This is a genomic window from Anaeromyxobacter terrae, assembly GCF_022690685.1.
Classification (GTDB): domain Bacteria; phylum Myxococcota; class Myxococcia; order Myxococcales; family Anaeromyxobacteraceae; genus Anaeromyxobacter; species Anaeromyxobacter terrae.
The window spans coordinates 1-52,179 of record NZ_JALCYY010000041.1 but is presented as its reverse complement, the minus strand read 5'-3'; the positions used below and the strand labels follow the sequence as shown (position 1 = coordinate 52,179).

48 protein-coding genes are annotated in these 52,179 nt (G+C 73.2%); 5 read left to right on the top strand and 43 right to left on the bottom strand.

Annotated elements, in window-relative coordinates:
* Window positions 1-270: 270 nt before the first annotated feature.
* Both MNY62_RS17565 and MNY62_RS17560 read right to left on the bottom strand, forming a co-directional pair.
* On the bottom strand, window positions 271-831 hold the full coding sequence (locus MNY62_RS17565) for a carboxymuconolactone decarboxylase family protein (protein ID WP_242345495.1): 561 nt from the start codon (window positions 829-831) through the stop codon (window positions 271-273).
* On the bottom strand, window positions 828-1,367 hold the full coding sequence (locus MNY62_RS17560; protein ID WP_242345494.1) for a peroxiredoxin: 540 nt from the start codon (window positions 1,365-1,367) through the stop codon (window positions 828-830). The genes MNY62_RS17565 and MNY62_RS17560 overlap by 4 nt, the downstream gene beginning before the upstream one ends.
* A 114-nt stretch (window positions 1,368-1,481) precedes the next feature.
* On the opposite strand from MNY62_RS17560, the gene MNY62_RS17555 reads away from it, so the two are divergent.
* Window positions 1,482-2,402, top strand: coding sequence for a LysR substrate-binding domain-containing protein (locus MNY62_RS17555; protein WP_242345493.1), 921 nt, complete (start codon window positions 1,482-1,484; stop codon window positions 2,400-2,402).
* A 105-nt stretch (window positions 2,403-2,507) separates the two neighbouring features.
* Here the strand turns inward: MNY62_RS17555 and MNY62_RS17550 are convergent, their stop codons facing one another.
* Complete coding sequence (locus MNY62_RS17550; RefSeq protein WP_242345492.1) at window positions 2,508-3,401, bottom strand: NAD(P)H-binding protein; 894 nt, start codon at window positions 3,399-3,401, stop codon at window positions 2,508-2,510.
* A 141-nt stretch (window positions 3,402-3,542) separates the two neighbouring features.
* Between MNY62_RS17550 and MNY62_RS17545 the strand changes: the two genes are divergently transcribed.
* Complete coding sequence (locus MNY62_RS17545) at window positions 3,543-4,238, top strand: hypothetical protein (protein WP_242345491.1); 696 nt, start codon at window positions 3,543-3,545, stop codon at window positions 4,236-4,238.
* Between the two features lie 49 nt (window positions 4,239-4,287).
* On the opposite strand, the gene MNY62_RS17540 is transcribed toward MNY62_RS17545, so the two are convergent.
* From MNY62_RS17540 to MNY62_RS17440, 21 genes are all read right to left on the bottom strand, one after another.
* Window positions 4,288-4,704, bottom strand: coding sequence for a (deoxy)nucleoside triphosphate pyrophosphohydrolase (locus MNY62_RS17540; protein ID WP_242345490.1), 417 nt, complete (start codon window positions 4,702-4,704; stop codon window positions 4,288-4,290).
* Window positions 4,701-5,798 (bottom strand): outer membrane protein assembly factor BamB family protein, encoded by a 1,098-nt coding sequence (locus MNY62_RS17535; RefSeq protein ID WP_242345489.1) that lies wholly within the window; start codon window positions 5,796-5,798, stop codon window positions 4,701-4,703. The genes MNY62_RS17540 and MNY62_RS17535 overlap by 4 nt, the downstream gene beginning before the upstream one ends.
* Window positions 5,799-6,527 carry a tetratricopeptide repeat protein gene (locus MNY62_RS17530; protein WP_242345488.1) on the bottom strand — a complete coding sequence of 243 codons (729 nt, stop codon included), beginning with the start codon at window positions 6,525-6,527 and terminating at the stop codon, window positions 5,799-5,801.
* A 98-nt stretch (window positions 6,528-6,625) separates the two neighbouring features.
* Window positions 6,626-8,041: a ribosome biogenesis GTPase Der gene (der, locus tag MNY62_RS17525; RefSeq protein WP_242345487.1), complete on the bottom strand. Its 1,416-nt coding sequence runs from the start codon at window positions 8,039-8,041 to the stop codon at window positions 6,626-6,628.
* Window positions 8,038-8,970 carry a GTPase Era gene (gene era, locus MNY62_RS17520; RefSeq protein WP_242345486.1) on the bottom strand — a complete coding sequence of 311 codons (933 nt, stop codon included), beginning with the start codon at window positions 8,968-8,970 and terminating at the stop codon, window positions 8,038-8,040. Before era ends, der begins: the two co-directional genes overlap by 4 nt.
* Window positions 8,971-9,039: 69 nt before the next feature.
* Window positions 9,040-9,546, bottom strand: coding sequence for a peptidylprolyl isomerase (locus MNY62_RS17515; RefSeq protein WP_242345485.1), 507 nt, complete (start codon window positions 9,544-9,546; stop codon window positions 9,040-9,042).
* A gap of 51 nt (window positions 9,547-9,597) precedes the next feature.
* Window positions 9,598-10,278 (bottom strand): peptidylprolyl isomerase, encoded by a 681-nt coding sequence (locus MNY62_RS17510; protein ID WP_242345484.1) that lies wholly within the window; start codon window positions 10,276-10,278, stop codon window positions 9,598-9,600.
* Between the two features lie 77 nt (window positions 10,279-10,355).
* On the bottom strand, window positions 10,356-11,447 hold the full coding sequence (rnc, locus tag MNY62_RS17505) for a ribonuclease III (RefSeq protein ID WP_242345483.1): 1,092 nt from the start codon (window positions 11,445-11,447) through the stop codon (window positions 10,356-10,358).
* Between the two features lie 8 nt (window positions 11,448-11,455).
* Window positions 11,456-12,481: a methylmalonyl Co-A mutase-associated GTPase MeaB gene (meaB, locus tag MNY62_RS17500; protein ID WP_242345482.1), complete on the bottom strand. Its 1,026-nt coding sequence runs from the start codon at window positions 12,479-12,481 to the stop codon at window positions 11,456-11,458.
* Window positions 12,481-13,794: a hypothetical protein gene (locus MNY62_RS17495; protein ID WP_242345481.1), complete on the bottom strand. Its 1,314-nt coding sequence runs from the start codon at window positions 13,792-13,794 to the stop codon at window positions 12,481-12,483. The genes meaB and MNY62_RS17495 overlap by 1 nt, the downstream gene beginning before the upstream one ends.
* 85 nt (window positions 13,795-13,879) lie before the next feature.
* Window positions 13,880-14,659, bottom strand: coding sequence for an enoyl-CoA hydratase-related protein (locus MNY62_RS17490; protein WP_242345480.1), 780 nt, complete (start codon window positions 14,657-14,659; stop codon window positions 13,880-13,882).
* Window positions 14,660-14,702: 43 nt separating this feature from the next.
* Complete coding sequence (locus MNY62_RS17485) at window positions 14,703-15,635, bottom strand: hydroxymethylglutaryl-CoA lyase (protein WP_242345479.1); 933 nt, start codon at window positions 15,633-15,635, stop codon at window positions 14,703-14,705.
* Between the two features lie 70 nt (window positions 15,636-15,705).
* The gene (gene thiC, locus MNY62_RS17480) at window positions 15,706-17,112 is read right to left on the bottom strand and encodes a phosphomethylpyrimidine synthase ThiC (protein WP_242345478.1); all 1,407 of its coding nucleotides are present in this window, start codon (window positions 17,110-17,112) and stop codon (window positions 15,706-15,708) included.
* 252 nt (window positions 17,113-17,364) lie between these two features.
* Window positions 17,365-18,654 carry a phosphopyruvate hydratase gene (gene eno / locus MNY62_RS17475; RefSeq protein WP_242345477.1) on the bottom strand — a complete coding sequence of 430 codons (1,290 nt, stop codon included), beginning with the start codon at window positions 18,652-18,654 and terminating at the stop codon, window positions 17,365-17,367.
* A gap of 218 nt (window positions 18,655-18,872) precedes the next feature.
* Window positions 18,873-19,052, bottom strand: coding sequence for a hypothetical protein (locus MNY62_RS17470; RefSeq protein WP_242345476.1), 180 nt, complete (start codon window positions 19,050-19,052; stop codon window positions 18,873-18,875).
* Window positions 19,053-19,331: 279 nt separating this feature from the next.
* Window positions 19,332-19,778 (bottom strand): type II toxin-antitoxin system RatA family toxin, encoded by a 447-nt coding sequence (locus MNY62_RS17465; RefSeq protein WP_242345475.1) that lies wholly within the window; start codon window positions 19,776-19,778, stop codon window positions 19,332-19,334.
* Window positions 19,779-19,937: 159 nt separating this feature from the next.
* Entirely contained in the window at window positions 19,938-20,351 is a 414-nt protein-coding gene (locus MNY62_RS17460) for an acyl-CoA thioesterase (RefSeq protein WP_242345474.1), read from the bottom strand.
* 96 nt (window positions 20,352-20,447) lie between these two features.
* A complete protein-coding gene (locus MNY62_RS17455; protein WP_242345473.1) occupies window positions 20,448-21,773 on the bottom strand; it encodes a homoserine dehydrogenase in 1,326 nt (441 codons plus the stop codon).
* On the bottom strand, window positions 21,773-22,363 hold the full coding sequence (locus MNY62_RS17450) for a hypothetical protein (protein ID WP_242345472.1): 591 nt from the start codon (window positions 22,361-22,363) through the stop codon (window positions 21,773-21,775). Before MNY62_RS17450 ends, MNY62_RS17455 begins: the two co-directional genes overlap by 1 nt.
* On the bottom strand, window positions 22,360-23,244 hold the full coding sequence (locus tag MNY62_RS17445) for a HEAT repeat domain-containing protein (RefSeq protein WP_242345471.1): 885 nt from the start codon (window positions 23,242-23,244) through the stop codon (window positions 22,360-22,362). The genes MNY62_RS17450 and MNY62_RS17445 overlap by 4 nt, the downstream gene beginning before the upstream one ends.
* A gap of 33 nt (window positions 23,245-23,277) precedes the next feature.
* Entirely contained in the window at window positions 23,278-25,122 is a 1,845-nt protein-coding gene (locus MNY62_RS17440) for an HTH domain-containing protein (RefSeq protein WP_242345470.1), read from the bottom strand.
* Window positions 25,123-25,260: 138 nt separating this feature from the next.
* Here MNY62_RS17440 and MNY62_RS17435 point away from each other — a divergent pair, with 138 nt between their 5' ends.
* Window positions 25,261-27,513, top strand: a complete 2,253-nt coding sequence (locus tag MNY62_RS17435; protein WP_242345469.1) for an outer membrane protein assembly factor BamB family protein — start codon at window positions 25,261-25,263, stop codon at window positions 27,511-27,513.
* Window positions 27,514-27,560: 47 nt separating this feature from the next.
* Here the strand turns inward: MNY62_RS17435 and MNY62_RS17430 are convergent, their stop codons facing one another.
* From MNY62_RS17430 to MNY62_RS17380, 11 genes are all read right to left on the bottom strand, one after another.
* Entirely contained in the window at window positions 27,561-28,295 is a 735-nt protein-coding gene (locus MNY62_RS17430) for a metallophosphoesterase family protein (RefSeq protein ID WP_242345468.1), read from the bottom strand.
* Window positions 28,296-28,349: 54 nt separating this feature from the next.
* Window positions 28,350-29,291: a PfkB family carbohydrate kinase gene (locus tag MNY62_RS17425; RefSeq protein ID WP_242345467.1), complete on the bottom strand. Its 942-nt coding sequence runs from the start codon at window positions 29,289-29,291 to the stop codon at window positions 28,350-28,352.
* Window positions 29,292-29,334: 43 nt separating this feature from the next.
* A complete protein-coding gene (gene rlmN / locus MNY62_RS17420) occupies window positions 29,335-30,462 on the bottom strand; it encodes a 23S rRNA (adenine(2503)-C(2))-methyltransferase RlmN (RefSeq protein ID WP_242345466.1) in 1,128 nt (375 codons plus the stop codon).
* Between the two features lie 10 nt (window positions 30,463-30,472).
* Window positions 30,473-31,837, bottom strand: coding sequence for a hemolysin family protein (locus MNY62_RS17415; protein WP_242345465.1), 1,365 nt, complete (start codon window positions 31,835-31,837; stop codon window positions 30,473-30,475).
* 144 nt (window positions 31,838-31,981) lie between these two features.
* A complete protein-coding gene (gene ndk / locus MNY62_RS17410) occupies window positions 31,982-32,422 on the bottom strand; it encodes a nucleoside-diphosphate kinase (protein WP_242345464.1) in 441 nt (146 codons plus the stop codon).
* Window positions 32,423-32,466: 44 nt separating this feature from the next.
* On the bottom strand, window positions 32,467-33,486 hold the full coding sequence (gene sucD, locus MNY62_RS17405) for a succinate--CoA ligase subunit alpha (RefSeq protein WP_242345463.1): 1,020 nt from the start codon (window positions 33,484-33,486) through the stop codon (window positions 32,467-32,469).
* 42 nt (window positions 33,487-33,528) lie between these two features.
* Complete coding sequence (gene sucC, locus MNY62_RS17400; RefSeq protein ID WP_242345462.1) at window positions 33,529-34,695, bottom strand: ADP-forming succinate--CoA ligase subunit beta; 1,167 nt, start codon at window positions 34,693-34,695, stop codon at window positions 33,529-33,531.
* Between the two features lie 302 nt (window positions 34,696-34,997).
* Entirely contained in the window at window positions 34,998-35,936 is a 939-nt protein-coding gene (gene mdh / locus MNY62_RS17395; RefSeq protein ID WP_242345461.1) for a malate dehydrogenase, read from the bottom strand.
* A gap of 36 nt (window positions 35,937-35,972) precedes the next feature.
* On the bottom strand, window positions 35,973-37,286 hold the full coding sequence (gene icd / locus MNY62_RS17390) for an NADP-dependent isocitrate dehydrogenase (RefSeq protein WP_242345460.1): 1,314 nt from the start codon (window positions 37,284-37,286) through the stop codon (window positions 35,973-35,975).
* Between the two features lie 114 nt (window positions 37,287-37,400).
* Window positions 37,401-38,108, bottom strand: coding sequence for a ChbG/HpnK family deacetylase (locus MNY62_RS17385; RefSeq protein ID WP_242345459.1), 708 nt, complete (start codon window positions 38,106-38,108; stop codon window positions 37,401-37,403).
* 44 nt (window positions 38,109-38,152) lie between these two features.
* On the bottom strand, window positions 38,153-39,280 hold the full coding sequence (locus MNY62_RS17380; RefSeq protein ID WP_242345458.1) for a PAS domain-containing sensor histidine kinase: 1,128 nt from the start codon (window positions 39,278-39,280) through the stop codon (window positions 38,153-38,155).
* 161 nt (window positions 39,281-39,441) lie between these two features.
* Here MNY62_RS17380 and MNY62_RS17375 point away from each other — a divergent pair, with 161 nt between their 5' ends.
* Entirely contained in the window at window positions 39,442-39,987 is a 546-nt protein-coding gene (locus MNY62_RS17375; protein ID WP_242345457.1) for a bifunctional nuclease family protein, read from the top strand.
* Window positions 39,988-40,076: 89 nt separating this feature from the next.
* Here the strand turns inward: MNY62_RS17375 and MNY62_RS17370 are convergent, their stop codons facing one another.
* Genes MNY62_RS17370 through lepA form a run of 8 tightly spaced genes read right to left on the bottom strand, consistent with a single transcriptional unit; the run spans window position 40,077 to window position 48,079 of the window.
* A complete protein-coding gene (locus MNY62_RS17370; RefSeq protein WP_242345456.1) occupies window positions 40,077-40,763 on the bottom strand; it encodes a hypothetical protein in 687 nt (228 codons plus the stop codon).
* The gene (gene carA, locus MNY62_RS17365) at window positions 40,760-41,878 is read right to left on the bottom strand and encodes a glutamine-hydrolyzing carbamoyl-phosphate synthase small subunit (protein ID WP_242345455.1); all 1,119 of its coding nucleotides are present in this window, start codon (window positions 41,876-41,878) and stop codon (window positions 40,760-40,762) included. Before carA ends, MNY62_RS17370 begins: the two co-directional genes overlap by 4 nt.
* Window positions 41,875-43,176 (bottom strand): dihydroorotase, encoded by a 1,302-nt coding sequence (locus tag MNY62_RS17360; RefSeq protein WP_242345454.1) that lies wholly within the window; start codon window positions 43,174-43,176, stop codon window positions 41,875-41,877. The genes carA and MNY62_RS17360 overlap by 4 nt, the downstream gene beginning before the upstream one ends.
* 36 nt (window positions 43,177-43,212) lie before the next feature.
* Window positions 43,213-44,163, bottom strand: a complete 951-nt coding sequence (locus MNY62_RS17355; RefSeq protein ID WP_242345453.1) for an aspartate carbamoyltransferase catalytic subunit — start codon at window positions 44,161-44,163, stop codon at window positions 43,213-43,215.
* Entirely contained in the window at window positions 44,160-44,693 is a 534-nt protein-coding gene (pyrR, locus tag MNY62_RS17350; RefSeq protein ID WP_242345452.1) for a bifunctional pyr operon transcriptional regulator/uracil phosphoribosyltransferase PyrR, read from the bottom strand. The genes MNY62_RS17355 and pyrR overlap by 4 nt, the downstream gene beginning before the upstream one ends.
* Before the next feature lie 11 nt (window positions 44,694-44,704).
* Entirely contained in the window at window positions 44,705-45,223 is a 519-nt protein-coding gene (locus tag MNY62_RS17345) for a hypothetical protein (RefSeq protein ID WP_242345451.1), read from the bottom strand.
* Window positions 45,224-45,243: 20 nt separating this feature from the next.
* Window positions 45,244-46,266, bottom strand: a complete 1,023-nt coding sequence (lepB, locus tag MNY62_RS17340) for a signal peptidase I (protein ID WP_242345450.1) — start codon at window positions 46,264-46,266, stop codon at window positions 45,244-45,246.
* A gap of 7 nt (window positions 46,267-46,273) precedes the next feature.
* The gene (gene lepA, locus MNY62_RS17335; protein ID WP_242345449.1) at window positions 46,274-48,079 is read right to left on the bottom strand and encodes a translation elongation factor 4; all 1,806 of its coding nucleotides are present in this window, start codon (window positions 48,077-48,079) and stop codon (window positions 46,274-46,276) included.
* 581 nt (window positions 48,080-48,660) lie between these two features.
* Between lepA and MNY62_RS17330 the strand changes: the two genes are divergently transcribed.
* On the top strand, window positions 48,661-51,456 hold the full coding sequence (locus MNY62_RS17330; protein WP_242345448.1) for a vitamin B12-dependent ribonucleotide reductase: 2,796 nt from the start codon (window positions 48,661-48,663) through the stop codon (window positions 51,454-51,456).
* Window positions 51,457-52,179 lie beyond the last annotated feature (723 nt).

Genomic DNA, 52,179 nt, shown 5'->3' with positions numbered 1-52,179 from the left:
GAGGTCGAGGTCGAGGTCGCGTCGAGGTCGAGGTCGGGGTCGGGGTCGGGGTCGAGGTCGGGGTCGAGGTCGGGGTCGAGGTCGGGGTCGAGGTCGGGGTCGGGGTCGAGGTCGGGGTCGGGGTCGGGGTCGGGGTCGAGGTCGGGTCGAGGTCGGGTCGGGGTCGGGGTCGACGTCGGGGACGAGGCCGAGGTCGAGGTCGCGTCGTAGTCGGCCGATACCGGAGCCCGCGGCGACCTCGTGCCTCGTCGCCGCGGGTCCCCTCTCCTCCTACGCCGCGCTCTCTCCCCTCTCCTCCACGGCGCCCTCCTCCCCGATCTCCAGCGCCACCGCCGCGGCGTGGATCACCGCGGCGATCCGGACGGCGTCGTGCACGGCGTCCTCGCCGAGGCCGCCCTTCACCACCACGTCCTCGTGCGCGCGGACGCATGCCTCGCAGCCGTTGATCGCGCTCGCTGCGAGCGAGAAGAGCTCGAGCTCGACGCGGCTCGTCGCGGGCTGGGCGAGGCGCCCCATGCGCAGGCGCGCCGGGCGCTCCGAGTAACCGGGCTTCCCGACCATGTGCCGGAACCGGTAGTAGACGTTGTTCATCGCCATGAGCGATGCGGCGGCGAGGCCGTCGTCGACCGCCGCGTCGAGCCCTCGTGCGCGCGCCTCCGCGACGACGGCGTCCCGCAGCGCCGCGTTCCGCGCCGCGGCGGCGGACGCCACCGCGACGCCCCAGCGCTGCGGCTCGGTGAGCGCGCCGCCCTGGAGCACGGCCTGGAGGTTCAGGCGGACGTCGCGGGCGGGGTCCGGGATCGCGTCGCGGAGCCGCTCGAGCGGGCTCACGGAGCCACCTCGAGCGTCGGCTCGCCCTTCCTCCAGTTGCACGGGCAGAGCTCGTCGGTCTGGAGCGCGTCGAGCACCCGCAGCGTCTCCTCCACGTTCCGCCCGACCGACAGGTCGTTCACGGAGACGTGGCGGATGACGCCCGCCGGGTCGACGACGTAGGTGGCCCGGAGCGGGACCCCGTCGGCGTGGAGCACGCCGAGCGCGGTGGAGAGCTCGCGCTTCGTGTCGGCGAGCATCGGGAACGGCAAGTCCTTCAGGTCCGGGTGGCTGTTGCGCCAGGCGAGGTGGACGTAGTGGGTGTCGGTGGAGACGCCCAGCACCTGCGCCTCGCGATCCCGGAAGTCGCGCTCGCGCCGGCCGAACTCGGCGATCTCGGTCGGGCACACGAAGGTGAAGTCCATGGGCCAGAAGAACACCACGCGCCACCGGCCGCGGTGGCTGTCCGGCGTGACGTCCTGGAACTCCTCGCCGGCAGCGCGGCTCACGACGGCCTTCAGGTTGTACTCGGGGAAGCGGTCACCCACGGTCAGCATGCGGTCGGTCTCCTATTCGGGGCGGCGGGGATCGCCGCGTCGCAGGGCAGAATCTGCCGCTCGAGCTGTGATTTTCCCAATACATCGTAGCGACGACTTGGTTAGGCTCAGGCTATGACGCCGCTCCCGCCCCACGCCTTCACGCTGCGCCAGCTCCAGTACGCCCTCGCCGTCGCGGAGACGCTGAGCTTCCGCCGGGCGGCGGAGCGCTGCCGGGTCGCGCAGCCGTCGCTCTCGACCCAGATCGCCCAGCTCGAGTCGGCGCTCGGCGTGAGGCTGTTCGAGCGCGACCGGCGGCGGGTGCTCGTCACCGCCGCAGGGGAGACGCTCCTCGCCCGCATGCGGCGCGTGCTCGTCGAGGCGGACGATCTCGCCGGCGCGGCGCGCGCCGCGGGCGATCCGCTCGCCGGGACGCTGCGGGTGGGCGTCATCCCGACCGTCTCGCCCTACCTCCTGCCCCGCGCCGCCCCCGCCCTCCGCGCTGCCTACCCGCGCCTGGGCATCACCTGGGTCGAGGACAAGACCGAGGAGCTCGTGCGCCGCCTCGAGGCCGGCGCCCTCGACGCCGCGCTGCTGGCGCTCGAGGCGGAGCTCGGCGACGTGGAGCACGCGGACATCGCCCGCGATCCCTTCGTGCTCGCGACCCCGCGTGATCACCCGCTCGGCGCGCGCGCCGGCCCCGCCACGGCGGCGGAGCTGCGCGGCGCCGACGTGCTCCTCCTCGACGACGGGCACTGCCTGCGCGCGCAGGCGCTCGACGTCTGCGCCCGGGCTCGCGCCCACGAGCTGGAGTTCCGCGCGACGAGCCTGCCGACGCTCGTGCAGATGGTGGCGGGCGGCGCAGGCGTGACGCTCCTGCCCGAGCTCTCGCTCGCCGCCGAGACCCGCCGCGTCGACCTGCGGCTCCGGCCCTTCGCGGCGCCCGCGCCGCACCGGACGATCGCGCTCGTCTGGCGCCGCCGCTCCCCGCTCGCCCCCGCGCTCCAGCGGCTCGCGCGGACGATCCGCGACGCGTACCCGAAGTCCGGCCGCTGAGGTTCCGGGGGCGCGGCTCGGGCGCAGCGGGTCGCGCCAGCACCGCGGCGACCAGCGGGCTCCTCGGGCCGAGGTCGCGCCGGCGCCGAGCGGCCCCCGGAGAGGTCACGGCACGCGGAAGGCCGGCGCGAACACGTCGCGCGCCCACGCCTCGATGGAGGTGGGCGTGGTGGTGGCCGCCGATCGCGGCTCGAGCGGCGCGATGCGCCGCTCGTCGAGGGCGCGCGCGAGCTCGACGAACAGCGCGGCGATCTCCGCGGACAGCCCGGCCTGCACCATGCCGGCCTGCGCATCCGCGTACGAGAGCTGGGCGTAGGCGAGGTCCGGCTTGCCGATCGCGGCGCCGAGCGCGCGCGCGACCTCGACGGGAGTCAGGTCCCGCTCGCCGTGCAGCTCCTGCACCTCCCGGCCGCGCCAGTCGAGCGCGAGGAGCCGCGCCGCCGCGGCCTCGCCCACGTCTGCGGCGGCGATCTGCGCAATGCGCAGGTCGGGGGCGAGCGCGCCGCCGTAGAACCCGGCCGACCTCATGACCCCGATCGCGCTGAGGTGGTTCTCGAAGAAGTAGCCGGGGCGTACCGCGAGCACGCTGAGGCCCGGGACGCGGCCGAGGCGCTCCTCGAGCGTGTGCAGCCCGGCGACGGGACCGGTCCCGCCGGCGAGCTGGGCGCCGAGGCTGGAGAGCGCCACGGCGTAAGGCACGCGCGCCGCCTCGAGCCCGTCGGCGAGGACGCCCGCGACGCGGTCCTGCCAGGCGCGAACGCCAGGGCCGAAGTACGGCGGCAGCTGCACGAACGCGGCGCCCGCGCCGTCGAGCGCGCGCCGGACGAGCTCCGGATCGTCGACGCTGCCCACCACCGGCTCGGCGCCCGCGTGAGCGGCGAGCGCCGCGGCGCTCCGCGCGACCACGCGGAGCGGGCGCCTCGCCTCGGCGAGCCGGCGCGCGACCGGGCCGCCGACGTGGCCGGTGGCGCCGAAGACGACGTACACCTTCTCGGCCATGCCGCCTCCTCCCGACGTGACATGCGAGCGCGCCTCCACCCCCGCGCGAACCGTTTGGAGTCCAACGATGCCCGGGGGGCGGGCCACCGCCCGCGCGGACGGTCGTCTCGGCACCCCCTCGTCGTGGTACCCTCCGGGCCGATGACGCGCCCCCTCGTGCTCGGCACCCTGGCCGTCGCGCTGTCCCTCGCCGCCTGCCGTGACCGCACGCCGGTCGTGGAGCCGGGCGCTCCGTCGCCGGCGGCTGCAGCGCCCGCCGAGCCGAGCGCCGCGGCACCCCTGCCCGGCTCCGCCGCCGCGGCACCGGTATCCGACGCGGCGGTGCCGGCAGCCGCCCCCCAGGGTGCGGAGACCCCCGCGACCGTCGTGCAGGACGCCGCGCCCGCCGCGGGCCGCCTCGCGGCCCCGGGGCCGGCCACCCCCGCCGCGACGCTCCTCCGCGAGGCCGTCGCCCTCGACCCGGCCGGCCCGATCCCGCTCTCGCGCGACGAGGAGACCGTGGTCGACCCCGCCACCACCTTCCGGCTCGTGCTCGCTGCGGAGGTCCCGGAGGCCCGGCTCGTCCTGCTCGACGGCGCCGACGCGATCGTGGCCTCGAGCGGAACCCGCGAGGTGGGCGCGACCTCCACGCTCACGCTCACGCCGTCCGCGCCGCTCGTGCCCGGCTCGCATTACCTGCTGCGGCTCGACGGTGCGCGGACGCGCGAGCTCCACGACGCCGCCGGCCGGGCGTACGCGCCGCTGAACCTGAGCCTGCTCGTCGCAGGCGAGCCCCCGAAGGCCGAGCCGAAACCGAAGCCGAAGCCCGCGCCGCGGAAGCGACGCAGCCGGCGCTGAGCACCGCGGTCGCCGGGCAGCCCGTTGCGCTTGCCCGGCGAGGGCAGCCTCACCCGCGATCGTCGGGGCCGTGCCGGGCGAGCCGCTCGAGCTCGGCGAGCACCGCCCGATCCGCCTCGAGGAAGTCGTAGCTCGCGAGCGTCCCCGGGCGCGCCCACGCGATCTCGGCCACGCCGAGCGGGCGTGGCTCGGCCCCGGGCTCGAGCGCGCAGCGATAGAAGGCGAGCTCGACCTCGAGGTCGGGGTAGGCGTGGTCGTGGCGGAGGAGCAGCGGCCCCACCTCTGCGTCGCAGCCGAGCTCCTCGACGAGCTCGCGGCGGAGGGCGGCAGGCTCGTCCTCGCCCGGCTCGACCTTGCCGCCCGGGAACTCCCACTGCCCCCGCTGGCCCGGTCGATCAGGCCGCCGCGTGACGAGCAGGAGCTCCGCGCGCCGTACGACCGCGGCGACGACCCGGATCCGCCTCACGAGAGATCGAGCGCGTAGAGATCGCCGCGGTTCGACAGGACGTAAACGCGCCGATCCACGACGGCCGGGGTGCCCGAGACGCCGCTGCCGGGATCGAGCACGCGCATGAGCCGCCCGCTCGACGCCTCGAGCCAGCGGAGCCCGCCCGCGCCGGCGGGGACGAGCACCCACGCGCCCGCGACGACCGGCTCGCCCGAAGGCACGCCGCCGTCCAGCCGCGAGGACCACAACACCTTGCCGTCCTGGGCGGAGAGCGCGTACACGCCGGCGGTCGCGACCGCGACGAGCGTCCCGCCCGGCGCGAGCGCGAGCCTCACCGCTCCGGGCGCATCGAACGACCAGCGCGTCGCGCCGGATGCCGCGTCGAGCGCCAGCACCGCGCCGGAGTAGGCGGCCGCGTAGACCCGGTCGCCCTCGACCGCGAGCCCGTCGACGTCGAGCTCGTCGCCCGCGGGCGCGACCATCCGCTCCCAGCGCGCGGAGCCCGTCGCCGCGTCGAGCGCCGCGACGAAGCCGTCCGAGTAGGCGGCGTAGACGGTGCCCGCGCGGACCTGTACCGGCGCGGCGCCGCGGATGGTGAAGCCCGGGTGCGCCTCGCGCCGGTGGTGCCACTTCCAGGCCCCCGTCTTCGCGTCGAGCGCGAACACGGTGTCCTGCAGGCTCGCGACGTAGACGGTGCCGGCGACCACGGCCGGGCGGGTTCCGAGCTCCTCCTTGGCGTCGTAGCGCCAGCGCTCCTTGCCCGTCGCGAGCGCGACCGCGTAGAGGCGCCCGTCGCTCGAGCCGGCGTAGACGGTGTCACCCTCGATGGCGGGCGGACCGGAGAAGCCGCCCTCCGTCTTGAGCTCCCAGGCGACCCTGCCGTCGTCCCTGAGCGCGTGGAGCCAGCCGTCGCGGGTCCCGAACACCACGATCCCGCTCGCCGGATCCACGGCGACGCCGCCGGGCTCGCGCGGCTTCCACTCGAGCGCCTGCGGCGCGACCACGGTGCGCTGCCAGGCGAACCGGTAGAGCTCCCGCGGCGCCGGGGGCAGACCGGTCCTCATGCCGGGGGCCGTCGCGGCGAGCGCGACGGCGAGGACGAGGGCCGTCATCTACTTGCCGCCGAGCTTGCCGAGCCGCTGCGACGCCTCGGGCGCGAGGGGCGACTCCTTGTGCTGCTCGGGGAACGCGGCGAGCACCTGGCGCGCGTAGTCCGTCTTGCCGGCGGCCGCGAGCACGCGGGCGCGCTCCAGATCGGCGCGATCCGCGAACGCCGGCGCCTCCTTCGCCATCCGGGCGAACCCCTCGGCCGCCGCGGCCAGATCGCCCTGACCCTCGGCCGCGAGCGCGACTCCCTCGAGCGCGCCGAAGCGGAGCGAGTCGTCCTTGGCCGCGGTGTCGAGGTACTTCTGGTAGGCGGCCCTCGCCGGCTCCCACTCGCGCAGGCGCAGGTGTGCGTCACCCTTCGCGAGCGCCGCGAGCGCGGCGGCGGCGCCGCCGTGCTGCGCGAGGACCTGGTCCGCCGCCCCGATGATGGCGCGCTGGTGCGCCTCCTCCGTCGGGAAGAACGGGCCGGGCTGACCGGGCAGCGGCACCGCCGACACCGTCCCGCCCACCGTCTCGAGCAGCTGCGAGACCGCAGCGCCGGAGGCCTCGGACCGCTGCGACTGCACGACCAGGACGACGAGCACGAGGAGCACGGCCGCGACCGCAGCACCGCCGAGGATGACGGCCTGCCGCTTGCGAGCCGCGACCCAGCCGGCGGCCTGCTCCGCCGCGTGCTGGAACTTGTCCGGCTCCTTCATGTCCTTGCGGGTGATGACGCTGGGCTTCGACGACATGGCACCTCTCGGGGGCGCAACGCGCGAGATTCCTGAAGAAAACCGGGCCAATCTAGAGGGCCCGGGCGGAGGCCGTCAAGCGAAAGCCGGACGGCCGCTCACCCGCGCCTCTTCGACGGTGGACGGCTGCGGCGCTTTCGCTCGCGGAAGACGAGCCGCATCGGCACCTCGAGCCCGAACGCGTCGCGGAAGCGGTTCTCCACGAAGCGGCGGTACGGCTCGCCGATCGCCTCCGGCCGGTTGCACTGGATGACGAAGGTGGGCGGGGCGTAGGCGACCTGGGCGACGTAGTAGAGCTTCACCGGGTGGCCCTTCGCGAGCGGAGCCGGGTGCTCCTCCTGGATCGTCTCGAGCAGCTCGTTCAGGGCCGGCGTGGGGAACCGGGCGCGGTACTGCTCGACGAGCCGCGCGGCGCGCTCGAGGACGCGGGTGACGCCGCGCCCCTCCTTCGCCGAGACGAACAGCATCGGCGCGAACGACACGAAGGGCAGCCGCTTGTACAGCTCCTTGCGGTACCAGTCCTGCGTCGCGCCCTCGCGCTCCGCGACGTCCCACTTGTTCACGACGATGACGAGCGCCTTCGCCTTCTCCGCGACGAGCCCGAGGAGCCGAGCGTCCTGCTCCACGCCGGCCTCGGTCGCGTCGAGCAGGCAGGCGACGACCTCGGCCCGGTCGATGGCCTTCATCGCCCGGACGACGGAGTACGCCTCCACGCTCTGGGCGATGGCGCTCTTGCGCCGGATCCCGGCGGTGTCGGTGACGACGAAGCGCTGCCCGCGGTGCTCGACGAGCGAGTCGATCGCGTCGCGCGTCGTCCCCGGCACGTCGGAGACGACGAAGCGCTCCGTCCCGAGCAGCGCGTTCACGAACGTGCTCTTGCCGACGTTCGGGCGGCCCACGATCGCGAGCCGGATGTCGCCCTTCGGCCGGTCGGACTCGCTGACCTCCTCCGGCTCCTCGGCGTCCTCGGGGGGCGGCGGCAGCTCCGGCAGCGCGAGCTTCGCGACGATCGCCTCGACCAGCTCTCCCACGCCGCGGCCGTGCTCGGCCGAGACGGTGTGCACCTCGCCGAAGCCGAGCCGGAAGAACTCCGCGAGCGGGATCTCCTCTTCGGTCCGCGCGGTGTCCACCTTGTTCACCGCGACGAAGAGCGGCTTGCCCGCGCGGCGCAGCAGGTCGGCGACGGAGCTGTCCACCGGCGAGAGCCCCTCGCGGCCGTCGACGACGAGCACGACCGCCGAGGCCTCCTCCACCGCGAGCTGGGCCTGCTGGCGCACCTGCGCGATGAGCCGGTCGCGCGACTCGGGCTCGAACCCGCCCGTGTCGACGACCGAGAGCGCCCGGCCCTCGAAGAGGAAGTCGGCGTAGTTCCGGTCGCGGGTGACGCCGGGCACGTCCTCGACGATCGCGGCGCGCCGGCCGGCGATCCGGTTGAAGAGCGTGGACTTGCCCACGTTGGGGCGGCCGACGAGCGCGACGAGCGCGCGCGGCACCGGGGCGTTGGGCGCGCTCACAGGCCGAGCCTCTTCAGCGCGGTGGCGCGCTCGCTCCAGCGCTCCTCCACCTTGACGGTGAGCGCCAGGAAGACCTTGCAGCCGAGGAGCCGCTCGAGGTTCTCCCGGGCACGGGTCCCGATCTTCTTCAGCATCGCGCCACCCTTGCCGATCACGATCGCCTTCTGCGACTCGCGCTCGACGAGGATCACCGCCGAGATGCGGACGAGGCCGCCGCGGTCGCGCCGCTCGGCCTCGTCGAACTCCTCCACGTCCACCGCGACCGAGTACGGGATCTCCTGGCGCGTCTGGAGCATCACCTGCTCGCGCACGTACTCCGCGGCGAGGGCGCGCTCCGCCTGATCGGTGAGCTGGTCGGGCGGGAAGAGCGGCGCCTCCGACTCGGGCAGGTGCTTCGCGAGCACCTCGAGCAGCGTGTCCACGTTCTCGCCGGTGAGCCCGGAGAACGGGACGATCTCGGCCCACGCGTGCAGGCCCTTGTACGCCTCGATGACGGGCAGGAGCGTCGCGCGTGGCGCGCGGTCCATCTTGGAGATCCCGAGGATGGCGGGCTTCCGTCGGCGGGCGACCTCCTCGATCGCCCACCGCGTCGACTCGCCGACCTCGACCCGGCCGTCCGGACCCGTGCCCGCCTCGACGAGCATCAGCACCGCGTCGACCTCGCCGAGCGTGGTGAGCGCGACCTCGACCATGCGCCGGTTGAGCGGCCCCTTCGCGCGGTGCAGGCCGGGCGTGTCGAAGAAGGCGATCTGGGCGCCCTTCGCGTTCCAGATCCCGAGGATCCGCGTGCGCGTGGTCTGCGGGCGCGGCGTGACGATCGCCACGTGCTCGCCGAGCACGCGGTTCAGGAGGGTGGACTTGCCGACGTTCGGCCGCCCGACGATGGCGACGAACCCGGCGCGGAACGGGGTCTGCTTCTTCTGGGTCATGGAGGTGATCGCGCCCGCCGGCGGCACGAGAGCCGCCGGCGGGCGCCTGGGTTCCCTGGCGGCGGAGCCTTACGGCTGCGCGCCGCGGGTGATGGTGACCTTCTCGAGCTTGACCTTCGCGTTGCCGGTGCGGGCGATCTTCGGCACGAGCTCCTCGCCGCGCACCACCTCGCCGAAGATCGTGTGCCCCTTGTCGAGCCAGGGGGTCGCGATCTCGGTGATGAAGAACTGCGAGCCGTTGGTGTTCGGGCCGGCGTTCGCCATCGCGAGCAGGCCGCCCTTCGTGAAACGGTTGTCGGGGCCGATCTCGTCCCCGAACTTGTAGCCGGGCCCGCCGGTGCCGGTGCCCAGCGGATCGCCGCCCTGGATCATGAACTCGGGGATCACGCGGTGGAACACCGTGCCGTCGTAGAGCGGCTTCTTCTGCTTCTGCCCGGTGCGCGGGTCCGTCCACTCCTTCGTCCCCTCCGCGAGGCCGACGAAGTTCTCGACCGTCTTCGGCGCCTTCTCCGGCAGGAGCCTCACGACGATCTCGCCGAGGGAAGTCTGGAACGTCGCGTAGAGCTCTTCAGCCATGTCTGTCCTCCCGTCCTCCCCGGCGCGGAGCGCCCGCCCGGGCGACGCCGCTCACTTGCAGGTGGGCGCCTTGTCCGTGATGGTGACCTTCACGAGCTTCGTCTGGCCGTTCCCGGCCTGCGCGATCGGCGCCACGAGATCGCAGCCGCACACGCCTTCCCCGAAGTGGACGTACCCGCAGACGCCGCCCGGCGCGTTGCACGCCTTCGGGTCGAGCCAGGGCGTCGCCCCCTCGGTGATGAAGAACTGCGAGCCGTTGGTGTTCGGGCCGCTGTTCGCCATCGCGAGCTGGCAGCCCTTCGCGAACGGCTTCGCGGGCGGCTTCTCCAGCTCGTCCGCGAAGCGGTAGCCGGGATCGCCAGACCCGAACGGCCGGCCGTTCCGGCTCTGCGTCTCGCCGAGCGCGGCGCCGCGGGAGAGCGGGTCGCCGCCCTGGATCATGAAGCCCGGGATGACGCGGTGGAACAGCGTCCCGTCGTAGAGCGGCTGAGTGACCCTCCGTCCGGTCGCGGGATCCGTCCAGGTCTTCTTGCCCTCGGCGAGCTCCACGAAGTTCGCGACGGCCTTCGGCGCCTTCCCGGGGAGCAGCCTCACCCCGATCTTGCCGCGCGAGGTCTCGAAGACGGCGTACTGAGCCCTGGCCTTCGCGCCGGCGGCGGGGGTCTCTGCGCGCGCCGCGGGCGCGGCGATGCAGGCCGCGAGCGCGACGAGGAACACGGTCGGTTTCGTCATATGCGCGGGGATGCTAGCCACCGACGGGGGTGCGGGCAAATGGAAAGAAGGCCTCGGGCCAGGGGACGGCCACGCGGTCACGTCACGCGACGCGTCCCCTTGCGGGCCTTCTTCTTCGCGGGCGCCTTGGCGGGGCTGCGCTTCGCGCGCGGCTTCGCCCGCTTCGGTCGCGCCCGCTTCGTGGGTGCCGGCTCGCTCGCTGGCTCGCCGCCGGCCGGGGGCGCCCCCGCGGCGCGGGTGACCTCGGGCGGAGACGCGGGCGATCCGGGCTCGGGTGGCAGGGCCGGCTCGCCCGCAGCGGGCGAGGCCGTCGCCGCGACCGCCTCGGCCTGCGGGGTGCCCGCGCCGGACGGCGCGGCCGCGGGCTCGACGGAGGTGGACGGCAGGGCGGCCCCCTCGGCTCCGCCCGCCTCCGCGAACCTGCGCCCGAGCAGCTCGAGGGCGAGCTTCGCGGCGGCCTGCTCGGCGTCCTTCTTCGAGCGTCCCGCGCCGCGCCCGACCACCTCGCCGCGCAGGTCCGTCTCCACCTCGAAGGTCTTCGAGTGGTCGGGACCGTGCTCGCGCACGACGCGGTAGCGCGGCGTCGCCCGCAGGCGGCTCTGGGAGAGCTCCTGGAGCTGGGTCTTGAAGTCGCGATCGAGCGTGCCGGCCGCGGCGCGCGCGAACGCGTCGCCGAGGAAGCGATCGATGAGCACCAGCACCGGCTCGAGGCCGGCCCCGACGTAGAGCGCGGCGACCACCGCCTCCATCGCGTCGGCGAGGAGCGAGGCCTTCTTGCGCCCGCCGGTCATCTCTTCCCCGCGCCCGAGCCGCAGGAGCGAGCCGAGATCGAGCGCCCGCGCCATCTCGGAGAGCCCCTGCTCATCCACCACGGCGGCGCGCATCTTGGAGAGATCCCCCTCGCGCGCCCCCGGGAACCGGTCCATGAGCCGGTGCGACACGGCGAGATCGATCACCGCGTCGCCCAGGAACTCGAGCCGCTCGTTGTCGGCGAGGCCCGCCTCGTCCCGGTGCTCGTTCACGTAGGACTTGTGCGTGAGCGCCGCGAGCGCGGTGGCGCGATCGCCGATGGCGAGCCCGAGCCGCGCCTCGAGCGCGGCGACGGGGTCGGCGGGTCTCTCCTCGCAGGGCGCGGTCGCGCCACGGCCCGGCTCGTTCGCGTCGTTCATCCCGGTCCTCATGCGCGCAGGCGCGCGGCGAGCTCGTCGGCGAGCGCGTAGGGATCCGCCTCGTGCGCGGCGATCCGCTCGGCCACCGCGTCGAGCTCGCCCATCTCCGCCTCGAGCCGCTCGAGCGCGCCCTGGACGAGCCGCTCGCGCAGCACCGCGACGAACGCGGCCCGCGCGCGCGCCGCGTCGCGGGCGCGGCGCCGGCCGGACGCCTCGAGGTGGGCCTGGTGGGCGTCGATGGCCGCGGCGAGCTCGGCGATGCCCTCGTTGCGCAGCGCCACCGTCCGCACGATCGGCGGCTCCCAGGAGCCGTCCGGCGCCGCGAGGCCCGACGCTCCCCCGCTGAACCGGTGCGCGGCGTCGTGATCCCCCGGCCTCGCGGCCACCGTGCGGCGCAGCTCGAGCATCCCCTGCAGGTCGCGGACGGTGCGATCCGCGCCCTCGCGGTCCGCCTTGTTCACCGCGAAGACGTCGGCGATCTCGAGGACCCCGGCCTTGATGGCCTGGACGTCGTCGCCGAGCCCGGGGACCGCGACCACCACCACCGTGTGCGCGAGGTTCGCGACCTCGATCTCGTCCTGGCCCACGCCGACCGTCTCGACGATGACGACGTCCTTCCCCATCGCGTCGAGCACCTGCACGACGTCCGACGTCGAGCGCGACAGCCCGCCGAGGTGGCCGCGCGTGCCGAGCGAGCGGATGAACACGCCCGGGTCGAGCGCGTGGTCCTGCATCCGGATTCGGTCGCCCAGGATGGCGCCCCCGGTGAACGGGCTCGTCGGATCCACCGCCACGACGCCGACGGTCCGGCCGTGGGCGCGGTGGTGCGCGATGAGCCGATCGGTGAGCGAGGACTTCCCCGCGCCCGGCGCGCCGGTGAGGCCGACCACGTAGGCGCGGCCGGTGCGCGGGAACAGCGCGCGGAGCGCCGCCTCGGCGCCGGGCTGGCGGTCGTCGAGGTCGCGCATGAGCCGCGCCGCCGCGCGGACGTCACCCGCGAGCACGCGGTCCGCGATGGGGTTCCCGGTCGTCATCAGTAGGCCGCGGCCTCCGGCACGAAGTTCGCCACGAGGATGGCCGCCGCCATCTTGCGGGGCGCTCCGATGGGCTGCCGGCCCGGGTCGAGCTGGCGGTAGATCACGCTGCCATCCTGCACCTGGTCCACGAGCACGAGGAGGCGCCAGCCGCCCCGCTCCTGCGAGAACACCGCCTCGAAGTCGGCGCGGGGCAGGACGCGCGCCGCTCCATAGGGGCGGCCGTCGATGTCCGTGCCGACGTAGCGGACCTCGCCGTCGCGCGCGTCCTCGACGACCACGTTCATGACCCAGACCTCGCCCGGGCGCGGCTGCAGGTGGCCCTGGACGTCGACCGCGCCGGCCCCGGCATCCGCAGCGCCGCTCGCCTCCGGCACGGAGGAGCCCCCGGGCGCGATGCCGAGCGCGAGCGCGACGAGCTCGCGCGTGCCCGGGAAGGCGGCGAGCTCGAAGCGATCCGACCAGACGTCGCCGCTCGGACCGATGAGGCGACCCTTGAAGCGCGTCCCCGTCTCGCGGCTCGCGACGAAGCGGTAGCGCGTGCCGCCGTGCTGGAACTCCTGGACGAGCTCCACCGTCGCGTTCGGCGCGAGCATCGCGTCCTCGCCGAAGACGCCCGCGAGCGCCGCGAGCGTGAGCGCGTTCCGCGGCGGCGGGGTGACCTCGAGCCGCGAGGCGGCGGGCACGTGCGCGCGCGCCTCGCGCGCGGGGGCCGGCGCCATCTGGCCCAGCGCACCGACGAGGTGCTGCTCGAGCTCGGCGGGCGTGCGCAGCGCGGAGAGCTCGAGCGCCGGGAACTCCGGGGAGACCTCGAACGGCGCCCCGCCCACCGGCGCGACCCGCGAGACGCGGACGCCCTCAGGCCCACCGAGGAGCTCGAACGCGTGACCGGGCGTCTTCACGATCGCGCGCACCTCGAGCCGGTCGGCCTCCATCCCGGCCTCGAGGCGCAGCGCCCGGAGCCGCGCGGCGACGTCGGCGAGGGAGGCTGCCCGCTGCTGCAGGAGCGCGGCGACGGCCTGATCGAGCTGCGCGGCGCGCTCGTGATCCTGGAACGGTACGGGGCCCAGCGCGGCGAGGGGCGCGTCGACGAAGCGGAGGTGGTCGTGCCCGGCGACCACGAAGCGGGCGCGCGGGATCGGCTGGCCGGTCGCGGGGTGGACTGCGCGGGAGAGCGCGAGCTCACCCTCGAGCGTCTCCCGGTCGGAGCCGAGCCGGACCGGGATACCGAGGGCGGAGAGCTTGCGGGAGGCGATCTGGTTCAGGCGCTCCCGCGGGATCTTCCCGATGATGGTGTGCTCGCCCTCGCCCATGCGGTGCCGGAGACCTTTCGGCGACGGAGGTTACCTCAGAATCGCCGCCGGGGGAGCGCCAGGGAGTCCCGAGCGCGGGGGACGGTCACTCACCCGTGAAGACGGGCGGCCGCTTCTCCGCGAACGCGCGGAGCGCCTCGACCCGGTCCTTCGTGCCGAGGCAGTCCTGGTACAGCCGGTTCTCCAGCTCCAGCGCCTCCTCGAGCGGCAGGTGGAAGCCGCCGTCGATCGCCCGCTTCGCCTGGCGCAGCGACACCGGCGCGTTCCGCGCGATGCGCGCGGCGAGCGCCACCGCCTCGTCGAGGAGCCGGGGCCCCGGGGCGAGGTGCGTCACGAGCCCCATCGCGAGCGCCTCGGCGGCGGAGATGCGGCGCGCGGTGAGGACGAGGTCCTTCGCGCGGGCGACGCCCACGAGCCGGGCGAGGCGCTGCGTCCCGCCGCCGCCCGGGATGATCCCGAGCGCCACCTCCGGCAGGCCCATCTGCGCGCTTTCCGCCGCGAGCCGCAGGTCGCAGGCGAGCGCCATCTCGAGCCCGCCGCCGAGCGCGGCGCCGTTCAGGGCCGCGACGAACGGCTGAGGGGCCTCCTCGATGCCGCGGAGCGCCCGCCGCAGCCCATGGTGGAAGGCGTGGACGTCCTCGGCGGACATCGCCGCGCGCTCCTTGAGGTCCGCCCCGGCGCAGAAGGCCTTGTCCCCCGCGCCGGTGAGGACCACGCAGCGGAGCGCGCGATCCGCGGCCGCGCGGGCGAGGTGCTCGTCGAGCTCGCGCAGGAGCGCGCGGGAGATGGCGTTCCGCCGCGACTCGCCGTCGATCGTCCACACCTCGATGCCGCCGTCGCGGCGATCGATCCGGAGCTCCCTCACGTGCGCCTCCCCTGGTCCCTGTCCGCCGCGACCCGAGCCGGCCTCACGCGCCCGCCCCCGCGCGCGCGAGCTCCGCCTGGAGCGCCTTGCCCGGCAGCCGGCGCCCGACGAGCCGCTGCGCGAGGGCGCCCGCCGCGACGAGCCGCTCCCAGTCGATGCCGGTCTCGAGCCCCATCCCGTGCAGCATGTAGACGAGGTCCTCCGTCGCGAGGTTGCCCGACGCGCCGGGCGCGTAGGGACACCCGCCGAGCCCGCCGATGGAGGAGTCGAAGGTGGTGAGCCCCTCCTCGAGCCCCACGAGCACGTTCGCGAGCGCCGTCCCGCGGGTATCGTGCATGTGGAGCGCGAGCTCCTCGGGCCGCGCGCCCGCGAGCGCGCGCCGGACGATGTCCCGGGTCTGGCTGGGCGTCCCGACGCCGATCGTGTCCCCCAGTGACACCTGGTGGCACCCGAGCACGAGCAGCCGGTGCGCGATCTCCACCGCCTGCGCCGGGTCCACCCTCCCCTCGTACGGGCAACCCCACACCGTCGACACGTAGCCCCGCACCCGGAGCCCGCGCGCGAGCGCGGCCGGCACGAGCGCCGCGAGCTCGTCGAGCGCCTCGGCGATGCCCTTGTTGATGTTCCGCCGGGAGTGGCTCTCGGAGGCGGAGAGGAAGACGGCGGCGTCCACCGGGGCGTGCCCGGGGCCCGCGCTGGCGAGCGCCTCGGCGAGGCGCTCGAGCCCCTTCGCGTTGGGGACGAGGACGACGTACGACACGCCCTCGGCGCGCGGCAGCGCCGCCGTGAGCTCGGCGGCGTCCGCCAGCTGCGGGATCCAGCGCGGCGAGACGAAGCTCGTCGCCTCGATGCGGCGCAGTCCGGCCTCGGCGAGCGCGCGCACGAGCGCGAGCTTGTCACCTGGGGGGACGGTCCGCGCCTCGTTCTGGAGCCCGTCCCGGGGGCCGACCTCGTACACCGTGACCGGGGGTGCCATCGCGCGGATCCTAACCCTTCGCGAGTTCGGGGACCTCCGCGTCGGGAGGCCCCCGAAGGGCGGGTCGGGGCTAGCGCGCGATCGGCAGGGCGCCGGCGCGGGCGGCGGGCTCGGGCGCGGGCTCGCTCCCGCAGGGTGGCGCCGCGCCGGGGGCGGCGGCGTCGCCGAGGTGCGAGTGGATCCGCATCGAGCAGAACTTGGGGCCGCACATCGAGCAGAACTCCGCGGACTTGAACGTGTCGTGCGGCAAGGTCGCGTCGTGCTTCGTGCGGGCGGCGTCGGGGTCGAGCGACAGCTCGAACTGGCGCTTCCAGTCGAACGCGTAGCGCGCCCGGGACAGCGCGTCGTCGCGATCGCGCGCGCCCGGCCGGTGGCGGGCGACGTCGGCGGCGTGGGCGGCGATCTTGTAGGCGATGATCCCCTGCCGGACGTCCTGCTGGTCGGGCAGGCCGAGGTGCTCGGCGGGCGTGACGTAGCAGAGCATCGAGGCGCCGTGCTGCGCCGCGACGGTCGCGCCGATCGCGCTCGTGATGTGGTCGTAGCCGGGCGCGATGTCCGTGACGAGCGGCCCGAGCACGTAGAACGGGGCCTCGTCGCAGAGCTCCCGCTCCTTCTGCATGTTCATCGGGATCTGATCGAGCGGGACGTGACCCGGGCCCTCGACCATCACCTGCACGCCGTGCTGCCACGCCTTGCGCGTGAGCTCGCCGAGGACCTTCAGCTCCGCGAACTGCGCCTCGTCGGAGGCGTCCGCGAGGCAGCCCGGCCTGAGCCCGTCGCCGAGCGAGAACGTGACGTCGTAGCGCTTGAAGATCTCGCAGATGGCGTCGAAGTGCGTGTAGAGCGGGTTCTCCTCGCCGTGCGCGGCCATCCACCGCGCCAGCAGCGCGCCGCCGCGGGAGACGATGCCGGTGATGCGCCCCTTCGCCATCGGCACGATGTCGCGCAGCACCCCGGCGTGGATCGTCATGTAGTCGACGCCCTGCTCCGCCTGCGCCTCGATGATGTCGAGGAGGATGCGCGGGGTGAGGTCGACGACGTCCTTCACGTGCGCGAGGCACTCGTAGATGGGCACCGTGCCGACGGGGATCGGGCTGTGCCGGAGGATGTTCTCGCGGATGAGCGGGATGTCGCCGCCCGTCGAGAGATCCATGACCGTGTCCGCGCCGTGGCGCAGGCACACGCCGAGCTTGCGCAGCTCCTCGTCCACGTCGGAGGTGACGGCGCTGTTCCCGATGTTCGCGTTGATCTTGCAGGTCGCCGCGACGCCGATCCCGATGGGCTCGAGCTCGGGGTGCTTCACGTTCGCGGGGATCACCATCCGCCCGCGCGCGACCTCCTCGCGCACGAGCTCCGGCGCGAGCCGCTCCCGGTCCGCGACGTACGCCATCTCCTCCGTCACGATCCCGCGCCGCGCATGATGCATCTGCGTCAGGTTCGGCTGGCCGTGACGCTTCGCGATCCACTGGGCCCGCATGCGTTCTCCTCGCGCTCGATGTGGCGCGCGAACCTAGCGAAACGCACGGGTTGCGGTCAAACGGAACCCCCGTCAACGTCCACTTTTCGGGAGCCCGATCGCTCGCCGCGCCGCTCGCTGACCGCGCGGGCTCCTCACGGTCGAGCGTGGAGCGGGGCCGTCCAGATTTCTCGCCAGCCCGCGAAGCGCGACGCGCCGCGGGAGAGGATCCCACGGCGCGTCGAGGACCGCGCGTGTGCGCGTGTCTGCGGATCAGCGGAGCGCCTTGAACGCGTCCCGTCCCGCGTAGCGGGAGGCCTTGCCGAGCTCCTCCTCGATGCGGAGGAGCTGGTTGTACTTGGCGACTCGATCGGTGCGCGACGCCGACCCGGTCTTGATCTGCCCGCAGTCGCACGCCACGGAGAGGTCCGCGATCGTGGTGTCCTCGGTCTCGCCCGAGCGGTGGCTCATCACGCTCGTGTAGCCGGCGCGGTGGGCCATGCGAACGGCCTCGAGCGTCTCGGTGAGGGAGCCGATCTGGTTCACCTTCACGAGGATCGAGTTCGCGACGTCCTCCTGGATGCCACGCGAGAGGCGCGTCACGTTCGTCACGAAGAGATCGTCGCCCACGAGCTGGAGCTTCGAGCCGAGGCGCTCGGTGAGCAGCTTCCACGTGGCCCAGTCGTCCTCGGCGCAGCCGTCCTCGATCGAGACGATCGGGTACTTCGCGGCGAGGCCGGCGTAGAAGTCGACGAGCCCCTTGCCGTCGAACGCCTTCCCCTCGCCCTCGAGCTCGTACTTGCCGGAGCTCTTCTCGAAGAACTCGCTCGCCGCGCAGTCGAGCGCGAGCGCCACGTCGTCCCCGGGCTTGAGGCCCGCCTGCTCGATCGCCTGCATGATGAGCGCGAGCGCCTCCTCGTTCGAGGCGAGGCTCGGGGCGTAGCCGCCCTCGTCGCCGACGCCCGTCGCCGCGCCCTTCTTCTTGAGGACGCTCTTCAGCGCGTGGAAGATCTCGGCGCCGTAGCGCAGCGCCTCGGCGAAGCTGGGGGCGCCGAGCGGGACGACCATGAACTCCTGGATGTCCACGTTCGAGTCTGCGTGCGCGCCTCCGTTCAGGATGTTCATGAGCGGCACGGGGAGCGTACGCGCGCCGACGCCGCCGACGTAGCGGTAGAGCGGCAGCCCGTGCGCCTGCGCGGCGGCCTTGGCCGCGGCGAGCGAGACGCCGAGGATGGCGTTCGCGCCGAGCTTCGACTTCGTGGCGGTGCCGTCGAGCTCGATCATGCGCTGGTCGAGCACCGCCTGGTCGGCGGAGTCGAGCCCGACCACCGCGGGAGCGATCTCGTCGAGGACGTTCGCGATCGCCTTGCGAACGCCCTTGCCCAGGTAGCGCCGCTTGTCACCGTCCCGCAGCTCGAGCGCCTCGTGCTCGCCCGTCGAGGCGCCCGACGGCACGGCGGCCCGGCCGACGTCGCCCGTCCCGACCGCCACCTCGACCTCGACCGTGGGGTTGCCGCGCGAGTCGAGGATCTCGCGCGCGGTCACGTTGATGATCTCGGTCATCGAGTCCCTCCGTCGCGGCGCGGGGAGCGCCAGCTGGTTGCGGTGCGCGACGCGCGCCGCCACTCCGGGTGGGGGAATCTGCCCGCCGGCTCCGCGACGGTCAATCGGTATTCCGAGACCCGGCCCGAAGGACGCAGACAAGAATCGGGCGCGAGACCTCGCGGTTCGCGCCCTCGTCGGCGTTCGCCACTGGCGAGCGCCTCGAACGACTGATGAGGTCAGCCCAGGTCGATGATCACGACGCCGCGATCCTTCCGGCCGTCGTCGCGATCGGCGGGCTCGTCGGCGCCTGGCCGGTGCACGGGCTGAGGGAGCGGCAGCTCGATGACCGGACGGTCGTCGCGGCGCTGCTCTCGCTCGCGCCGCTTGATCTCCTCGATGACGTAGGCATCCAGCATGTCGCGTCCTCTCGGCCTCGTCCTCGTTTCCGGTCCCTGGCTGTGCAAGCTGCGTTCCCTCGGGGACGTCTCTCCGTTCGCGTTCTCCTGTCTTAACGATGCGCCCGGGCGGCGCATTCAGATGTCCCGACAAGGGCTATGAATCATCGTAGTCCCCGCCGAGAGGGGGGGTCAAGGATGCGTGATCGCGCTGCCGGAGCTGCCGTGAGGCCGGTCAGGGTGCGAGCGGGCGGGCGTGGTACGCGCGACACGTGACGTGCGGCCTGCGCACGCTTCGAGCTACTTGCCCAGCTCTGCGCGCCGCTTGAACGCGTCGAGCGTCCTGGGCAGCTGCACGCGCGTGAGCTCGTCGGCCACGCGATCGACGATGACCTGCGGCACGAGCGGCGGCTTCGCGATCTGGATGTCCACGGTGTACCGGGCGCGCGTCTTCCCGCCCGCGTCCTCGAGCTCCCAGGAGCCGCTCGAGACCTTCATCATCTCGCCGGAGACGAGCGACCAGGCGACGCGGCGCGGCCGCTCCTCCACGTGGCGCAGGAGGTAGCGGATCTTCTTCACGCCGACGTCGAGCTCGTACTCGACCTCCCGGCTCGACGGGCCGCCGCCCTTCACCCGGCAGGCCTGGATCCCGGGCACGAACTCCGGGTAGCGCCCGTAATCCACCACCAGGTCGAAGAAGCGCTCCACGGCGACGTCGATGAGGACCTCACGCGAAACGGCGGTCATTCGTCTCCTCCCTGGGCGAGGCGCCCCGCGGCGGCTCCCCCGCCCGCCGCGGGGGCGGCGAGCGGCGTCCTGATGCCCGTGGTCCGGCGCGCGGGCGAGCTCGTGGATGGTCTCGATGTAGCGAATCGTCCCCGCCGCCGCGGCGCTGCGCTGCGTCGTTCACGGCAGGTCCGCGAGCGCCTCGCCGGCGGAGAGGCGTTCCAGCAGCTCGCGGGGCATGCGCTGGACCTTGCCGTCCCGGTCCACGCACGCGTGCACGGTGTGGCCGGTGACGACGAGCTCGCCGCCCCGGACGATGCGGTACCCGAACCTCGCCGAGGCGCGGCGCGCCTCGACGAGGGCGGTCTCCACGGTGAGGAGATCGTCGTAGCGCGCGGGCGTGCGGTAGCTCACGTGCGCCTCGACCACGGGCAGGAGGAGCCGGTGCTGCTCCTCGAAGTCCCGGTAGCGGAGCCCCTTCGCGCGGATGAACTCGTTCCGCCCCGCCTCGAAGTAGCGCAGGTAGTTCGCGTAGTAGACGACGCCCATCTGATCCGTGTCGCCGTAGATGACGCGGATCTCGGTGTTCACCATGATCGAAGCCTCGCCGAGGACTCCCGGGCGCGCGACGCGCCGGGTCTGGCAGGAGGGCGCGCGCGGCAGGCAAGGCGAGCCGCGCGCCCCTGAAGTTCACACGCTCTCGATGCGGATGAGCCGCGTGGGCGCGAGCGTGGTCGGATAGCGGTCGATCTCGTCGATGGCGCCGCGCAGGTCCGCCTCGCGCGCCTGGTGGGTCACGATGACGAGAGGCACGGGCTGCCCCTGATCGTTCTGCTCGCGCTGCTGGACCGCCGCGATCGAGATGCGGTGCTCGGCCAGCTTCGAGGCGGTGCGGGCGAGCACGCCCGGCGCGTCCTTCACGGAGAAGCGGAGGTAGTACGCGCAGCGGACCTCCTCGTGCGGGCGCAGCTCGACGAGCGGCCGGTCGGGCGGGAGCGGGACGCGCCCGGGGCTGCCGGCGAGGATGTTGCGCGTGAGGTCGATGATGTCCGACACGACCGCGCTGCCGGTGGGCATCGCGCCCGCGCCCTGCCCGTAGAGCATGGAGGGCCCGAGCGCCTCGGAGCGGAGCACGACCGCGTTCATCGCGCCGCGAACGCCCGCCAGGAGCGAGCCCGCCGGGATGAAGGCAGGGTGCACCCGCGCCTCGATCTGATCCGGGGCGCCTGCGGCCGCACCCTCCGCCGGCCCGGTGCGCCGGGCGATGGCGAGCAGCTTGAGCGCGTAGCCGAACTCGCGTCCCCAGCGGAAGTCCTCGGGGCTGAGCGCGGTGATCCCCTCCGTCAGGACGTCCTCGGGCTTGAGCCGCGCCCCGAACGCGAGCTGCGCGAGCACGCAGAGCTTCTGCGCCGCGTCGCCGCCGGAGACGTCGAGCGTGGGATCCGCCTCCGCGTAGCCGAGCCGCTGCGCCTCCCGGAGCGCGTCCTCGAAGCGCGCGCCCTGCTCGTCCATCGCGGTGAGGATGAAGTTCGTCGTGCCGTTGACGATGCCGTGGAGGGAGTTGATGCGGTCGGAGGCGAGCGCCTCCCGCAGCGTGCGGATGATCGGCACGCCGCCGCAGACCGCCGCCTCGTAATAGACGTCCACGCCCTGCTGGCGGGCGAGCCGGAAGATGTCCTCGCCGCGCGCGGCGAGGAGCGCCTTGTTCGCGGTGACGACGTGCTTCCCGCGCTCGAGCGCGCCGCGGACGAGGTCGAAGGCGCTGTCGACGCCACCCATGAGCTCGACGACGACCGCGATCTCGGGATCCTCCAGCAGGTCCTCCACGCGCGTGGTGAGGAGCGCGGGATCGAGCCCGACCGCGCGCTCCTTGCCCGCGTCGCGCACGGCCACGCGGCGCACCGCGATCCGCGCGCCGAGCCGCGCCTCGATGTCGTCCGCGTGGCTGCGGAGGATCGAGAGCACCCCGCCGCCGACGATGCCGAACCCGGCGATCCCGATACCCACCTCGCGCATCACTTCCCTCCGACCCGATAGGCGCGCAGCACGGCCCGCACCTGCGGCGTCACCGCGGAGCCCACCACCGAGAACGTCTCGAGCTTCACCGGGCCGACCCCGGGCGCGTAGGTGATCTCGAGCACGTTGTCCGCGTCTCGCCCGGCGCGGTTGTGGGCGCGCACGCGAACGCAGCCCTCGAACACGCCCGCGGGGGTGGACACCGCCTCGCCCACCGCCGCGATCTCGTACCGCTCGGTCGAGCTCGCCGACACGATCGAGGTCCAGCGCGTGCCCGTCGCGATGGGGCCGCAGAGCAGGCGGCGCGTCCGGTCGTGAAGGCAGGCCGTGTCGGAGCGCAGCTCTCCGCGCTCGGTGTCCTTGAAGTAGCCGTCCGCCGTGCGCTCGACGATGCGGACGGTCCGCTCGTTCCCGCGCCGCTCGGGCGGCAAGGCGGGCGACTCGTCGCGGTAGATCCACTCGTTCCCGACCGCGAGAGGGAAGTAGTCGGCCGGCACGGCGCCCGGCGTGGGGCGCGCGGTCCGCGGCGCGGGCGCGCGGGCACAGGCGAGAGCGATCACGGAGACGGCGGCGAGGGAGCGGAGCCTCATGGGGCCCGCATCTTAGCGGAAACCGCGGACCCCGAGGCCTCCGCGCGCGCGGAGAGGTCCGCGAGCGCCTCCCGCGCGGCGCGCCGCACGGCGGGATCGGGGTGACCGGCCTCGAGCGTGAGCAGGTACCCTTCCGCCTCCGGCCCGCCGATGTCACCCACGATGCGCGCGACGCGCGCCGTCAGCGCCGGGTCGCCTCCCTGCGCCACCTCGATGAGCGGGCCCACCGCGCGCCGGTCGCCGATCTGGGCGAGCGCCCCCACCGCGCGCTGGACGATCTCGGGGTCGCCGTCGCGCAGCCGCTCGAGCAGCGCCGGAACCGCCTCCGGGCTGCGACGGTCGGCGAGCACGCGGATGGCGTGGTCGCGCACGCGGGCGTCCCCGGAGCCGAGATCGGCGAGGAGCGCGTCGAGCGGCTTCGCCTCGGCCGCGAAGCCGAGCGCGAGCCCCTTGGCCGCGTCCGCCGCGGCGGCACCGAACGCCGTGCGCCAGGCCTCCCGCGGCGAGCGCGCCGTGAGCGTCGCGGTCGCGGTGCTCGTCTCGCGCACGAGCTCGCCCGCGTCCGGGTGCGTGGGCGCGAGCTGGAGCTCGATCGCGATCTCCACCCGTGGCGCGCTGCCCGCGAAGCCGTCGGGCGCGAGCCGCACGCCGAGGACGTCGACGCGCGCGCGGTACGAGCGCTCGCCGTCCGCGAACCGGAAGCCCGCATCCCCGAGCGCGGCGCGCGCGGCGGCCTCGAGGGAAGCAGCGTCGAGGCCCGCCTCCCGCAGCGGCTCCGCCAGCGCGCCGTCGGCGACGCGGACGCTCGCGATCGTCGCCGGCGCGGCGCCGCGGCGGCACGCGGGCGCCGAGGCGAGCAGGGCCGCGACGGCCACGATCACCCCGGTGACGCCTCGGCGCGCGCTCCGCATCGCCTACCCGCCGGCGCTCGATCCGCCGTCGTCCCCTGCCGGCTCCGGCGCAGGCGGCGCCGGTGGAGCGGCCGGAGGCTGGTCGGCCGCGGCGGCGCCCTCGCGAGCGCCCTGCGCCGGGGCTCCGCCCGCGGAGCCCCCTTCCGCGCTCGCCGCGGCGGCCTGCCCCTGAGGAGCGCCCTCGCGCGAGCGACCTCGGCCACCCCGGCGGCGCCGGCGGCGACGGCGACGGCGACGGTCGCCGGCTCCGGCCTCGCCGGGCGCCGCCTCGGCCCCGGAGGCGGACTCACCCTCGGCCGCAGCCTCGGTCTCGTCCTCCTCCTCGTCCTCGCCCTCCGGCCCCTCGTCGTCGAGCTCCGCGGCGACCTCGATGGAGGTGCGGACCGGCGGTCCGAGCCCTTGCGTCGTGCGGGTCGTCGCGACCGCCTCGGCGGCCGCCACCGCGCTCGCGATGACCTCGGCCGCGGCGGGCTCCCGGACCGGTCCGCCGGCGGGCTCCTCGGCCGGCTCGGCCTGGACCGCCTCGACCGACACGATCCGCTCCTCGCGGCGCCCCCCACGCGGCTCCCGCTCCCGCGGCTCCCGCGGCTCTCGCGGCTCTCGCGGCTCCCGCGGCTCTCGCGGCTCGCGACGCTCGCGCTCCTCGCGGCGGGCGCGACGGGCGGCCTCCTCCTTCTCTGCCTCCTCGGCCGCGGCGCGGAAGAAGTCGTCGTTGACCTCGGGGATCACCACCGGCACCGTGCCGAGCCCGGCATCCGCGAACGCCTCGGCGAGCGCCTCGCCGCAGAGGAGCACGATCGGCAGCTGCCCGGCCGCGGTCGCCTCGCCGCGCGCCTCGCGCGCCGCCTCTCCGGCGCTGATCACGATGCCGATCTGGGCGCCGTAGTGGGCGAGATCGCGGCGCAGCTCCGTCACGTCGCGGCGCGACGCGTCCGCGCCGTTGCGCACCACCCGGATGCCGTGGCGCAGGTCGCCGAGCCCCATCTTGAGACGCGCCGTGTAGATCACGTGCTCCCGGCTGCGCTTCGCGACCTTGAGCTCGCGGAAGCCCATCTTCTCGAGCAGCCTGGCCGCGACGTGCTCGACCGTGGCGGCGTCGCACTCCCGCAGGCGGCGTCGCAGCCCGGCAAGGGCCGCCCGACGCAGGTCGGTCGCGGTCTGGACCGGGGCGGGCCGCGCGACGACAGGAGCCGCGACGCGCTCGCCCGGCTCGGGCTGCGCGACGAGCGTCACGGACTCACCGTCGATGAAGAACAGCGGCTTGCGGCCGGCAGACTCGCGCCTGCGGTTGTCCTCGACGAGCGCGGCCCGCAGCGAGCCGGCGTCGCGGACGAACGCGTCCGGCATGAGCATCCGCTCCGCGCCCTGCGCGGCGATGTCCGCGAGCGAGAGCGCACGGCCCGCGCCGGCCAGGATCTCGTAGGCCACCTCCGCAGGCGGCGGGAAGCGGCGCCCGCGCCGCTCCTCCTCCTCCTTGCGCCTCGGCCTGCCCGCCTCCCCGCGCCCGGTGCTGCGGGCGAGCTCGCGGGAGGGGACCGGGTGGCGCTCGCGCCCCCGATAAGAGGGCTCGCCTTCGGGAGGCGGCTCGACGAGCGTCTCCAGCCCAGCCGGGTCCTCGTCGAGGCCCCATTCGGTCAGCGCAAAGGTGCCCTGCTGCACCGGGATCACCCGCCGGTCCTCATGCGGGAGGCGGCAGTGCGCGGCGAGCTGATCGGCCATCGTCTCCTCGGGAATCTTCCCGACGTGGTCGAGCAGGCTCTCGCGGATCGCGATCTCCGTGAGCTTCCTGAAGTGGAGGGGCTTTCCTTCGCGCCGCAGCACCTCGATCGCTGCTTCCGTGAAGGTCATGTACGTCCTTGGGAGAGGGGAGAAGAAAGAGCGGCGGCCCGCGCGTCGGGGGCCCGCATCGGAGCGGACATCTTCGTGCCGTGTCCCTGCCCTGTCAACGTTGAAAGTGCCTGATTCCGCGGTGATTCTTGGGATCCCATGATCCGGATCCGAACGGGCGCGAGCTGGAAGCACGACCCCGGGCTGACCGCCTCGCTGCGCCGCGCCGAAGGGCCAGCGCGGGTGGCCGCAGCGCGCGCGGTCGTCGACGCGCTCGCGATCGAGGTCGACGGGATCGACATCGCAGCGGGTCGGGCGGAGGGTGCCCTCCTCCCCTCCCTGGAGGCGCTCCTCCGCGCGATCGCCCGCGTGGTCGGCGGCGAGGCCCACGCCGCGGTGCCGTTTCGCGACGGCGAGCTCGAGCTGGTCATCCGCCGACGCGGCTCGAGCGCACTCTTGACCGTGGTGACGCTCTCCCGGCCTTCGCGCGTGCTCGCGCGGGACGTGGAGGTCGAGGTGGACGCGCTCGCCGCCGCAGCGCTGGAGGCCGCAGCGGCGTTCTGCCGCGAGCTCGGCGAGATCCTGCCCGAGGAGGCCGCGCGGGAAGGGCGCCGGCTGCGCGCCGCCGCCCGAGCGATCCGGCGCGCCGAGGCGCCCGCGCCCGGTCCCCGCGAGGGCGGCCGGACGCGCGCGCCCCGCACCGCCGGGACCGCGGGACGCATCACCTGCACCCTCGAGCTCTCCGACGAGGAAGGGCATCTCCTCGCCTACGAGGGCGGCCGGCCCGACCTCGGATCGCTGCTCGTCCCGGGCCGGCTCACGCTCCGTGGCGCGGACGGGACGACCCTCGCCGTCTTCCCCGGGATCCCGTTCCTCGCGCTGCGCGATCTCGGCGCGGGGGTGGATCGACTCCTCGCCGCGTTCCGCCGGGGCGAGCCGCGCTGCGAGATCGCGCTCGCGCGGCCCGGCCGCGGCGGCGTGACGACGCTCGTGCTCGATCTGCGGGAGGGCCAGCTCATCCGGCCGGAGGGGCGGGCCCCCTGCCCTCCGCTCGAGCTCGCCCGGGCGCTCGCCGAGGCCGCCGTGGAGCTCGGGCACGTCGCGCGGGCCCGGAACCCGCGCCAGGCGGAGAACGCGCACCTCGCGGATCTGGAGAGCGCGGCGGCGGAGCGGCTCGCGCACGTCGAGGAGCTCGCCGAGGGCGATCGCCCGGCCGATGGGCTCCCGGGCGCCGAGCAGGCGCGGGCGCCGAGCGCGCGCGCGCCGTCGCAGCGGCCGCTCGGGCCGGGTCAGCTCCGCCGGCTCGCGTTCCGGCGCGTGTTCGAGCTGGACGTCGGCGCGCCCGCCGGGACGGGGCTGCACGTGCGCGGCGGGATGGTGCTCTCGGCAGGCCGGGCAGCGGTCGCCGCGGTCGAGCGGAACACCGGGCGCGTGCTGTGGCGCGCGCCGGGCGCGGCCCACGCCGCGGTGCTGCCCGGCACGCTGCTCCTCTCGCGCGGCGGCGCGCTCGAGGCGCTCGCGCTCCGCACCGGACGGGCGCTCTGGACGCAGCCCTTGCCCGGTCCGCCGGCCTTCGCCGCGCTCGCGTTCGCCCGCGGGCCGTTCCTCGTCGTCGGCGGCGGCGCGCTCACCGCGCTCGATCCCTCCAGCGGCCGGACGCTCTGGCGGCTCCTGCCCCCGGGCGCGGGGCGGCTCTCCGCGACGGCGTTCGGCGGGATCGTCGCGGTCGGAGCGGACACCGGGTTCGTCTACGGCGTCGATGGGACCGGCCGCGTCGTCTGGCGCGTGCGCGGTCCCGGCCCCGTGGTGCGGCCCCCCGCGGCGCTGGCGGGGCTCGCGCTCGTCCTGTGTGCCGTCGACTCCGGGGTGGGCGCGGTGGCGGTCGCCCTCGACCCGGCCGGCGGTGCGCGACGCTGGGAGGCGCGCCTCGATCTCGTCCCCTCCGGCCCGCCCATCGCGTGGGGGCGCCGCCTCGCCATCGCGGGGGCGCTCGCCGGAGATCCGATCGTCGCGACGCTCGACGAGGCCGGCGCCCCGGCGTGGTCGGTGGTGGCGCCGCTCGCCGGGCCGCCCGCCATCGCGGCCGCCGGCGCGCTCCTCGTGGCGCGCGATCCGGCGGGAGGCGTCGTCGCCCTCGGCCGTGACGGGGCCGTGCGCTGGAGCCGTCCGGCGCCCGCCGGGGCGCCCGCGCCCGGCGCGGTGCCGCCCGCGATCGCCCGCGGCACCGTCATCGCCGCCGCCGCGGACGGCGTCGCCGCGCTCGACGCGCGCACGGGCGAGATCGTCGGCGCCATCCCGGGCGTCGCGCCGGTACGCGTGGCGGTGGACGCCACGCTGGGCCTCGCGCTCATGGACGCGGACGGGCTCGTGACCGGCTACCGGGTCGCGACGCACCTCAGCCTGGTGGCGTAGAGCGAGCTCGGGGTGGGGCTCACGCGAAGCGCGGAGCGGCCCCGAAGCTAGACCCCAATAAACAGCCGCTTACCGAAGTTGAGGGCGAGATCGGCGTCGAAGATCTTCTGCGCCGCCGCCTCGATGTCGTAGGGGACGCGGTGGTACTCGACCACCCGCTCGTCCGAGTCGTACAGGACGAACGCCGCGCGGTTGTCGCAGTCACGCGGCTGTCCGACCGAGCCGACGCTGATCACGTACTTGTAGCCGCGGCGGAGCCCGAACCGGGGCGCGACGACCTCCGTCACGTCCCCCGCCGCGTTGAGCGCGAACGCCTTGCAGAGGTGAGAGTGCCCGAGGAAGTTCACGTCCGCGAGCGCCTCCAGGTGAGGCAGCAGCTCGCGCGCCTGCTCGATGGCGAAGACGTACTCGTACGCCTCGGGGTCCACCGGGCTCGCGTGCGTGAACTGCGCGTTCTCGAGCCGGTGCGCGTACGGCAGTCCGCGCAGCCACTCGAGGTGTCCCGGCTCGATCCGCGACGCGGTCCAGTCGAGCGCGTGTCGCGCCGCGTCGTAGTAGAAGCTGTAGTCCATCCGCCCGGCGACGGCCGCGTCGTGGTTGCCGAGCAGCGTCATCGCCGCGCGCGCCCGGACGAGCGCGCAGCACTCGTTCACGCTCGCTCCGTACCCGACGACGTCCCCGAGGCACAGGATCGTGTCCGGCCGAAGCTTCTCGAGGGCGCCGAGCGTTTCGGTGAGCGCCTCGAGGTTCGAGTGGATGTCGGACAGGATGCCGATGCGCATGCGCCACGCGCCCCCCGGGCGCGTCGGGATGCTAGCCGCCGCGGCGAAGGGTCGTCAACTCGCGGACGCGCCGTTGAACAGGTCCAGCTCGACGTCGTCGAAGTGCGCGAGGCGCCGCGCCTCCGCGTAGCGGGTGAGGATCTCCTCGGGCGCGAGCGTGCGCAGCCGGTCGAGGGAGAACCGCTCGACCGTGAAGCTCGCGAGCACGCTCCCGAGCACGATCGCCCGGCGCATCACGCCGGGGTCGAGCTTGCCGTTGCGGGCGAGGTACCCCATGAACCCGCCCGCGAAGCTGTCCCCCGCGCCGGTCGGATCGAACACCGAGGCGAGCGGGACGGCGCAGGCCGCGAAGACCTCCTCGCCCGAGAAGTACAGCGAGCCGTACTCGCCGCGCTTCACCACGACGGCCTTCGGTCCGAACGACAGGATCCGCCGCGCGGCCTTCACGATGTTGTGCTCCTCGGCGAGCTGCCGCGCCTCCGCGTCGTTCACGAACAGCATGTCGACCCGGCGGAGGGTCTCGAGCAGGCTCTGCCGCTTGGAGGAGATCCAGAAGTTCATCGTGTCGCACGCGACGAACCGCGGCCGGCGGACCTGGTCGAGCACCGCGCGCTGCAGGTCCGGATCGATGTTCCCGAGGAACACGAACTCGGAGTCGCGGTAGGGGTCGGGGAGCTCGGGCCGGAACTCGGCGAAGACGTTCAGCTGGGTGTCGAGGGTGTGGGCGGTGTTGAGGTCGAACTCGTACCGCCCCTTCCAGCGGAAGGTCCGCCCCGGCCGGCGCACGAGCCCGCCGAGGTCGATCCCGCGCGAGGCGAGGAACCGGACGTGCTCCTCGGGGAAGTCCTCGCCCACGACCGCCACCACGCGCGTCGGGCCGAAGAAGCTCGCGCACGTCGCGAAGTAGGAGGCCGAGCCCCCGAGCACCTCCTCGCGGGCGCCGAAGGGCGTCTCCAGGGAGTCGAGGGCGACCGAGCCGACGGCGAGCAGCGCCATTTCACGCGACCTTTCCGCCGGCGAGGCCGGCCAGGGCGCACGATTAGCCCGCCACGGGGAGGCCGGTCAACGACTGCGCGCGCCGGGGGTCGCCCGGCCCGCCCTCCGCGGCGAGCTGGCCGCACGCGGCGGAGATGTCGCGGCCGCGGTTCTTGCGCACGACCGCGGTCAGGTTGCGCGCGACGAGCGCCTCCTGGAACGCCGCGACGCGCTCGGGCGCGGGCGCGTGGAACGGCAGCCCGGGGTTCGCGTTGTACGGGATGAGGTTCACCTTGGTGGGGATCCCGCGCACGAGGCCGGCGAGCCGCGCCGCGTCCTCGAGCGAGTCGTTCACGCCGCCGAGGAGCACGTACTCGAACGTGATCCGGCGCCCGTTCCGCACCGGGAAGCTCCGGCACGCGTCGAGGAGCTGGGCGAGCGGGTAGCGCCGGTTGATCGGCATGATCGCGTCGCGCTGCGCGTCGGTCGTCGCGTTGAGCGAGACCGCGAGCTTCACCGGCGTCTCCTCGCCGAGCTTGCGCATCACCGGCACGAGGCCGCTCGTCGACACCGTCACGTGCCGGTGCGAGAAGTTCGGGCCGTCCTCGGCGAGCAGGAGGTCGAGGGCGATCTTGAGGCTGCGGTAGTTCGCGAGCGGCTCGCCCATCCCCATGAACACGAGGTTCGTGAGCGGGCGCGGGCCCTCCCCCTCCCCGAGCTCGACGATCCGCCGGTTCGCGCGGTGGACCTGGTCCACGATCTCGCCCGGCGTGAGGTTCCGCGCGAGGCCCATGGTGCCGGTGAGGCAGAACGTGCAGCCCACCGCGCAGCCCGCCTGCGACGAGACGCAGAGCGTCCGGCGATCCGTCTCCGGCAGGTACACCGACTCGATGAGCTTCCCGTCGTGCGTGCGCCAGGTCCACTTGATGGTGCCGTCGACCGAGCGCTGCTCGGTCGCCCGCTCGAGCGTCGTGAGCGTCGTGCGCTCGGCCAGCGCGGCGCGGAGCGCCCTCGGCACGTCCGTCAGCTCGTCGAGGGAGGCCGCGCCCTTCTGCTGGAGCCAGCGGAGGAGCTGCCGCGCGCGGAACGGACGCTCTCCGAGCGACGCGACGAGGGCGGTGAGGTGATCGAGGGGCAGGGACCTGAGGTCGGGCCGGGCCTCCGGCCGATCGGGGTCGAGCGACGCGCTCATCGGGCCTCTCTTAAGCGTTGCTGGCCGCGCGCGCCGTGGGCTCCGCCGGGGCCTCGGGAGGCGCCGCGCGCCGCGCGATCTCGACGCGGGCGACGCGCCGCTCGTCTCCCGCCCGCACCGTGAACGTGAGGCCGTCCCAGGCGACGATCGCGCCCACCGCGGGTACCCGCCCGGCGGTGGCGGTCACGAAGCCGCCCAGCGTCTCGTAGTCCCCCTCCTCCGGGAAGCGCACCTCCGGCGGCCGCTCCTCCCCCGCCGCGGTGGCGGCCTCCTCGAGCCGCTCGTTCAGGTAGGCCTCGAGATCGTGCACCGGGATCCCGGCCTCGGCGAGCCACACGCCCGGCGCGATCGCCTTCACCGGCGCGGCCTCGACGTCGCCCTCGTCCTGGATCTCGCCCACGATCTCCTCGATGACGTCCTCGAGGGTGACGAGGCCGCTCGTGCCGCCGAACTCGTCCACCACGACCGCGAGGTGGGTGCGGCGTCGCTGCATCTCCTTGAGGAGGCGCGAGATCTTCATGCCCTCCGGCACGAAGAAGGCGGGCTTCACGCAGCGCTCGAGCGAGATCGCGCGCGCCTGCCGGAGGTCCTGGATGATCTCGCGGACGAGGAGCACGCCGACCACGTTGTCGATCGAGCCCTCGTAGACGGGCATGCGGCTGTACGGATTCTCGGTGACGATGCGGAAGAGCTCGTCCTGCGGCGCGTCCCGGTCGATCGCCACCATCCGGGTGCGCGGCACCATGATCTCCTTGGCGACGCGATCGGCGAACTCGAGGACGCTGTTGAGGAGCTCCTCCTTCACCTCGTCGAGGACGCCCTCCCGCGTACCCATCTCGATGAGGTACTCGATCTCCTCGCTCGTGACACCCGGGGCCGTCGCGCCCTGCTTCCCGCCGAACAGGCGGAAGAACCCGCTCGTCGCGTGCGTGACGGCCGACGAGAGGGGCCACATGGCCCACGCGAGCGCCTGGGCGAACGGGATGAGCGCGAGCGACGCCTTGACCGGGTGTCGCTTCCCGAGCGTCTTCGGGATGATCTCGCCGAAGAACAGGATGACGATCGTCGCCACCGCGGTCGCGCCGGTCACGCCGGTCGCGTCGGTCCACCCGGCGCGCGCGGCGAGCGTCGCGCCGATGGCGGCGGCGAGCGCGCCCGCGCCGATGTTCACGAGCGTGTTGCCGATGAGCAGGGTCGAGAGGACGCGCTCGGGGTGCTCGATCCAGACGCCGAGCATCCGGGCGCGCCGGCCGCCCGCGTCACGGAGCTGCCGCGCGCGCGCGTCGCCGAGCGCGGTCAGCGCCGTCTCGGTGCCGGAGCAGAACGCGGACGCGACGAGGAAGAAGATCCCGAGCAGCCACTTCCATGTCGGCACCGCATCCAAGCCCGCGCGCTCCTTTGCCCCGAGACGACGAAACCCGTCCGGGGTGGACGGGCGAGGGAGATTGTAACCGGAAACGGCAATCGGGCCGGCACCCTATCGGGTACCGGCCCGACTACCCTCAACAACATTCGAAACTTACGCCTTCTTCCACTCGTACGGATGGAGCTCGATCTCGCGGAAGAAGTAGCCAACCTCGACCTTGGCGTTCTCGAGGCTGTCCGAGCCGTGGACGGTGTTCTTCTCGATGTTCGAGGCGAAGTCCTTGCGGATGGTGCCCGCCGCGGCCTTCGCCGGATCCGTCGCGCCCATGATCTCGCGGTTCTTCGCCACCGCGCTCTCGCCCTCGAGGACCATGAGGACGACGGGGCCGCTCGTCATGAACTTCACGAGGTCGCTGAAGAAGGGACGCGCCTTGTGGACCGCGTAGAAGCCCTCCGCCTCGGCGCGGGAGAGGTGCGCCATCCTCATCGCCACGGGCTTCAGGCCGGCCTGCTCGAAACGGGCGACGACCTGGCCGATGACGCCCTTCTCGACGCCGTCGGGCTTGATGATGGAAAGGGTGCGCTCGATCGCCATGTTGCGTTGCTCCTCGTGCATCAGCGTGTGATCGCGGGCGCGCCCTAGTCGCGCTCCCGCTTCGCCGCCTTCCGGGCGGACTTGCCGCCGCGCTGGGAGGGGGCCGCGTTGCGGGACGCCGCCCCCTTGCGCGCCGGCGCCTGGGTGGACGCGCGCTTGCCCGCGGCGGCGGGCCGGTGCCGGCTCCGACGCTCGAGGGCCTCCTTCATCGCGCGGCCGAGCAGGTGCGGTCCTTCTACCACGTTGATCCCCGCCTCGCGCATCGCCGCGATCTTCGCCTCGGCCGTGCCGCTCCCGCCGGAGACGACGGCGCCGGCGTGGCCCATGCGCTTGCCCGGGGGGGCGGTGCGGCCGGCGATGAAGCCGACGACCGGCTTGGTCATGTGATCGCGCACGAACGCGGCCCCGCGCTCCTCCTCGGTGCCGCCGATCTCGCCGATCATGATGACGGCCTCGGTCTCGTCGTCCGCCTCGAACTCGCGCAGCACGTCGATGAAGTCGGTGCCGTGCACCGGGTCGCCGCCGATGCCGACCGCGGAGGACTGGCCGAGGCCGAGGTCCGTGAGCTGCTTCACGGCCTCGTAGGTGAGCGTGCCGGAGCGCGACACCACCCCGATGCGCCCGGGCCGGTGGATATGCCCGGGCATGATCCCGATCTTGCACTGGCCCGGGGTGATGAGGCCCGGGCAGTTCGGCCCGACGAGGCGCGTCTGCGGGCGGTCCGCCAGGTACCGGCGCACCCGGACCATGTCCAGGACGGGGATGCCCTCGGTGATCGCGATGACGAGCGGGAGGCCCGCCTCCGTCGCCTCGATGATCGCGTCGGCCGCGAACGGCGGAGGCACGAAGATGACCGCCGCGTTGGCGCCCGTCTCCTCCACGGCCGCGCCGATGGTGTGGAAGATCGGGACCGTCCCCTGGAACTTGGTGCCGCCGCGGTTCGGCGTCACGCCCGCGACGACGCGCGTCCCGTACTCGAGCATCTGCTCGGTGTGGAAGCTCCCTGCGGAGCCCGTGATGCCCTGCACCAGCACCCGGGTGTTTCGATCGACGTAGATGCTCACGCTTCCTCCGCGCCTGCGACCCGCTCCGTTCGAACCGCCACGCTACGCGGCGCGCGCCGCGGCGACGACCTTGCGCGCGGCGTCGCCGAGATCGTCGGCCGGGATGATGTCGAGCTCGCTGTGGGCGAGGATCTCCTTGCCCAGCGCGACGTTCGTGCCCTCGAGCCGCACGACGAGCGGGATCGAGATGCCGACCTGCTTCGCCGCCGCCAGGATGCCGTTCGCGATGACGTCGCACTTCATGATGCCGCCGAAGATGTTGACGAGCACCGCCCTCACCTGAGGATCCGACAGGATGATCTTGAACGCCGCGGTGACCTTGTCCTCGTCGGCGCCGCCTCCGACGTCGAGGAAGTTCGCGGGCCGCCCGCCGGAGAGCTTGATGACGTCCATCGTCGCCATCGCGAGGCCGGCGCCGTTCACCATGCAACCGATGTCGCCGTCGAGCGCGATGTACTGGAGGTCGTACTCCTTGGCCTGCGTCTCCTTGGGATCCTCCTCGTCGGGATCGCGCATCGCGGCGATGTCCGGGTGCCGGTAGAGCGCGTTGTCGTCGAAGTTCATCTTGGCGTCGAGAGCGAGCACCTCGCCCCCGACGGTGATGACGAGCGGGTTGATCTCGGCGAGCGAGGCGTCCGTCGCGACGTAGGCGTTGTAGAGGCCGGTCGCGAAGCGCACGAACTGGGTGACCGACTCGCCCGTCAGCCCGAGTCCGAAGGCGAGCCTGCGCGCCTGGAACGGCATGAGCCCGGTCAGCGGGTCGACCCACTCGCGGAGGATCTTCTCCGGGTGCTTCGCCGCGACCTCCTCGATGTCCACCCCGCCCTCGGTGGACGCCATCACCGCGAGCCGGCCGACCTCGCGATCGAGCGTCATGCCGAGGTAGAGCTCCCGCGCGATCCGGCAGCCCTCCTCGATGTAGACCTTGCGGACCTCCTGCCCCTCGGGGCCGGTCTGCGGGGTCCTCAGCATCATGCCGAGCATGGCCTCGGCGTGCTGGCGCGCCTCCTCGGGCGAGCGCGCCAGGCGGACGCCGCCGCCCTTGCCGCGCCCTCCGGCGTGGATCTGCGCCTTCACGGCGCAGATGCCGCCTCCGAGCTGGCGGGCGGCGCCCTCGGCCTCGAGCGGTGTGACGGCGAGGTAGCCCCGGGGGACGGCGACCCCGAACTTCCGCAGGATGTCCTTCGCCTGGTATTCGTGGATCTTCACGCGGGGTTACTCCCTCGCCTCCGCATGCCCGTCCTCGATCGCCTGAGCATCGTCGCCCGGAACGTCTCGCGATGGAGGTCGTGAGCGGGATCGATTTGGGGCACTCCTCTACACAGTTCCGGCGCCTCCCGCAGTCCTGGAATTCACCCTGGCCCATAAGGGCACGCGGGGGGCTTCCCGTCGCGCAGCGCGCCGCCGGGCGCTCGAGCTCGCTCGCCCGTGGGCGCACCTCCGGCCAGGGCCAGAGGATGGACCGGCGGACGCAGGAAGGGCCGGCTCCTCGCGAAGCCGGCCCCCGAACGCTACAGCTTGGTCTCGGCGACGGACTTCTTCACGCTCTCGACGGACTTGGCGAGCATCGCCTTCTCCTCGTCGGAGAGCTCGAGCTCGACGACCTTCTCGACGCCCTTCGCGCCGATGACGACCGGCACTCCGAGGAACAGGTCCTTCACGCCGTACTGGCCGTCGAGGTAGGCGGAGCACGGGAGCACGCGCTTCTGATCGCGCAGGTACGCTTCCGCCATCGTGACCGCGCTCGACGCCGGGGCGTAGAACGCCGACCCGGTCCCGAGGAGCGCGACGATCTCGCCGCCGCCCTTGCGCGTGCGCTCGACGATCGCGTCGATCTTGGCCTTGTCGAGGACCTTCGTGAGCGGGATGCCGTTCACGGAGCAGTAGCGGACGAGCGGGACCATGTCGTCGCCGTGGCCGCCGAGCACCACGCCCGTCACGTCCTGCGGGGCGACGCCTGCGGCCTCGCCGATGAAGTACTGGAAGCGCGCGGTGTCGAGCACGCCCGCCATGCCGACCACCTTCTTCTTGTCGAAGCCGGTGACCTTCTGCATCGCGTACACCATCGAGTCGAGCGGGTTCGTCACGACGATGACGAAGGCGTTCGGCGCGTTCTGCTTGATGCCCTGCGCGACCTTCGTGATCGCGTCGAGGTTCACCTTGAGGAGATCGTCGCGGCTCATGCCCGGCTTGCGCGGCACGCCGGCCGTCACGATGCAGACGTCTGCGCCGTCGATGATCGAGTAGTCGCTCGTGCCGCCGCCCCTGATGTCGACGTCGAACTTGAGGACGCCGCGGGTCTGCTGCAGGTCGAGCGCCTTGCCCTTCGCGACTCCCTCCATGATGTCGACGAGGACGACGTCGCCGAGGTTCCGCTGACCGCAGAGCAGCGCCATGGTGCCGCCGATCTGGCCGGCCCCGATGAGAGCGATCTTCTTACGAGCAGCCATGAATCTTCTCCCTTCCTGCGAAGAGGTGCGAGGAAGCTACATGTGCTTGATGATCTCGTCGCCGAACTCCGAGCACTTCACCTCGACCGTGTCCGCCACGCCCTCGGCCTTCATCAGGCGCGCGAAGTCGTAGGTCACGCGGTGCGCCGCGATGGCGCCGTCCATGCCCTTGATGATGAGGTCCGCCGCCTCGTTCCACCCGAGGTGACGGAACATCATCTCGCCGGAGAGGATCACCGAGCCCGGGTTCACCTTGTCGAGGTCGGCGTACTTCGGCGCGGTGCCGTGCGTCGCCTCGAAGATGGCGTGGCCGGTCACGTAGTTGATGTTGCCGCCGGGGGCGATGCCGATGCCCCCGACCTGCGCCGCGAGCGCGTCGGACAGGTAGTCGCCGTTCAGGTTCAGCGTCGCGACGACGTCGAACTCGTCAGGGCGCGTGAGCACCTGCTGCAGCGTGATGTCCGCGATGGCGTCCTTCACGAGGAGCTTGCCACCCTGGAGCGCCGCCTTCTGCTCCGCGTTCGCGGCCTCCTCACCCTTCGAGGCCTTGGTCCGCTCCCACTGCTCCCAGGTGTAGACCTTGTCGGCGAACTCGCGCTCGGCGAGGGCGTAGCCGTAGTTCCGGAACGCGCCCTCCGTGAACTTCATGATGTTGCCCTTGTGCACGAAGGTGACGCTCTTCCGCTTGAGGCGGAGCGCGTACTCGATCGCCGCGCGGACGAGCCGCTCCGTTCCCTCCTTCGAGACGGGCTTGATCCCGAGGCCGGTCGTGCCCGGGAACCGGATCTTCTTGAACTCCTTCGGGAACTCCTTCTCGAGGAAGGCGAGGAGCTTCTTCGCCTGCTCGGAGCCGGCCTCCCACTCGATGCCGGCGTAGATGTCCTCCGTGTTCTCGCGGAAGATCACCATGTCGACCTTGTCCGGGCGCTTCACCGGAGAGGGCACGCCCTTGAACCAGCGGACGGGCCGGAGGCAGACGTACAGGTCGAGCAGCTGGCGGAGCGCGACGTTGAGCGAGCGGATGCCGCCGCCGATGGGCGTCGTGAGCGGTCCCTTGATGCCGATGAGGTACTCGCGGAACGCCTCGATGGTCTCGTCGGGCAGCCAGTTGTTGAACTTCGTGAACGCCTTCTCGCCGGCGTAGACCTCGGTCCAGGCGATCTTGCGCTTGCCGGCGTATGCCTTCTCGACCGCCGCGTCGAGCACGCGCTGGCTGGCGCGCCAGATGTCACGGCCCGTGCCGTCGCCCTCGATGAACGGGAGGATCGGCCGGTCGGGGACGTTCAGCTTCCCGTTCACCAGCGTGATCTTGGCTCCATCCCTCGGCACAACGGGCTTAGCGTCGGGCATACGGTGGACCTCGCGTGTGCAGGAAAAACGTGGAGCCGGGTCTTATCACCCAGCCCTGGGGGAGTAAAGGCGACCGATCGCCAAACGCCCCGGAAAATCGGTGGCTTACAGACTTCAGGAGTCGACGATCGGTGTCGCCGCAGGGCGCCCCGAACGGGCCTGTGCAGCCATTTGCGCGTAATTACTGCGCGTCGCGCCGGCGGCCTGCACGGCGGCCCACGCGCGGAGGCTGCAGAGGGCGGCGAGCTCGACCTCGCGCTCTCGCCCGAACGAGGTCCGGGCGTGGAGCGGGGCGTACCCGGGGTGGGCCATGAGCTCGGTCGCGCCGTCTCCGAGCTGCTCGAGCGCGGCGACGAGCGTCGCCTCCGTCCAGGCGGGCCGGAGCCCGGCATCGCCGAGGAACCGATCGGTCGTGACGACGCCGCGAGAGCGGAGCACGGCGCGCATCCGCGCGTCGATGGCGCGGACCGGGAGGCTGCGCTCCCGCGCGACGGCGGCGAAGGCGTCCAGGACCGCGGGGGCGGCGTGCGCGTGCTTGTGGCTGTCGAGGTGAGTCGGGTCGGCTCCGCGCAGCTCGACGAAGCGGGCGAGCTGCGCGCGGAGCGCCGCCTCCGCGGCCTCGCGCGACAGCGTCGGCTCCAGGACGGCGTGCAGGCCCACGCCCAGGGTCGCCGGGGCCGCCGCGAGCGCCGCAGGCGCGAACGGCGTGTCCACCATGGCCGTCGCGCTCGTGACGAGGCCGCGCGCGTGCGCCTCGAGGATTCCCCGGTCGATCTCCGGGTCGTACCCGAGGTCATCGGCGTTGACGACGAGGAGCTTCAAGATCCTCGGAGCGTCGCGCCCAGGCGCGCGCCGGTCAAGCGGCGTCAATGCAGGACGGCGGGCGCGTCGAGGGCCATCGGCGCCCGCGCCGGGGGCGGCTCGCGCGGGAGATCCACGACGAACGTCGCCCCGGCCCCGGGGACGCTCTCGACGCGGATCTCTCCCCCGTGCGCCTCGACGATCTGCCGCGCGACGTACAGGCCGAGCCCGAGCCCGCCGTAGTTCGCGATGGGCACTGCGCGCTCGAACCGCTCGAACACGCGGGCGTGGTGCTCGGGGGCGATCCCCATCCCCTGGTCGCTCACCCGTATCCGCGCGCGTGCGCCGTCCGCCTCGACGCTGAGGGAGATCGGCTTCCCCTCCCCGAACTTGGAGGCGTTCACGAGCAGGTTCGTGACCACCTGCTCGAGCCGCGTGCGGTCCCACCGCCCCGGCGCGGCCGCGAGCTCGAGCCGCAGCGTCGAGCCCGAGCGCTCCACCTCCGCGCGGACGTGCTCCGCCACCTCGCGTGCGACGTCGGCGAGGTCGAGCGCCTCGTACCGCAGCTGGAGCCGTCCGAGCCGCATGCGCGAGACGTCGAGGATCTCGTTCACGAGGATGGCGATGCGCCGTGTCTGACGCTCGAGCGCCTCCACCCGGGGCTCGAGCATGCGGGGCATGTCGTTCCGCGAGCGCGTCGCGAGGCGGTGGAGGAGCTGGAGCTGGAGCTGGAGGGCCGTCACCGGCGTGCGCAGCTCGTGCGACGCGACCGAGAGGAACTCGTCCCGCTCGCGGACCTCATCCTGCGCCTTGCCCCACTGCCGGGCGCGGTCCTCGAGCAGCTTTCGCTCGGTGACGTCGCGCACGGCCGCGACGACGCAACGCCTCCCGTCCACCTCGATGGGCGACAGGCTGATCTCGGCGGCGAACTCCGCGCCGTCCCTGCGGAGGCCGGACAGGTCGAGGCCGAGCCCCATCGGTCGCGTGCGCGGCGCGGCGTGGTAGCCGGACCGGTGGGCCCGGTGCATCGCCCGGAACCGCGCCGGCAGGAGGAGCTCGATCGGCCGTCCGACGACCTCGGCCCTCGACCAGCCGAACAGCCGCTCGGCCTCCGTGTTCACGTGCACGATCTCGCCGCCCTCGTCGGCGATGACCATCGCGTCCGGCACGGAGTCGAGGAGCGAGAAGTCCACGGACTGAGGTTGTCTCCCATCCCTCCCGGAGAGAAGCGCCGCCCGCTCGTCGTGGGTGCGCCTGGGCGGCCGGGCGCCCAGGCCCGCGCTGGCGCGCGCCGACCGGCGGACCCCAGCTTGAGCAAGGCGCGCCGCCGCGCGCAGGAGAGGAGCGACTTCCGATGCCCGCCGCCGGGACGATCTCGTTGCCGATCGCGGTAGCCGCGGCCGTGGCGCTGGCGCTGCTCACCTCGGCCGCCCCGAACAAGCCCGCTCCCGCGGGTCGGGTCGAGCTGGAGGTGGCGGCGACGCTGCCCATGCCGGAGGGGCCCGCGGCGCTCGTCGTGCTGCGCGACCGGGCGAGCGGGACCGTGCTCCCGCTGCTCGTCCCGGACGGCGAAGCGCTCGGGGCGGGGGCGCGCCTCGGGAGGGCGCCGGAGAGCCTGCTCGCCCGCGCGCTCGACGCGCTCGGGGCGCGCGTGCGCGCGGTGGAGATCGACGCCGCGGAGGAGACCTCGACCGGCGCGCGCGTCCGGCTCGATCAGGCCGGGCGCGAGGTGGAGGTGCCCGCTCGTCCCTCCGAGTCGATCGCGCTCGCGCTCGCGTCGGGGGTGCCGATCTTCACGAACCGGCAGCTGCTCGCGAAGTCCGGGCTCACGCCCGACGAGCTCCGGAAGGCCCACGCGGCGATGACCACGAAGGCGAGCGGGGACCCGCTGCGGCTCTGACGGCTCGGCGGACGAGGCGAAGCCGCCGGGGCGCGGCCGCGTTCGCGGGCCGGCCGCGGCGGCGACCGGAGCGCCTCGCGACGAGCGTTCTAGCCGGTCTTCGCCGGCGGGCGGGGCGTCGTCGCGTGCGACTCCGCCGAGAAGTCGTAGATCGACTCGAGCCGCACGTTCCGGTACCGCTCGAGCTTCATCGCCATGCGCGCCAGCCGCGCGAGGAAGGCGGGCACGTCGGGCGAGTTGCCCTTCCCCGCCGCCTTCTTGAGCCGCTTCACCTCGGCCAGGATGGGCTTGCGCGCCTCCCGTGGGTGGTAGAGGAACGCGCCGGAGAAGAGCAGCGTCCCGTCGTAAGGGAGCAGGCGTGCCTCGAGGAGATCGCCCTTCTCCAGGCCGGCGGTGGTGCGCCGCTCGGTCACGTCGTAGTCGCCGCCGGTGAACACGTCCCGCACCCGGACCTTGCCCTCCGAGAGCTTGCGGACCTCGAACAGCCCGTGGAACGTCTTCGAGAGCTCGCCGTAGGCGGCGCGGTCCTCGTCCGAGAGCGCCGGCCCCTCCGACTCGAAGAATCGCTCGAGCGTCGTGCCCGTGCCGCCGGACGGACGGAAGTCGTACAGGTAGAAGTCCAGCATCCCGTTCAGCCGGACCTCGTAGGTGCGGTCCTCCTCGTGCGGCTCGCCGTAGGCCTCGAAGTGCGCCTTGCGGGCGGCGAGCAGATCGTCCTTCCGCTCCTCCGCCGTCGCCCACGCGAGGAGCCGCTCCTGGAGCTCCCCGAGCCTCATCGCGAGCGCTCCATGAGCTGCGCGAAGCGGCCGAAGAGCTGCCGCGCGTCGTGGGGACCGGGGGACGCCTCGGGGTGGTACTGCACGCTGAACGCCGGCGCGTCGAGGATCTCGATGCCCTCGACCGTGCCGTCGTTGAGGTTCACGTGCGTGACCCGGGCGCGCTTGCCGAGCGTCTTGTCGTCGACGGCGAACCCGTGGTTCTGGACGGTGATGTCCACCTTGCCGGTGGCGAGGTCCTTCACCGGCTGGTTCGCGCCGCGGTGGCCGAACTTGAGCTTGTAGGTCTTCGCGCCGACGGAGAGGGCCAGGATCTGGTGGCCGAGGCAGATGCCGAAGATCGGCGTCTTCCCGAGCAGCCCCGCGACGGCGTCCTGCGCGCCCACGACCGCGGCCGGATCGCCGGGCCCGTTCGTGAGGAAGACGCCGTCCGGCTTCAGCGCGAGCGCCTCGGCGGCGGTCGTCCGGGAGGGCACGACGGTGATGCGGCAGCCCTGCTCGGCGAGGAGCCGCAGCATCGCGCGCTTCAGGCCCCAGTCGTAGGCGACGACGTGGAAGCGCGCCTCCGCCCGCGGCCGCTCCGCGTCCGACCACGCGTCGGCGCCGGTCTCGGTCCAGGTGTAGGGGCGGTCGGTCGAGATGCGCGTCGCGAGGTCCTGCCCTTCCATCCCGGGCAGCGCGCGGGCGCGCTCGACGAGCGCCTTCGCGCTCCCCTCGGTCGAGATGACGCCCATCTGCGCGCCGGCCGTGCGCAGGTGACGCGTGAGCCGGCGGGTGTCGATCCCGGCGATGCCGACGATGCCGTGCTGGCGGAGGTAGGCTTCGAGGCTCCGCTCCGCGCGGAAGCTCGAGGGCTCCTCGGCGTAGTGCTTCACGATGAACCCGGTCGCGTGCGGGTGGACCGACTCGTCGTCGGGCCCGTTCACGCCGTAGTTTCCCTGCTCCGGGTACGTCATGCAGATCATCTGCTCGACGTACGAGGGATCGGTCAGGATCTCCTGGTACCCGGTCATCGACGTGTTGAAGACGACCTCGCCGGTCGCCTCCCCGGCCGCGCCGAACGAGCGACCTTCGAACGTCGTGCCGTCCGCTAGCGCGAGGATGGCCCGCTTCATCTTTCCGTCCTGCCCTCCCCGTGGACGATCCGGCCGTCCACGATCGTCATCACACAACGCCCGGTGAGGCGGCTTCCCTTCCACGGGGTGTTCCGGCTCTTCGAGTACATCCGCGCGGGGTCGACCGTCCACTCCGCCACGGGGTCGAGGACCGCGACGTCCGCAGGCATCCCGGGCGCGAGCGTCCCGCCCGCGAGGCCGAACGCACGCGCCGCGCCGATCGTCAGCGCCTCCACGAGGCGCCGCTCGGGGAGCGCGCCCGCCCGGACGAGGGACAGGCAGACGGGGAAGGCCGTCTCGAGCCCCGTGATCCCGTTCAAGGCGGCGTCGAACTCGACGTCCTTCTCCACCGCCGAGTGCGGCGCGTGGTCCGTGGCGATGGCGTCGAGGGTCCCGTCCGCGAGCCCCTCCCGGCACGCCCGCACGTCCTCGGCCGAGCGCAGCGGCGGGTTCATCTTGTAGTCGGTCGAGTAGCCGGACGACGCGACGTCCTCGTCCGTGAGGGCGAGGTGGTGCGGCGTCACCTCCGCGGTCACCGCGAGCCCGCGCGCCTTGGCCGCGCGGATGGCGCGGACCGCGCCCTGGGTCGACACGTGCGCGACATGCAGCCGGCCGCCGGTCAGCTCCGCGAGCGCGATGTCGCGGAGGACCATCACGTCCTCCGCCTGCGCCGGGATGCCCTTCAGCCCGAGACGCGTCGAGGCGGCCCCCTCGTGCATCACGCCCTTGCCCACGAGCTGGAGATCCTCCTCGTGGACCGTGAGCGGGAGGCCGAAGGTCCTGGCGTACTCGAGCGCGCGGCGCATGAGCGCCGACGAGAGGACCGGGCGGCCGTCGTCGGAGAGCGCGACGCAGCCCGCCGCGTGGAGCTCCCCGAACTCGGCCAGCTCCTCGCCGTTCGAGCCCTTCGAGATCGCGCCGACCGGGTAGACGCGGGCGAGCCCCGCCGCGGCAGCGCGGGCGAGCACGAGCTCCGTCACCGAGGCGTTGTCGTTGACGGGCTTCGTGTTCGGCATGGCGCAGACGGCGGTGAAGCCGCCCGCGACCGCCGCGCGCGCCCCGGTCGCCACCGTCTCCTTGTATTCCTGCCCCGGCTCGCGCAGGTGCACGTGCAGATCGATGAAGCCGGGGGTGACCCACTTGCCGCGCGCGTCGAACGCCCGGGCGTCGCGCGGCCGCTCCACGCGCTCGGCGACCTCCGCGATCTTCCCGTCGCGGACGACCACCGTGCGGACTCCGTCCGTGCCGCTCGCCGGGTCGATGACCCGCCCACCCTCGATGAAGAGCACCTCAGCCATGTCGTCCCCGCTCGCGCGCCGGCCCCGCCGTGCGCCTCACGCCTTCGCCTCGCCCGCGTCGGCGGGGTTGCCGCCCGCGAGCAGGTACAGGATCGCCATCCGCACCGCCACCCCGTTCTGCACCTGGTCGAGGATGACGCTCTGCGGCCCGTCCGCGACCTCGGGCGAGAGCTCCACGCCCCGGTTGATCGGGCCCGGGTGGAGGATCACGCACTGCGGGCGCAGCCACTCGGCCGCCTTCTTCGCGTTGAGGCCCCAGAGCTTCGAGTACTCGCGCGTGCCCGGGATGAGCGGGTCGCCGATGCGCTCGTGCTGGATGCGGAGCATCACCACCGCGTCCACCCCCTCGACCGCCTCGCGGAGCTGGTAGTGCACCGTCGCGCCGAGCGCCTCGACACCCGCGGGCATCATGGTGGGCGGCCCGCAGAGCCGGACCCGCGCGCCGAGCTTCGTCATGGCGTGGATGTCCGAGCGCGCGACGCGCGAGTGGCTGATGTCACCCACGATCGCGACGGTCTTCCCCTCGAGCGTCCCGAGCTTCTCGCGCAAGGTGAAGCAGTCGAGGAGCCCCTGGCTCGGGTGCTCGTGCGCGCCGTCGCCGGCGGAGACGACCGCGCAGCCCACGTGCTCGGCGACGAGCTGCGGCGCGCCTCCCGCCGAGTGGCGGATGACGAGCACGTCCGGCCGCATCGCCTCGAGGTTCCGGGCGGTGTCGATGAGCGTCTCGCCCTTCGTCACGGAGGAGGAGGCCGAGGTCCAGTTGAGCGCGTCGGCGGAGAGGACCTTCGCGGCGATCTCGAAGGAGCTGCGCGTGCGGGTCGAGGCCTCGAAGAAGAGGTTCACGACCGACTTGCCGCGCAGGCTGGGCACCTTCTTGATGGGCCGCTGCAGGACCTCCTTCATGGAGACGGCGAGGTCGAGGACCTCGAGGATCTCCTCGCGAGAGTAGTCGGCGAGCGCGATGCAGTGCTTGTGACGGCCGATCACGTCCCCCTCCTCTTCACGACGACGGCGTCCTCGCGGGCGCCGCCCTCGGTGAGCTGGACCTCGACGACGTCCTCGTCCGCGACCTGGAGCCTCGCGCCGACGAAGTCTGCGGCGATGGGCAGCTCGCGCCCGCCCCGGTCGACGAGCACCGCGAGCCAGACGCGGCGCGGGCGGCCGAAGTCGACGAGCTCGTCCAGCGCCGCGCGGACGGTGCGCCCCGTGTAGAGCACGTCGTCCACGAGCACGATGAGCTTGCCCGCCACCGGGAACCGGATGTCCGTCGGCCCGATGATGGGGGCCGCGCCGCGCTCGGAGAGGTCGTCGCGGTAGAGCGCGATGTCGAGGGTCCCGAGCGGCGGCTCCGCGCCGAGGCTCCGCGCGAGCTCGGCGCGAATCCGCTCCGCGAGGTGGACGCCCCCCCGGCGGATCCCCACGATGGCCACGTCGCGCGCTGCGCCGCCGGCCTTCGCGCGCTGCGCGATCTCGTCGGCGAGCCGCTTCACGGCGCGCTGCAGCTCCTGTGCGTTCATCCCCACCTCCATCAGCGCCCCGGCCCCCAGTCCGGCCGGGAGAGATCGCCGTCGATGTCGACCGTGAACACCCGCGTCCCCGTCCGATCGAGGAACGGGTACGCGACGGACCGCTCGTACTGGAAGGCGACGTGCAGGGTCGGCGGTTGCGCGGCCGCGTCGCGCTCCCAGGTCACGTCGGCGGGGTCGACCACCACCGCCGGGACGCGGGCCGGGGCGCCGGTGGCGTCCTCGCCCTCCACCTGCGCGAGCGTCTCGAGCTTGTGCACCATGTTCTGGACGAGCTCGGCGTCGCGCGGGTTCCGCACCGCCTGGTTGATGTGCTCCCGGACGACCTGCTTCACCTCGTAGTGGACCACGTAGACCGGTCCCCACACCCAGAGCCAGTAGGCGCCGCCGGCCAGGCCGGCGAGGAGGACGAGGGTCACCCAGTTGACGGCGCCGCGCTCGGGGTGGCGGGCGCCCGAACGCGCGTCCCGAGGACGCGGCGCGCCGTGGGCGCGCGCGGGGTCGACGGGAAGGACGTGCATCGAGGTGGATCTTCTACCAGCTACTCGATGCGTTTGAAAAGGCGATCGAACCGCGGCCCGCGTCCGTCGCCGCGGAGCCCTCCCCCGTTCCCCCAGCTCCAGAACACGACCGTGGCACGGCCCGCGATGTGATCGAACGGCACCTGCCAGCCGCCCTCGCCCCGGCTGTCGGCCGACCTGTCGCGGTTGTCCCCCAGCACGAACACGTGGCCGGGGCGGACGACCTCGAACGGCCCCTCCCGCGCGGCCAGGCGTGCTCTCCGGCACTGGAGCACGTCGTACGTCGCGACGCCCGCTGCCGCGCCGGTCTGCCAGCTGGCCTCCGCGTCGGCGGCGTCGGCGCCGTCCGGATGCGCGAGCTCGCCGCGCGCGAGCGCCTCGCGGTAGCGGCGGCAGGTGTCGGAGAAGAGCGCGCCCGTGACGTCGCTCCGCTCCTCGTAGGGGAGCTCTCCATCCGGGGTGCGCGGCTGTGGCACGCCGTTCACGTAGAGGACCTGCTCCCGGATCTCGACGACGTCGCCCGGCACGCCGGCGACGCGCTTCACGTAGTCCTTCGCCGGCTCGCGCGGGTTCTCGAACACGATGACGTCCCCGCGGCGCGGCACGCCGAGCTCCACGAGGCGCAGGTGCGTGAAGGGGACGCGGATGGCGTAGGCGAGCTTCGAGACGAAGATGTGGTCGCCGACGAGGAGCGTCGGGACCATCGAGCCGGAGGGGATCCGGAAGGCCTCGACGACGAAGCCGCGCAGGAAGAGCGCGACGACCACCGCCACGAGCATCGACTCGGCGTACTCCCGCCAGAGCGGCCGCGCGCGCCGGGCGAGGTGCACCTCCCACAGCGCGTCGAGGGCGCGCAGCGCGGTCGAGAGCCGCTCCGCCTCGCCCTCCCCGGCGGCCTCCTCGACCTCGTCCGCGGCGGCCACGATCTCGGCGCGGGCCGCCCCGAGCCGCCGCGCGTCTCGAGCGGCCAGGCGGCGGGCGTCGCGCGCGAAGCGGCGCGCGTCCCTGCGAGCCCGGGCGAGCCGGCGGGCGTCGCGCTCCACGCCGGCGCTACCCCTCGACCTTCAGCACGGCGAGGAACGCCTCCTGCGGGATCTCCACCGAGCCGACCTGCTTCATGCGCTTCTTGCCCTCCTTCTGGCGCTCGAGGAGCTTGCGCTTGCGGCTGATGTCGCCACCGTAGCACTTCGCGATGACGTCCTTGCGGAAGGCCTTCACCGTCTCCCTGGCGATGATCTTCGCGCCGATCGCCGCCTGGATGGCGACCTCGTACATCTGCTTCGGGATGACCTCGCGGAGCTTCTGGCAGAGCTCGCGGCCGCGGTGGTAGGCGCGCTCGCGGTGGACGATGACGCTGAGCGCGTCCACCGGCTCGCCGTTGATGAGGATGTCGAGCTTCACGAGGTCGGCCTCCTCGTAGCCCTTGAGCTCGTAGTCGAGGCTCGCGTACCCGCGCGACACGCTCTTCAGCTTGTCGAAGAAGTCGAAGACCACCTCGGCGAGCGGGATGTCGTAGGTGATCTGGACGCGCTTCGTGCCGACGTACTTGAGATCGCGCTGCACGCCGCGGCGATCCTGGCAGAGCTGGAGGATCGCGCCCACGTCGTCGGTGCGGGCGTGGATGTGGCAGGTGAGGTGCGGCTCCTCGAGCTTCGCGATCCGCTGGACGGGCGGGAGCTTCGCGGGGTTGTCGATCTCCACCACCTCCCCCTGCGTGTCGGTCACGCGGTAGACGACCGAGGGCGCGGTGGTGATGAGGGAGAGGTTGTACTCGCGCTCGAGCCGCTCCTGGACGATCTCCATGTGGAGGAGCCCCAGGTAGCCGCAGCGGAAGCCGAAGCCGAGCGCGGTCGAGGTCTCGGGCTCGAAGGTGAAGGCGGAGTCGTTGAGGCGGAGCTTCTCGAGCGCGTCGCGGAGCTGCTCGTAGTCCTTCGCCTCGATGGGGAAGACCCCGGAGAAGACCATCGGCTTCACGACCTTGAAGCCCGGGAACGGGTCGTCGGTGGGCCGGTCCGCCTCGGTGACGGTGTCGCCCACCTTCGCGTCCTGGACGTCCTTCACGTTCGCGACGACGACTCCCACCTCGCCCGCCGTGAGCCGCTGCACGGGCACCGCGAACGGGGCGAAGATCCCGAGCTCCTGGACCTCGAACTTCTTCTTGTTCGAGACGAGCTGGATCTTCAGCTTCGGCGCGAGCGTGCCCTCGAACACGCGCACGAGCATGACGACGCCGCGGTACGAGTCGTACCAGGAGTCGAAGATGATCGCCTTGAGCGGCGCGTCGGGATCGCCCTTCGGCGGGGGGACCTTGCGGACGATCTGCTCGAGGATGTCCCCGATGCCGATCCCCTCCTTGGCGGACGCGGGGACCGCCTCCGACGCGTCGAGGCCGATGACCTCCTCGATCTCGGCGCGCACGCCGGGGACGTCGGCGCTCGGCAGGTCGACCTTGTTGATGACCGGGATGATCTCGAGGTCATGGTCGAGCGCCTGGTAGACGTTCGCGAGCGTCTGCGCCTCGACGCCCTGGGTGGCGTCGACGACGAGGATCGCGCCCTCGCACGCGGCGAGCGAGCGCGAGACCTCGTAGGCGAAGTCGACGTGCCCGGGGGTGTCGATGAGGTTCAGCTCGTAGTCCTTCCCGTCGCGGGCGCGGTAGCGCATGCGGACGGTCTGAGCCTTGATGGTGATCCCGCGCTCGCGCTCGAGCTCCATGTTGTCGAGGAACTGCGCCTGCGCGTGCCGCTCGCTCACGGTCCCGGTGTGCTCGAGGAGGCGATCCGCGAGCGTGGACTTGCCATGATCGATGTGGGCGATGATCGAGAAGTTTCGGATGTGCGCGTTCGACTCGGGCATGGAGACGCGGGGCTTGTAACACGCGCGTTCCCCAGGGGCCACGCCGCCCTCCACGTCGCACGGCCAGGCGCCGCCGCCGAGAGCGTCCGGGCCCCGCGGCAACCGGGCGCGATCGGATGGCAGCCCGACGTGATATCGGTCCGCCGCGTCGAGCGGCCGGGAGAGAAGCCAGGCCCGCACCCGCTGCCGGCGCGCGGCCGGCGACCGACGTCTGGCATCCCGGATCGCCGCGTCCCGGCCTGGCTCCCCCGTTAGAGGAGCCCCAGCAATACCCGTGGGTTGTGTTGATATACGTGTATGGCACCATATATTGTAGTCACGCGTTGACATCAGGCGGTCGGCTGGTAGAGTGAACGGTCGCAGTACAGCGGCGTCGCAAGGGCGGAGAGCGGAAATGCGGCGCTACGCGAGGGGAAATCCAGACATCGCTGCCTCTGACAGAGGCGGCTGGTAGACCTTCGGCACACTACGAGGGCCGGCCGGAGGCACGTTCGATCGGCCGCACGCGTGACCGCGTGTGGCCGCAGGGGCAGGCGTTTGCCCGCGCTCACCGGGAGCGCGCGGGGCGGAGGACGAGGGACATGATGGAGCGCGAAGTCACGGGGCAGAGGCCGAGGGGCACGCGGGCGGCGAAGAAGAGCGCGAGGAAGGGGCTCGCGATCCCACGCACCTTCACGACGAAGGGCGTGGATCCGGCGGAGGAGCTGGTCTGGGAGACGCGCACGGCCCAGATCACGGGAGAGGGCGGCGCCATCATCTTCGAGCAGCGGGACGTCGAGGTCCCGAAGAGCTGGTCGATGCTCGCGACGAACGTCGTCGCGTCCAAGTACTTCCGCGGTCCGATCGGCTCCCCTGCCCGCGAGCGCTCCGTGAGGCAGCTCGTGGGCCGGGTCGTCTCGACCATCGCCGCCTGGGGCCGCAAGGACGGCTACTTCGGCACCGAGGAGGACGCGGCGGCGTTCGAGGCCGAGCTCGCCCACCTCGTGTACCGGCAGAAGATGAGCTTCAACTCGCCGGTCTGGTTCAACGTCGGCGTGGAGGAGCACCCGCAGTGCTCCGCCTGCTTCATCAACTCCGTCGGCGACTCGATGGACTCCATCCTCCGGCTCGCCCACACCGAGGGGATGCTCTTCAAGTACGGCTCCGGCGCCGGCTCCAACCTGTCGAAGATCCGCTCCTCGAAGGAGCTCCTGTCGGGCGGCGGCGAGGCCTCCGGTCCGGTCTCGTTCATGCGCGGCTTCGACGCGTTCGCGGGCGTCATCAAGTCGGGCGGCAAGACGCGCCGCGCGGCGAAGATGGTGATCCTCGACGCCGATCACCCCGACATCGGCGAGTTCATCACCTGCAAGTCGGACGAGGAGAAGAAGGCCTGGGCCCTCATCGACGCCGGCTACGACGGCGGGTTCAACGTGAAGGGCGGGGCGTACGACTCGGTCTTCTTCCAGAACGCGAACCACTCGATCCGGGTGACCGACGCGTTCATGCGCGCCGTCCACGAGGATCGGCCCTGGGAGCTCAAGGCCCGCATCGACGGCAAGGCCCTCGAGACCGTGCGCGCGCGCGACCTCATGAGGCAGGTGACGGAGGCGGCCTGGCTCTGCGGTGATCCGGGCATGCAGTTCGACTCCACCATCAACGCCTGGCACACGTGCCCGGGCACGGATCGGATCAACGCGTCGAACCCGTGCTCCGAGTACATGTTCCTCGACGACTCGGCCTGCAACCTCGCGTCGCTGAACCTCATGCACTTCCGCGGGATCGACGGCGGGTTCGACGTCGAGTCCTTCAAGCGCGCGGTCGACCTCACCATCCTCGCGCAGGAGATCCTCGTCTCCAACGCGAAGTACCCGACCGAGAAGATCGGGAAGAACAGCGAGGACTACCGGCCCCTCGGGCTCGGGTACGCGAACCTCGGCGCGCTGCTGATGGCGAGCGGCCTGCCCTACGACTCGGACGGCGGCCGCGCGTACGCGGCGGCGATCACCGCCCTCATGACGGGCGAGGCGTACGCGATGAGCGCCCGCATCGCGGAGCACATGGGGCCGTTCGCCGGCTACGCGAAGAATCGCGAGCCGTTCCTCGGGGTCGTCCGCAAGCACTCGAACCACGTCGATCGCATCGACCCGACCTTCGTCGAGCGCCCGCTGCTCGACGCGGCGCGGGACGCCTGGAGCGACGCGCTCCGCACCGGGGCGCAGAGCGGCTACCGGAACGCGCAGGTCACCGTCCTCGCGCCCACCGGCACCATCGGGTTCATGATGGACTGCGACACGACGGGCATCGAGCCGGACATCGCGCTCGTGAAGTACAAGAAGCTCGTCGGCGGCGGCGTGCTCAAGATCGTGAACAACACGGTCCCGCTCGCGCTCCAGCGGCTCGGGTACTCCGCCGACACGATCGCCTCGGTCCTCCAGTTCATCGACGAGGTCGAGACCATCGAGGGCGCGCCCGAGCTCCGGGACCTGCACCTGCCCGTGTTCGACTGCGCGTTCAAGCCGCAGAACGGCAGCCGCTCGATCCACTACATGGGCCACATCCGCATGATGGGCGCGGTCCAGCCGTTCCTCTCAGGCGCCATCTCGAAGACCGTCAACATGCCCACCGACGCGACGCCGGAGGACATCGAGACGGCGTACGTCGAGGCCTGGAAGCTCGGGCTCAAGGCGATCGCGGTCTACCGCGACGGCTGCAAGCGGAGCCAGCCGCTCAACACCGGCAAGGCGAAGGAGGAGGAGAAGCGGGAGTCCTCCGGCGAGCGGCTCGCGCGGCGCCGCCTCCCCGACGAGCGCCGCTCGATCACGCACAAGTTCTCGATCGGCGGACACGAGGGCTACATGACCGTCGGCATGTACGACGACGGCCAGCCGGGCGAGGTCTTCATCACGATGGCGAAGGAGGGGTCGGTGGTCTCCGGCCTCATGGACTCCTTCGCCACCTCGATCTCCATGGCCCTCCAGTACGGCGTGCCGCTGCAGGTGCTCTGCGACAAGTTCAGCCACATGCGGTTCGAGCCGTCGGGCTTCACCGGCAACCCGGACATCCCGATCGCGAAGTCGATCTCCGACTACCTGTTCCGCTGGCTCGCGCTGAAGTTCCTCCCGAGCGAGCAGGCGGCGACGGAGACCCCCGCGAACGCGCTGCCGCCGGGCGCCGCGCCGGCCGCGCCGTCCGCTCGCGCCGCGCAGCAGACCGTCGAGGCGAAGCCGCTCCCCGCGGCGACCCAGGCGAACGGCCACGCGAACGGGACGAACGGCATCCAGACCGCGTACAAGCGCGAGAGCGACGCGCCGCCCTGCCCCACCTGCGGCTCGATCACGGTGCGGAACGGCGCCTGCTACAAGTGCGTGAACTGCGGCTCCACGACGGGCTGCAGCTAGCCTCTCCGTGACCCGGCCGCGGATCCCCGCGGTCCTGACACCACGCGCGCCGGGGCGGACGTTCCGCTCCGGCGCGTTCCATTTCTCGAGCAGCGTGCCGCGTCAGGTCCGCCTGGCGAACGCGGAGCCCTGCCTGTGAGTTGGCGGGGCGGGGTTGCGCATCGGTGAGGTCGCCGCGGCCGACCGCGCTGCATTGCGGTCCCCGTGGACCCGGGCGGTGCCTGACGCGTCCAGTGGGCCGCCTGCGGCGCGAGGTCCCGCAACGGGGGGTGCTGCAGGCGGGGCCGTGGAGGGCTTGGGGCCGTGGAGGGCTCGGGGTCGAGGTCGAGGTCGAGGTCGAGGTCGAGGTCGAGGTCGGGGTCGAGGTCGGGGTCGAGGTCGGGGTCGAGGTCGGGGTCGAGGTCGGGGTCGGGGTCGGGGTCGGGGTCGAGGTCGAGGTCGGGGTCGTTCTGGCCGACATCGCCGCGGTCGAGGTCACCTTGGCGCGCCGCCTGGACGGGACCTCACGTCCTCGGCGGGCCACGATGGACGGGGACAAGGTACGGGGGGCGGTGCCGTCCGCCAGACGCCGCCGGCAACGCGGGGCTGCGGGCGGCAGCTGCGCATGGGCGAGGTGGCCGTGGCCAACCGCGTTGCATTGCGGTCCGTGGGTCGGGGCGGTGCCTACCGCGTCCAGTGGCCCGCCTGCGGGCGCGAGGTCCCGCCACGTGGGGCGGCGCGCTG

Coding starts and splice junctions, on each gene's coding strand:
- MNY62_RS17510 (WP_242345484.1), bottom strand. CDS start 10,278: ATGACGAAACCGACCGTGTTCCTCGTCGCGCTCGCGGCCTGCATCGCC.
- eno (WP_242345477.1), bottom strand. CDS start 18,654: ATGACCGAGATCATCAACGTGACCGCGCGCGAGATCCTCGACTCGCGC.
- thiC (WP_242345478.1), bottom strand. CDS start 17,112: ATGCGGGCCCAGTGGATCGCGAAGCGTCACGGCCAGCCGAACCTGACG.
- MNY62_RS17550 (WP_242345492.1), bottom strand. CDS start 3,401: ATGGCCGAGAAGGTGTACGTCGTCTTCGGCGCCACCGGCCACGTCGGC.
- MNY62_RS17360 (WP_242345454.1), bottom strand. CDS start 43,176: ATGGCTGAGGTGCTCTTCATCGAGGGTGGGCGGGTCATCGACCCGGCG.
- lepA (WP_242345449.1), bottom strand. CDS start 48,079: ATGCCCGAGTCGAACGCGCACATCCGAAACTTCTCGATCATCGCCCAC.
- ndk (WP_242345464.1), bottom strand. CDS start 32,422: ATGGCGATCGAGCGCACCCTTTCCATCATCAAGCCCGACGGCGTCGAG.
- MNY62_RS17330 (WP_242345448.1), top strand. CDS start 48,661: ATGATGGAGCGCGAAGTCACGGGGCAGAGGCCGAGGGGCACGCGGGCG.
- MNY62_RS17470 (WP_242345476.1), bottom strand. CDS start 19,052: ATGCTGGATGCCTACGTCATCGAGGAGATCAAGCGGCGCGAGCGAGAG.
- MNY62_RS17450 (WP_242345472.1), bottom strand. CDS start 22,363: ATGAGGCTCCGCTCCCTCGCCGCCGTCTCCGTGATCGCTCTCGCCTGT.
- MNY62_RS17560 (WP_242345494.1), bottom strand. CDS start 1,367: ATGCTGACCGTGGGTGACCGCTTCCCCGAGTACAACCTGAAGGCCGTC.
- mdh (WP_242345461.1), bottom strand. CDS start 35,936: ATGGCTGCTCGTAAGAAGATCGCTCTCATCGGGGCCGGCCAGATCGGC.
- MNY62_RS17430 (WP_242345468.1), bottom strand. CDS start 28,295: ATGCGCATCGGCATCCTGTCCGACATCCACTCGAACCTCGAGGCGCTC.
- MNY62_RS17370 (WP_242345456.1), bottom strand. CDS start 40,763: ATGAGGCTCGGGGAGCTCCAGGAGCGGCTCCTCGCGTGGGCGACGGCG.
- MNY62_RS17495 (WP_242345481.1), bottom strand. CDS start 13,794: ATGGGCGAGGGCGAGCACACCATCATCGGGAAGATCCCGCGGGAGCGC.
- MNY62_RS17465 (WP_242345475.1), bottom strand. CDS start 19,778: ATGACCGCCGTTTCGCGTGAGGTCCTCATCGACGTCGCCGTGGAGCGC.
- MNY62_RS17375 (WP_242345457.1), top strand. CDS start 39,442: ATGCCCGCCGCCGGGACGATCTCGTTGCCGATCGCGGTAGCCGCGGCC.
- MNY62_RS17530 (WP_242345488.1), bottom strand. CDS start 6,527: ATGTCGTCGAAGCCCAGCGTCATCACCCGCAAGGACATGAAGGAGCCG.
- MNY62_RS17455 (WP_242345473.1), bottom strand. CDS start 21,773: ATGCGCGAGGTGGGTATCGGGATCGCCGGGTTCGGCATCGTCGGCGGC.
- MNY62_RS17485 (WP_242345479.1), bottom strand. CDS start 15,635: ATGGCACCCCCGGTCACGGTGTACGAGGTCGGCCCCCGGGACGGGCTC.
- MNY62_RS17555 (WP_242345493.1), top strand. CDS start 1,482: ATGACGCCGCTCCCGCCCCACGCCTTCACGCTGCGCCAGCTCCAGTAC.
- MNY62_RS17345 (WP_242345451.1), bottom strand. CDS start 45,223: ATGCACGTCCTTCCCGTCGACCCCGCGCGCGCCCACGGCGCGCCGCGT.
- MNY62_RS17425 (WP_242345467.1), bottom strand. CDS start 29,291: ATGGCGCTGCTCGCCGTCGGCTCGGTCGCCCTCGACTCCCTGGAGACG.
- meaB (WP_242345482.1), bottom strand. CDS start 12,481: ATGACGACCGGGAACCCCATCGCGGACCGCGTGCTCGCGGGTGACGTC.
- rnc (WP_242345483.1), bottom strand. CDS start 11,447: ATGAACGACGCGAACGAGCCGGGCCGTGGCGCGACCGCGCCCTGCGAG.
- era (WP_242345486.1), bottom strand. CDS start 8,970: ATGACCCAGAAGAAGCAGACCCCGTTCCGCGCCGGGTTCGTCGCCATC.
- MNY62_RS17435 (WP_242345469.1), top strand. CDS start 25,261: ATGATCCGGATCCGAACGGGCGCGAGCTGGAAGCACGACCCCGGGCTG.
- MNY62_RS17545 (WP_242345491.1), top strand. CDS start 3,543: ATGACGCGCCCCCTCGTGCTCGGCACCCTGGCCGTCGCGCTGTCCCTC.
- rlmN (WP_242345466.1), bottom strand. CDS start 30,462: ATGAGCGCGTCGCTCGACCCCGATCGGCCGGAGGCCCGGCCCGACCTC.
- MNY62_RS17535 (WP_242345489.1), bottom strand. CDS start 5,798: ATGACGGCCCTCGTCCTCGCCGTCGCGCTCGCCGCGACGGCCCCCGGC.
- pyrR (WP_242345452.1), bottom strand. CDS start 44,693: ATGAACGCACAGGAGCTGCAGCGCGCCGTGAAGCGGCTCGCCGACGAG.
- MNY62_RS17515 (WP_242345485.1), bottom strand. CDS start 9,546: ATGGCTGAAGAGCTCTACGCGACGTTCCAGACTTCCCTCGGCGAGATC.
- MNY62_RS17440 (WP_242345470.1), bottom strand. CDS start 25,122: ATGACCTTCACGGAAGCAGCGATCGAGGTGCTGCGGCGCGAAGGAAAG.
- icd (WP_242345460.1), bottom strand. CDS start 37,286: ATGCCCGACGCTAAGCCCGTTGTGCCGAGGGATGGAGCCAAGATCACG.
- carA (WP_242345455.1), bottom strand. CDS start 41,878: ATGAAGCGGGCCATCCTCGCGCTAGCGGACGGCACGACGTTCGAAGGT.
- MNY62_RS17460 (WP_242345474.1), bottom strand. CDS start 20,351: ATGGTGAACACCGAGATCCGCGTCATCTACGGCGACACGGATCAGATG.